The sequence below is a fragment of the Planotetraspora kaengkrachanensis genome (assembly GCF_016862895.1).
In the GTDB taxonomy this organism is placed as follows: Bacteria; Actinomycetota; Actinomycetes; order Streptosporangiales; family Streptosporangiaceae; genus Planotetraspora; species Planotetraspora kaengkrachanensis.
The window spans coordinates 1-57,272 of record NZ_BONV01000010.1; the positions used below are offsets into that span (position 1 = coordinate 1).

The window sequence follows — 57,272 nt, forward strand, 5'->3', positions numbered from 1 at the left end:
CCTGATCCCCGTGATGGTGCCCGGAGTCGTCGACTTGAACTTCACGCCGATCTCCACCGGCTTGGTGTCGTTATTGGAGTCGACCGCGGGCGTCGTGGTCGGCGGCCAGAGCGTGTTCACGACGGTGACGGTGGTCATGGTGGGGGTCGCTTGCAGGTTGCCGATGTCGTCGACCGCCCGGGTCTGGATCTTCACCGTCCCCGTAGTCGTCGGCGTCCAGCTGAACACCCAACTCGTGCGCCCTGTCGCCGGACGCCAGGTCGTCCCGCCGTCCACGGACACCTCGACGGCGGCCACGACTCCTCCGCCGGTGTCCGCCGCCGTGCCTTGTACCGTGACGGGGCTTTTCGCCGAAAAGGTCGCACCGTTCACGGGACTGCTGATGGCAGACGTCGGAGGAGCGGTGTCCGTCGACTGTGTCGCCGGAACCAAGTCCGGTTGGAGCGTCGCCGGCTGGGCCCCCATGTCCGCGAAGAGATTCACGGTCGCCTGCCGTATCCGGATGTCCGCGGGCGTACCGGGGCGATCATGAACGGCGTCCAGTCCCCACGACCACTGAGTGGTTCCCGCGCCGAAGACCAGCGCGCCACTCGGCGCCCGGTAGAGCACCAGATGGTGGGTCGCCACCCCCGCGCCATATGTCGACCCGAAGTCGAGCAGGTACTGCGGCGTCACATCGATTGTCGTGCTGGACAGTTGCACAGGGCCCGCCGGCTGGAATCCGTTGTAGGGCGCCTCGTCCCATTCGTAGCCAAGCATACCGGCGGCGAAATTCGCCGTCTGACCAGGCGAAAGGTTCGCGACGGACGTGTTGCGCCAAAACCGCATGGGGGCGTATTCAGCCGGGACCATCATTGGATCGTTGCGGGTGCCGTTCACCATGTGCAGCGTGCCGGTCAGCGCGTTCTCCGGCCTACCGCCATTGGACGGCGGGGAGAAACGCGGATCGCGCCACGTACCGGTCCACTGAGGACTCGGGTCGATCTTGGCGTTCGCAGCAGTCTCCTTGTAGCAGACAAGTGTCCGGAACGGTGTGGTCGATCCATCGATGCTGTCCTGCCATCTCGTCTTCCAGAACACCTCGTTACCGGAGAAGAACGACAGATCGACGCCCTGGGCGCGGGCGTTCTCCACGTTGTTCCGCATGTCGTTCGACCAGTACTCGTCGTGCCCGACGGACAGGAAAACCTTGTGGTCAAGCAGTTCCGCTCCCCGCCTGGCCGTGTCGACGTTGCTCGTATAGCTGACGTCGTAACTGTTGGCCTCCAGCCACCTGACCATGGGGTATTCGGAGTTGAAGAAATAGCTTTCAACCGACCCTTTGCAACAACTGCTGCCTCGTGTGGTCACCGGACGGTTGTAGCTGACCGCGAAGGCCCTTCCTGCCGGGCTCCCCAGATAAAGGCTGTTCCCACCATAGGTGTTGTATGCCTGCCACGTTGAGTCAGAGGTTTGCGCCAGTAGATCGGAATTACGAGCATCATCCCGCACAACGAAAATTATCTGGCTTACACCGGTTGTCCCATCCTCTCGCACCAGGTTCGCGAGGTAGACCCCGGAAACGGTGTCGTTCGGCACCGCCCAGGAGGCGGATATCGCCCAGTTACCGCAGTCGACCAGGCCTATGGTGGGGTCACTCAGGCAGTCCGGCTGCGTCTGAGGCAGGGTGGCGGAGGGCTGGACGGTGGTGATTTTCCGAGCTCCCAGTCCGCTGTAATAGCCGACGCGGTAGATGTCCACGCGGTAATCCGTCGCATCGGTCTTCACCTTGAACTGCGCCGTCTCCCCGACGTTGACACTCATGTTCGTCGCGAAGCCCTGAATGTTGGTGCTGCCTGCTCCAGGCACGTCCCATTCGCTGGGCGGGCTCCCAGGCAGGCTGTTCTCAATGCAGATGATGGAGGTGGGCGGGCAGGCCGCCGCTTGGCGACTCCTGCGCGGTTGCTTCGAACCGTGAGTCGGGAGGCTCTTCTCCCCAAGGTGGAAGAGCGGCGCCTTCCCCTCGCTCTGTTCCGGCGTCCCGGACGAGCTCGCAGACACCGTCGGCGCCCCAGACGACGTCGCAGACACCTTCGGCGTCCCAGACGACGCCGGCATCCCGGACGGCGTGACAGCCGGCACCGCAGAGAGAGTCGGCGTCCCCGACGGCGTGGGCGCCGCAGTCGGTGGATGCTCCTGGCCCCAGGCGCCGTGTATCGGGCTCAGCATGGCGACCAAGCCAAGACCGCCGGCGATCAGGCCTGCGCGGATCGTCCGCGGTCGCGACGGCTTTCTCACAGTCAACACCTACGATCCCCTCGATTACGGCGACAACGATGGCTGGTCACGAACCCGAACCGTCAGGTACGCGGTACGCGGCCCGGTCGCCTGAGCAAGGTCATATCCACGCAAGAAACCCCGCACAAACCCAGCGTGACGACGAGGAGGTGTGCGGCGGGAACGCATGCCGACAGCGCCGCCAATGGCGCCGAAAGGAAAACCCACTAGGGCCGGAAAATCCAGAGACTGGTGTCCGCGCGAAGGTGCTCCGTCCGGCGCAGAAAGCCTGCGGTTTTAGACCTGCTCGCAAGCATGACAAGGGTGGTGCTCACGACTCACTGGATCGGCCGCCCTCGACTCATTTCTTGCCAGTCCTTTTATGAGGAACGGTTGTCGCCATCTTTCTACACTTCTCGTGCGGGCCGCCCCGGACGATTATCTTGCTCCGCACCGGCGCGAGCCGGCCGGCTGAAGAGCTCATCTAGGTGCGATGAATCGTCCCGAATGCGGAGTCCATGCCGGATAGAGGATGGCTCTCCCAACTGCGGCCACTAGGCGGTTCCGCGCTACATGCCGATTAGTGTCGGAAGTCGATCGGCATGCGAAGCAAAGGCGGGTGAACATGCCTATGAAAGTCAATGGCATGCTCAAAATTGTCTCAAGTTTTCCGGTCATTAGAGCGCACCCCGGAAGAGCACTCGGCGACATGGAGGCCGACGACTCCGGCTCCACGCCTCTCAAATCACGGTTCCTCGCCGCTGCCCGCGCCCCTATCGCCCTGGCCGTAATTGCCGCAGTGCTGCTGCGTTCAACTGCCATGCTTGGATACCGACAGGCCTTTTGGTACGGGGACACCACCGCCTATGTCACTGACGCACTGCGGATCGTGCCCAACCCGTGGCGGCCAGCCGGCTATTCTGTGTTCCTTCGAATATTCCTGCCTTTTCACAGCAGCGGGCTCGTCGTGGCCGCCCAGCACCTTCTGGGGCTGGCCACCGGAATTCTGATTTATGCCCTGCTCCGCCGGTGGCAGGTGCGGCCGGTCCTGGCAGTGGCCGCCGCTCTTCCCGTTCTCCTCGATCCTCGCCAGTTGGTGATCGAGCATGCCCTGCTCAGCGAGACGCTCTTCACCTGCCTTGTGACGTGGGCTGTCGTCGTCACACTGTGGCGGCGCCGGCTCACACCGCCCATGGCCGTTGCAGCAGGGCTCCTGCTCGCCGCCGCCACGCTCACCCGATCAATAGGTCTGCCGCTCGTTCTGCTCTTCCTCGGCCTTCTCCTGGCGCGGCGAGTCGCGTTGCGCACACTGCTCGCGGCTGCGGCGACCTGCCTCGTGCCGCTCGGCGCCTATGGTCTGTGGTTTCAGGCACACAACGGCGTCTTCGCACTCGGTTCGAACGACGGAATGCTCCTCTGGTCGCGCACAATGTCGTTTGCCGACTGCTCGAAGATACGTCCACCAGCCGATCTCCTACCGCTTTGCCCACCTGAGCCGCACCGGGCCGCCGCCACGTGGCCATGGAACTTCTTGCTCGACACCAAGCGCCCGCAGGAATACCTGACCGACCAGAACGCCTGGTTGTACAGGAGGCCAGGTCCGCCGCTCAGCCCTGAAAACAACTCTCTCGCACGGAATTTCGCGCTGCGCGCCATCGTCGCCCAGCCCGTTGACTACGCCCTCATCATCCTGCGCGACCTGACCGACACCCTGGTCCGGCGGGACCCACCGGTGCACGCTGATGCCGCCTTCCTGTTCCCTGCCGTATCCGCCGAAGTTCCACCGGAGCAGGCGGATCTCGCGCGAACATACGGTTACAGCGGCGCGCCGAGGGCGGTCGCGCCCTTCGCCACGTTCCTCGAACGGTACGAGTATTGGATCTTCCTGCCAGGCCTGATGCTGCTCCTCGCCTTCGTGGCACCGGTGGCTTGGATGGTGCGCTACAAACGCCGGCTACCGACCCCGTCACTGATGCCGTGGTTGATGGCGGTGGCACTCTTGGTGCTCGCCATTGCCACGAACCAGAGCTCTTACCGCTTCGCCCTGCCGGCGGTTCCGCTGGCATGCATCGCCCTCGCCCTCAGCGTCACCCCGGCCGTGCGCCGCGGCTCCGCGCCAGCACGGGAAGCGATTCATACGGATCAGGTCAGGTCACATGCTTAACTTCCTCATCGGAACCGGACGCTGCGGCTCCACACTCGTCCACGACGTGATCGCCCGCCACCCGGATGTGAGTTTCGTATCCAACCTCGACGATCGGTGGCGGCGAACTCCCGCATCGGTTCGGCCACTCAATGGAATCATCTACCGGCGAATGCCGACCGGTTTCAGAAAACGGCTACGCCCTTCTGAGGGCTACGTGGCCCTGAGCCGTGAGGTCTCTCCGACCCTGGTCAATCCGTTCCGGGATCTGGTGGCCGCGGACGCGACCCCATGGCTGGCGGATCGCTTGCGTGTCTTCTTCGAGAGCCGGGGAGCCACGGAACCAGGTCAGCACTTCGTTCATAAATTCACCCTCTGGCCCAGAGCCTCGTTCCTGCACGAGGTGTTTCCCGAGGCTCGATTCGTGCACATCGTGCGCGACGGGCGCGCCGTGGCGAACTCTTTGCTCCAAATGACATGGTGGAGCGGGTACCTCGGGCCGTCGCGCTGGGAGTTGGGACCACTCTCCGACGGCTACGCCCAGGAATGGGAGCGTGAGGGAAGGTCGCTCGTACATCTAGCCGGAATCGGCTGGAAACTGCTGATGGACGCCTTCGAGGTCGCGCGCACGACCGTGCCCTCCGACCTTTGGTTCGAGGTGCGCTATGAGGATCTGCTCGCCGACCCGCGTAAGCATATGGACATGATCCTGGAGTTTCTTGGATTGCCCTGGACGAAGGGCTTCGAGCGAGGCCTCGCACGCCACGAGTTCTCCCCCGGGCGTGCCGATGCTTTTCGGAAAGATCTTTCCCGGGAGCAGCTCGCACTGCTGGAGTATTCCCTCGCGTCTCATCTGCACAGGTACGGATATGCCACGTGACATGACATTCGGGGGAAACTCGGCGTGACAGCCGAAGATTGGATTTATCCAAGAGTAACCCTTTCACCTCCGGCCGGCAATTATCTCACAAGAGCGGGTGTCTAGACGGTCTTGTCGCGCCGAAATCGCCAGACTTATGCGTATGGTCGAATCTTCGCCTCTGACGAACCTTGCGCCAGGCTCGGTCAACCCTTCGGAAGAGCTGCAACAGGTCGGGTTCGCCCCCAAAGGGAAACATTCCACTCGACGCCGATGGCTGACTGGATTGTGGTCGTGGCTGCCGGCGGCGGCTGTGACGGCTTTCACCCTGGTCATGCTGAGCTTCTCGGGTGTTTCAAGCTCCGACATGGCGGCGTTCAGCGTCTACACCATCCTCGGAATCCTGCTTCCCGGCATGCTGATCATCCGGGCAGTGTTCGGCCAGGCTCACACGCTGGCAGAAGAAATATCATTGGGCCTCGTTCTGGGCTTCGCCATAGAAGTGCTCACCTATATCGGAGCCCGGGCGATCGGAGCGCCACTGCTGGTCCTGGTGTGGCCGATCGCCACCTATGCCGCCTTCCTGACCGTTCCCCGGCTACGAAGTCGTTGGAAGCCGACAGCTCGCCCGAAAGCACCTACCTGGTGGTCCTGGGCCCTTGCTCTAACGATTGCATATCTGGTCGTCTGGAGCGTTTCGTACTTCAAGACAAATGCCATCACCTGGCCGGCGATGGCGGCGTCGAACATAGACGTGCCATATCACTTGTCGTTGATCGGTGAGTTGAAAAACCATATGCCGCCCACAGTGCCCATGGTGGCCGGCGAACCGCTGTTCTATCACTGGTTCCTCTATACGCATTTCGCGGCGACGAGCTGGGTGACCGGAGTGGAACCGCTGGTGCTGCTTGTCCGCTTGGGCCTGCTACCTATGTTCGCCGCCCTCGTCGTCCTGTTGTGCGCGATCGCGCGGCGCGTCATCCATTCATGGCCGGCGGCGCTGATCGCCGTCATGGGCGCAGTCCTGCTGGCAGCTCCGAACCTTTATCTCGGGACAAGGACCAGCGTATTCGAGATGACTCCTGTTCAGTCGTGGGAGAGCCCCACGGAGACATTTGGAGCTCTCCTGTTCGCCCCGGTCGTTCTCCTTCTCATCGATCTTCTTCAGCGCCGGCGGCATACTCTGGGCGTATGGCTCTTGCTGGGCGTCTTTCTCGTGGTGGCGATGGGAGCGAAGGCCACACACCTGCCCATACTGGCCGCTGGACTGGGTACCGTGGCCGCGGTCGAAGTAGTCAGGCAGCGCAAGCTCCGGTGGCCGACAATCGTCGCACTCGGAATGACCGCCTCGTGTTTTCTCTATGCCCAGATTGTGCTGTTCGGCCATTCGAGGCAAGGGCTGACCTTGGCGCCTTTCTCCGTTGCGCGGGGCGAGTGGGGGAAATTGACCGCTCTGTTCACCACGGTCGAACCCTCACTCGCGGCCGTGGTCGGCGTGGCACTCATGTATGTGGCGAACTGGTCCGTCATGTGGTTGGGGATCCTCGGCCTGCTGAGCCGGCCTCGGTCGCTCATGCAACCCGCAGTGCTTCTCATGCTGGGCATGGGCGCCGCGGGTATCGGGGCAATGCTCGTGCTCAGCCATCCACACAATGCCCAGGGCTACTTCCTTCAGGCGGCCGGTCCTTATCTGGCCATCCTTGCGGTCTACGGACTCACTCTGCTCGTGCGACGGGCACGGCTGCCGCTGCGGACGGTGATCCTTTCAGTAGGCATCGGGATGGTGGCCACTTACCTGATCCGTATGCTCTGCGGTGTCAGGGTTCCCCTGAAACCCGGCCAGTCGGATAGCGTCCTGGTCCTTCCGTATATCGCGCTCCTCGTCATCGCCGTGGTGCCCGTGATAGTGATGTATGTCACGGGGCGAGCCGGGCTTCGTGCCTGGACGGTCATAATCCTTTTCCTCACAAGTGCCGGCCTGCCGGCCGCCTGGTTCACTCGCGTCGTGTCGACCGTGGAAAAGGACACGCCCACCTCCCCTGTCAATTTCCATGGGTTGGCCCATCCTGTCGTTGCACAGGCCGTCCCACAAGGCATCTTGACGGCAGGGCGCTGGTTGCGGGCCCATTCTGAGCCGAATCAACTGGTCGCCACAAATTCGCATTGCCTCTGGGGATACGAGAGCCCATGCGACAGTCGCGAAGCCTGGGTGGCCGCGCTGACCGAACGCCGCGTTCTCGTCGAGGGGTGGATGTACACTCCGACGAACAATGACCGCTGGCGTCTCGGAGGCCAGCGAGTCGACGGCCTGCCATTTTGGGATGCCGAAAGGCTCAGCCTGAACGACGCGGCCTTTTACCGACCTTCATGGAGTACGATGCGTCAACTCCAGGAGCGTTACGGTGTCCACTGGCTCTTCGTGGATGAACGCCGAATAAATCCGGACTCGCATATCGGTGACGTCGCCAAGCTTCGGTTCCGCTCTGGGGACTATGCCATATATGAGATTGGGACACCGACATAGGGAAGGCAGCGAGCCGCGCGGATCGCCAGGAAGTTCCGGCCGCTACCGAGCGACCCGGAATACCGGCGATCCGCGCCGGAGATAGACGATGGCATTGGTCGCCGACCACGACCACGAAGCACACAACGCCAGGTCCTTAACAGCCAGGAATCCTTGGCCGTGGAGCGGGCAATGGCCAGTGCCGCTCAGATATGTGATGGGCTGCATCACGATCTAGGGCGTGATCCTGTGTCTCCGCTCAGCACGAGGGTCAAGCCCGAGGCCCCTCACCACGTCGACGCTCTTGCGTACCCATTACGACGAAGTCCGGCCGTCATAAGGATCCGCCCGAGGTGCCCGAATATCAGAAAGTCGTGTGCCGGGCACGGCGCTTCAGGTTCCTCATATGGCATATCAGCGGCAACCGGAAAGGAATCTTCATGGCGGCCGGAGTGAAGGCCCGCATCAATTGCGTCGCGTTTCTCATCGGGGAGCTGAATCTGGGCGGAGCCCAGCAACAACTGTCCCTGCTCGCGCGGGAATTGCGGCGCTCAGGCGTCGCGGTCCACGTACTCCTGCTGTCGAGAGGGGGACCGCATGAGTCGACTCTCCGGGACGCAGGGGTCCACGTTCATCATCTCGGCTTCACCCGAAAGCCATCCCCCCCTGTGGCCCTGGTCAGGAACCTGCGCGCCTTCGCACGCATGGTCAGCCTGCTCAGACGGCTGAAGCCGGAGGTCCTGCACGCGTTGCTCTACGAGAGTTACGTCATTGGGCCGCCCGCCGCCCGGCTGGCACGGGTTCCGGTCGTGGTGGCAGGACGGCGCAACCAGAGTTCTCTTCTCAAGCAGAGACCCCGATGGGTGCATGCCCTGGAACGGGTCGCGACTGGGATCACTGATCACGTCGTCGCGAATGCGGCCGCCCTCGCGGAGGATGCCCGTACGGTCGAGCGTGTCCCGGTACGGAAGCTGAGCGTGATCCGTAACGGCCTTTCCGATTCGGCGTTCCAAGCGGTCCTGCCGGAGAACATCGACACCACGCTCCCCGTCGTGCTGTGCTTGTCCCGCCTCGGCCCGGCGAAGGGCCATCGCTTCCTCCTCGAGGCCGCCTCCCTGCTTTCCCGTCAGGGACTGCCCGTCACACTTGTGCTCGTCGGAGACGGACCAGAACGGGACGACCTCGAGAGCCGGGCGCGTGCGCTCGCCGTCGACGTCCGCTTCCTGGGGGACCGGAGGGACGTCGCGGGATTCCTGGCGCGCGCCGACATGGTGGTCCTCCCTTCCGAGTCCGAAGGCCTGAACAACTCGGTCATGGAAGCGATGGCTGCGGGCAGGCCGGTCATCGCGACTTCGGTCGGTGGGACGCCCGAACTGCTCGAAGACCGCGGAATCCTCGTCCCCCCCGCCGACCCCGCCGCTCTCGCCGAGGGAATCACCCTCCTGGTCGAGAATCCGGAACTCGCCGCCGCCCTAGGAGTCGCAGCCCGTGCGTGGGCGCGCAAGAACCTCTGCCTGGACGTCATGGTCGACGACCACATCAAGCTGTACCAGCGTCTTTTGGAGAACCGATGTGCGGGATAGCCGGAATCGTGTCGACATCGCGCCCCGACCCGGAGCTCGTCCGCCGCATGTGCGGGGCGATCACGCACAGGGGACCCGACGGGGCAGGCTTCCACTCGGATGAACATGCGGCTCTGGGCATGCAACGCCTCGCCATCATCGACGTCGCCTCGGGTGACCAGCCCGTCTACAGCGAGGACGGCCGGATCGTGGCCGTGTTCAACGGCGAGATTTACAACTTCGCCGAACTTCGCCGAGAACTGGTCGCCAAGGGCCACATCCTGCGCAGCGAGGGCGACTCCGAGTGCCTCGTGCATCTCTACGAGGAATTCGGCGTAGACCTCGTCCATCGGCTCCGCGGCATGTTCGCGTTCGCCATCTGGGACCGTGATCGCAGGCGCCTGGTCCTGGCCAGGGACCGGGTCGGGAAGAAGCCGCTCTATTGGCGATCGGATCATTCCTCGATCCGATTCGCGTCGGAGCTCAAGGCACTCGCGACGGACCCGGACATGTCCCGCGAGGTTAACCCGGTGGCTCTCCACCACTACCTCACATACTTGTACGTTCCGGCTCCGTGGAGCATCTACCAAGGGACCTATAAGCTCTCTCCAGGCCATGTGCTCACCTGGGAAGACGGCCGCGTCACCGTGAGTCCTTACTGGCGGTTCGACTCCACTCCGCGCCATGTGGCGGACGAACAGTCCGAAGAGGAACGACTTCGGGAACTGCTGCTGGAGGCGACCCGGATTCGGATGGTCAGTGAGCGGCCCATCGGAGCGTTCCTGTCCGGCGGCATCGATTCCTCCGCGGTGGTCGCGGCCATGGCGATGCAGCACGGCGAGCCGGTCAGGACGTTCAGTATCGGCTTCACCGACAAGCGCTACGACGAACGACACTGGGCCCGCCTGGTCGCCCAGCGCTACGGGACCGAGCATCGTGAGCTGGTGATCACCCCGGATCTGCTGGACATCCTGCCGAAGATCACATGGCACTTCGACGAGCCCTTCGCCGATTCATCGGCGATACCCAGTTTCTACGTGGCCTGGTTGAGCCGCCAGCACGTCACGGTCGCCCTCAACGGCGACGGCGGCGACGAGTGTTTCGGTGGATACAACCGCTACACACTGGCCGCCGGCAGCGGCCGGATTCCGGTTCTTCCCCGCGCGCTGGCCGGAATCCCGCTGCGAGTCGGCGGCTTCTTCGCCGAAAAGGGCGCACCGGGCACCGTCACCCGGCGTCTCGGCCGGGTCCTGCAGTTCACAGCTGAGCCGCCGGCCCGGCGCTATGCCTTGATGATGTCCGCCTTCACCGGTGAAGGAAAGCACGCGCTCTACGGCGACGAGTTCCGGACGCAACTGGCCGGTGTGGACAGTTACAACCTCCTGGAGGAGGCCTACCGAGAGTCGCGGGCGGACACAGACCTTGGGCGGCTCATGGATGTGGACGTCAACTCCTACCTACCCGGGGATCTGCTGGTGAAGGTGGACATCTCCACCATGGCCAACTCTCTGGAGGCACGGTCCCCCTTCCTCGATCACCATCTGATGGAATGGGCGGCAGGCCTTCCGCTGCAGCTCAAGGTGCATGAAGGTCAGACGAAGCGGCTGCTCAAACGCGCGGTCGCGCCCTGGCTTCCGCAGGAACTCATGAACCGCCCCAAACAAGGATTCGGTGTTCCGCTGGCCATGTGGCTCCGACGGGAGTTGCGCGATCTGGCCTTCGACATGCTGACCGACCACACCGCGCGGGGCAGGGGCATGTTCCGCCCGTCGGCGGTGCGAGGCCTGCTCCAGCGCCATCAGAGAGGGGCCGACCACTCCGTACAGCTTTGGGCGCTGCTGCAGTTCGAGCTCTGGCACAGGGCACACGCCGTACCCGGTGCGCAGAGCCCGAGCGAGGTGCGATGCTCCGCGGCTCAAATGTGAACTCGTCGCTGAGCAAGGTCGCTCAGACGATGGCGAGCCGAGTGCTTCGGCTGCTGCTGGCGACCGTGACAGGGGTGTTGCTCGCGCGCACTCTCCAGCCTGAGGGCCGGGGAACCTACGCGATCATCGCCACCGCGGCGGCCACGGCCATCGTCATGGGGCACTTCTCCATCGAGCAGACGCAGATCTCCCTCTGGGCGGATCAGGCGCGACGACACTGTCTTGCTGTGAACGGCCTGTTTCTCGGCCTGATCCTGGGGATTGTCACCGCACTGGTCGGGATGATGCTGACGCTGCTCGGCGCCATGCCCACAACGTCTCCGCTGCTCTACTTGGCACTGCTTGCCGTGCCGTTCGGTGTCATGACGACCAACCTCAGAGGGATCGCATTGCTGCGGTCAGAAGTGGGCGTCGTCAACCGCGCGACGGTGGCGGCGGGCCTGATCCAGTGCCTCCCTCTTCTGGTCCTCATCGCCATCGGCAATGTCACGGTCGCAAGCGTCGTGGTGTGCTGGACGATCTCCATAACCGTCCCTTCTCTCATTCTCATCCGGGCGCTGAGGCTTCGCCCCCTCAGAGGCGGAGGTCGGCTGGCATGCCGCCAACTGGCCCTCGGGAGCCGCTACCACGTCGGGGTGGTGGCCTTCAATCTTCTGCTGACGGTGGACATTCTGCTGCTCCATGCCTTGGACTCCGCCGCGGCGGTGGGCATTTACACCGTGGCCGTCACAGTGCTCGAACTCGCGCGCATCCCAGCCGAGGCGATCACACAGGTCGCCCTTCCCCAGCAGGCGTCGAGCGACATGAACGACGCCGCGCAGGTCACCGCCCGCATCATCCGGCTGAGCCTGCTCCTGTCTGCGGCCTTCATCGGGGTGCTCGCCGCGCTGTCCCCCACCGTGATCCCTCTGCTCTATGGCCAGTCCTACGCGGGTTGCGTCGCCCCCTTGCTGGTGCTGGCACCAGGAATGATCGCGCTCTTCCTGACGCGGCCGGTCGAGCAATATCTCGTACGCCTCGGCCGGCCCATCAGCATGACTGCCATTCCTGTCGGAGCGGCGGCCGCGAACATTCTGCTCAACCTGGCACTCATTCCTCGATGGGGCGTGGTGGGTGCCGCTCTCTCGTCCACCATCACCTACGTTCTCATGGCGGCATTGGAGATCTCCTGGTTCGCACGGTCGGCGGGAATCCCGAAATCCGCGCTACTCCCGCGCCCGGCCACCATGCGGTCGGCGCTGGATCCGTATGTCAGGTCCGAGAGCATCTCCTGATCATTTTCGACACCTGCGGGTGCTGCAGGCGGGGCCGAGCACCCGTCGAACGACGAACTCGCCGCCCGGACTGTGCCGGCCGAGCTGGACATCCACCTGATCCGCGATAAACGCGAAACCCACAAGACCCCGGCGATCAAAAGAGTGCGGAAGCGATCCCCAACTGCGTGAACAACACCGACGAACAGTCGCAGAGGCCGTATTCCACAGTAAACTTGGCCAAGCCGTAATCGATCCGTACAGCATCTGGTTAGCTCTTGGTATTGTGCCAACGCTTGAGCAATCCGCTCCGCCGATTATTGCGAGTTGCGTACTAAGATCAACTCGTATGAAGAGAAGCTCGGCCGATCACTGAGCGGCCGAGCCGGCGGTAGCGAAATTCACTCCACAGAATTCGGCATCGTGCGATAGGGAAACGCTCACCAGTCGCCCTTCCCAAGACCCGCTGAGCTACTGAGCGGGATGCGCAACACACACGGGATGCTGGCGATGAAGGACCCCTGCGCGCCGGGGACCTCGGCACGCGTGTGCGGGCTCCTTCCGCGAACGACGTGTCGCCGCACGCCGACCAGCGCCGGACGGGGTACAAAATCAGACATAAATGACAATTTAGAGCAATACGCTCGTTACTTGGTCGACGTCATCAATAAAGCGACAACCGGCGTGCAAAAGCGACTGATCGTCGTTTGGCGCTCAGTCGCCCCGGAAAGCAAGACGACAGATGGATGGCCCGAAAAGGGTCTCCGCAAGCGCATATACCCGATTGCCGGGGAACCATCAAAGCAATTGGGCACACGTTTTCAGGGGGAAATTAAATGTCAAACTTCAAGAGCCTCGTCGGCGTTCTCACCATCAGCACCGCGCTGACCGGTGGAGCCATCGCCCTCGAGACCGCCGTGGCCGCTGGCGCCGCGAACGCCACCACCGTCATGAGCGGCTGCCGCGGATGCGGCGACGGGTGGGGCCGTGGACACCGCAACCGCAACCACAACCGGAACCGCAACCACGAGCGGCAGCACGAGCGTCAGCACGAGCACCAACTCCAGTCCCTGCTGCGCGACTTCGCCCTGCTCGTCACGCCGTTCCAGAAGACCGACAACCAGACCAATCCGATGCAGAAGCAGAACAACAAATCTAAGGCGAAGGCGGCATACCCGCCCGCTCCGTCGACGCATGCGCCTTACGTCACCCCCCAGATGTCAGATTGACGTCGTGATCGAGGCCTCCCCGGTGGCTGCCGGGGAGGCCTCGTCATTCGTTCGAACAGCAGGAACGGTTAGCCGCCTGAGATGGTGAACCGCCGGCGGAGGCGACCCGCTGAGTTTTCGGCTGGGGTTCCTTGGCCATCAGTGGCCTCGTTCTGCAACCCGTGGCGCTCATGACGAGGTCAGGCAGGCCGGCAAGGGCGCCGCAACGGCGGGGAACGTGGGCGAGGACGTGCTGGCCGAGGGCCCAGGCGCAGAACACGGAGCTTCTCGCAGCCGTATGGGTAATACCGGGGGCAGAACTGCACAATGTCTTGGGGTCGTATGGTGCTGTCACCGACGTTGTTCACTCCGTGCGGGCGATGCTGATTCAGGTGAGCATCGAACATCACGCCATGGGGATTCAGAACGGTTTCGGCCGTGCATCCGAAGAAACCGGGTTGCACCGTGCCCACCTTTCATTCCGCCATAGTCAGCATGGGGAGTCTTCCGAGGCCGCATCGTGATGCAATTGCACGCCTGCGAAGTCATCAAAAACCTCGGGACAGGCGGCGCAGAGGTCGTGCTCGTCAACTTCCACTTCCCTCTCCCCCTCAACGGTGCTCCGATCGCCGTCACGGCTCTGGGGGCAGGGTCCTGCTCCTGACCAGGCCTGGAGATCCCCACGTGCTCGCGTAGACCATCCTGCGGTGATGCATGCCCAGAAGTCACGCGCGGTTTCGCGAATGGGCACGGAACAACGCAGATCTTGTGGACATCAGCCAAACGGCGAAATCCTCGACCGACTGTATGACGAAGTCTGTGCTTGGAGCTGATTTCGACAGACCCGCCTCAGGGTCGACCTCAAGGCGTGTGGAGGAACTTTCCAGTGGAGTACCTTATCGTTGCCGTCGCCGCAGCGATGCTCGGCGTTATCGTGCAAACGACGTTCGCTCCTCAGACGGCTCGACGCATACTACCGGTATTGCTGGCCGCCTACGCTGTGAGAATAATTCTTCATCTCCTGGTGATGCAGGCCGATGTCATCGACTATGGCGGCGACGATGCCGCGTATATGGACCTGGCCACAAAGATATTGGCGCGCTGGGAGTGGGAGGGCTTTCATTTCGTCACAGCAGAACAACTACCGGGTCTATATTCCGTCGGCGCGGTCTGCAATCTCTTCGCGGCCATCATGTACGTATGCGACGGCCCAGCCGAACTAGCATGCACAGCGGTTGTGGCACTGATTTCGTGTGCGCTGTGCGTTGTCATCCACAAGATGGCGACGCTGGTCGGGGCCAACGAGTCCGCGGCATTTCGGCTGCTCGTCATAACGGCGTTCATGCCGTCGTTCGTGCTGCACTCGTCCGACACGTTCAAGGATGGCATAAATGCTTTCCTGGTCGTTTCCTGTCTCGGCCTCGGCCTGTCGAATCTGCGACGCTTCGACATACGAAAGGTGATGATGGCCGCACCGTTGCTCTGGACGCTGTGGCAAGTGCGGCCGTACATGGTCTTCATGTGCGCACCACCACTCCTCCTCAGTGCGCTCAGCCCCAAGCGCATCTTGTCATTGCGTAGCGCTGCCGTGCTCATCGGACTGCTCGTGACCGGCCTGATGGTTCTCGTCGGAACAGGAGACCAACTGCTCACGGCGCCGATACAGGAAGAATTGCTTCATGCTCAGTCCACCGAGGTGCGCATGTTCAGCGCCGGCAGCGGAGGCTCGGGGGTGACCTTCGAAGACGGCGGCGCCGCATGGGGAGCTCTCGGGCCGAAGCTGCTCTACACGCTCCTCTCGCCGTTCCCGTGGACTGATGGGAGCCTTGTACTGCAGCTCGGTAAGATTGAGACGGCGATCTGGTATTACCTACTCTGGAACGCGATGATCGGGGCCCGCGAGTTGTGGCGGCGGGATCGAAGGCTGCTGTTGGTGCTCGCACTGTTCATCGTTTCCGGCTTCATTGTCTACGCGACGACGGTCGCCAATATCGGTCTGATCTTCCGGCAACGGATGCCACTCATGATGATCACGAGCCTGCTGGCCGCGGTCGCCTGGACAAGATGTCAGGCTCGAAAAGAGAGACCTCGTCCCCGGAGCTTGCCCCCATTCCATGAAGCGGCGACCGACGTCGATTCCCACCGTGACTCGGATTCGGTGAGGAGCGAGGGATCGCCGGCACGCTTCGGGTAGTCGGCGAGGGTGTGAATGTCCCTGTCCGGCTGCGAGCGGGACGCCGAACGCCTTCTTTCGGGCGTACAACAGCTCGTGCGGCCGCCAGGCGGCGACCGATCGCTCAGCAGCCGGAACGAGCCGTCCCCGGGCGCGATCCCGGATGGCGAAGGCGCCCCTTCGGTCGGTGGATCATGTCGGTGCCGTGCTCCTCATGGAGATGTACGCGACATTCGGAATCACCGACTGAACGCGGTCGATGCCCGGCCGCACGATCTCGGGATCCGGCGTCGCCGTCGAAGCGATCCCCGCTATCCGCACATCAGGCCTTCACGTCCCTGGCCAGCTCCGCGTAAAGCTCTTCGAACCACTCTGCCGTGCCGGCCATGTCCACACTCTCCGCGCTGGCCAGGGCTCCGGCACGCAATTCACGGTGTGTCTGCGGCTCCATCCCCCGGAGCATCGCCTCTGCCAGGGCACCGGCTGAGCCCGGCTCGGTCAAAATCCCGTTCCGGCCGGAGGCGATCAGGTCCGGCACTCCCCCGACCCGGGTGGAGACGACAGGCACCCCGGCCGCCAGCGCCTCCATGACCACCACCGGCAGCCCTTCATGGTCGGAGCTGAGCACCAGCAGGTCGGCTGCTGCGACCAGCCGCGCGGCCCGCGGGAGCCTCCCCAGCACGCGTACGTGGTCGCCCAGGCCCCGAGCCTCCACGTCGCGGACTACCTCGTCCCGCAACGGCCCGTCACCGGCGAGCGCGAAAACGGCATCCGGCCGGCGCCGCACGACCTCTGCGGCCGCCTGAAGGAGCAGCCGGTGATTCTTCTGTGGGCGGAAGTTGGCTACGCAGGCGAACAGGAACGAGTCTTCCGGCAGGTTCAACTCACGCCGCAGGAGGCTCGCCCGGGCGGCCCACCACCGCTGTCCCTGCACGTCGACCCCGTGCATTCGGGTGAGCACGCGACGAGCGCCGATGACGGCACGCGACCGGGCCACGAGCGGCGACACGGCCACCGTGCAGTCGTCCAGCCATCGGGTCAAGCGGTCGAGGTACATCGTTTTCGGCCAGCGTTCGTTGTGAACGGTCGAAACGAGAGCGGGACGCTTCCTGGCGAGCCGGACGAACGGCCGGAGGACGATGAGGGGCGCCGGAGAGTGCACATTCAGCACATGAGGCGCGACTCGGCGGACCGCTGTGACGAGCCTGGCGTAGACCAGCGGCCGGGGACCCGCAGTGAGATCGATGACCGTTATTCCTGCCGAGCGCAGCCGCTGTATGAGTTCATCCGTCGATGCCCGCAGGCAGATCACCGTGTAGTTCACGATTCCTTCGCGAGCCTTCAGAAGCCGCTCGACGAGCAGCACCTCGACACCTCCGAGGTCAAGGGTCTTCGTGACCTCGCACACCCGAAGATCACTCATCGTGCTCCAACGTGTCGTGCCTGCAGTTGAAATAGGAATAGCCATTCACGTGCCCCCACTTGCCGATCCTTTGTCTGCGCCATCAGGAATCCCCGCACGGGGCGGCCGGGAAGCGCTTTGAACAGCCAGCTCCCGAGTTCACCGGTAAACGTAAGGGAAATCGTTGAACCGGCCGGCCTCAAGCGAAACACGGTCCCTTGACTTTCTTTTTCCCCGTCGAACTCCAGCTGCCCAGCCCCAGGGGAACCGCCCGGTTGACAGTGCGTGACCAGGCCGTTCGCCCGCTGATGGAGCAGCGGCTACTCGATCATGTTCGGGTACCGAATTCGGAAACTCTTCGCCGTCACGGTGAGCGCGTCCCGGAGGAGACACGCGTCCGAGTTAGTTTCTCCGGCGTGAACCGCATCTGTCAGCGAGGGGCCCGTGATGACGCCAGACGGCCGTATTCGTGTCATGGAAATCATCGCGCGCATGAACGTCGGCGGCCCTGCGGCTCTAGTCATGGGACTGGACGGGCGGCTCAACGCCGATGAATTCGACCGTCGCCTCTATACGGGATATGTCGATGGCGCCGAAGGCGACCATCTTCAACTCCTGGACGCGACGCTGCAAGTTCATCGGATCCCGGGCCTCGGCCGAGCGGTCAAGCCGGCCGATGACTATCGCGCGCTCCTTCGGCTGATCAGCGCCATGCGCAGCTTCCGGCCGCACATCGTGCACACGCACACCGCCAAGGCCGGCGCGCTCGGTCGTATGGCCGCCCGCCTCGCCGGCACCGGCTCGGCCCGGGTGCACGTTTTCCATGGGCATCTCCTTGAGGGCGGCTACTTCTCGCCGTCCAAGCGCCGCCTCTACATCTGGACGGAACGGCGCCTCGCCTCCATGTCCGATCGTCTGGTGACGGTCGGAGCCAAGGTCCGCGACGACCTTCTCGCCGCTGGGATCGGCCGGCCGGAGCAGTACGTCGTAATCCCGCCCGGCCTGCAGCTGGGCCGGACTCCCGACCGCGAGGCGGCCCGTACCGCTCTGGACCTACCCCTGGACGCGCCCGTCGTCGCATTCGTCGGCCGGCTCACCCAGGTGAAGCGGCCCGACCGGTTCCTCGCCACCGCGCGCGCCGTGCTCCAGCGCCTGCCCGCCTGCCGGTTCGTCGTCTGCGGAGGCGGCGAGCTCAAGGAGGAGCTGGAGCGGGGCATCGCGGACATGTGGGGCTCCTTCCGCCTGCTGGGGTGGCGACGAGACGTCGAGACCGTCTACGCGGCGGCCGACGTGGTCCTGATGACCTCCGACAACGAGGGCACGCCGCTGACCCTCATCGAGGCGGGGATGGCCGGCACTCCCGTTGTCTCCACGCGTGTGGGAAGCATCCCGGAGATCGTCCGCGACGGCGTCACCGGCCTGCTGGCCGCTCCCGATGCGGGTGAACTGGCCGAGCACACCCTCCGCCTGTTGTCCGACCCGGCGCTCGCGCGCCGGATGGGCGAGTCCGCCCGCGACTGGACGTCGAGTTCCTTCGGAGTGGATCGACTGGTGGCGGACACCGAAGCGCTTTACCGGTCGCTGCGCGCCGCGCCGCGACACCAACTAACACCGGGAAGCACGACATGAGAATCCTTGTAACGGGCGGCGCCGGGTTCATCGGCGCCAACCTCTGCCGGACGCTCACGACCCGACCGGAAGTCGAGAGCATCACCGTGCTGGACGACCTCAGCAGCGGGAACATCGACAACCTCGCAGACGTGGGGGTCGACTTCGTGACGGGCAGCATTCTGGACCGGGAGCTGCTGGCGGAGCTCATGGCCGGAGTCACACATGTGATCCACCTCGCGGCACGGCCTTCGGTGCCCCGGTCCCTGATCGACCCCATCGCCTCGCATACCGCCAACGCGACGGGAACGCTCCACCTCCTCGAGGCGTGCCGGACCACCACGCCGCCGCACGTCATCCTCGCGTCCTCGTCCTCGGTGTACGGCGACTGCCCGGAGCCGTACAAGCACGAGGACCTCCCGACGCGGCCGCTCAGCCCGTACGGCGTCAGCAAGCTCGCCACGGAGGCCTACGCCGTGGCATACGCAGAAAGCTTTGGCCTGCCGGTCCTGCCGTTCCGCTTCTTCAACGTCTACGGGCCCATGCAGGCCGCCGACCACGCATACGCTGCGGTCATTCCGGCGTTCGTGTCCGCCGCTCTGCGCGGCCGGCCACTCCCGATCTACGGCGACGGGAATCAGGCACGGGACTTCACCTATGTCGGATCGGTGGCGCACGTCCTGGCCGACGCCGCCGTCCGCCGCGTCACGAGCAGGAAGCCGGTCAACCTCGCATTCGGCACGCGCGTGTCGCTGCTGTGTCTCAAGGACGCCCTGGAAACCATCCTCGACCGGCCGATCGAGACGGACTTTCTCCCCCCGCGCGCGGGCGACATCAGGGAGTCACAGGCTTCTTCCCGCCTGCTGCTCGGACTGTTCCCTGGGGTGCGGCCCGTGCCGCTGGAGGAGGGACTCCGCCTGACAGTGACGTGGCTCGAGAAGGCGATGAACACGAATCTCCGCAACGAGAGTGGCCCGGGCGAAGGCGCCTGACTGACTCACACCTCGTTCGTACGCACCTATCCAACGATCCTGTCAACCGCCATATGGATGGAGAGAAGTCGTTGACTATGTCAAGCGGAAACACCTACCTGATAACGGGCGGAAGTGGCTTCATCGGGTCCCATCTGACGGACGCGTTGCTCGCCCGCGGCGACTCCGTAGTGGTTTTGGACAACATGTCAACGGGCCGCCCCGCCAATCTCGCGCACCAGGCGGACAATCCCCGACTGCGCGTGGTCCAGGGCTCGGTCCTCGACGAACTCGTGGTCGACGAACTGGTCCACACCTGCGACGTGGTCGTCCATCTCGCCGCCGCCGTCGGGGTCAAGCTGATCCTGGACCAGCCGCTGCGGTCGCTCACGACGAACATCCGCGGCACGGAGATCGTCATCGAGGCTGCTCACCGATATCGCCGGAAGATCCTTGTCGCCAGCACGAGTGAGATCTACGGGAAGAACTCCAGCGGGCCGCTCCCGGAGACGTCCGATCGCATCCTGGGCAGCCCCTCCGTGGCCAAATGGGCGTACAGCACCGCCAAGGCCGTCGACGAGATCCTGGCCAACGCCTATCACAGGGAACGCGGCCTTTCGACGATCATCGTCAGGTTCTTCAACACGGTGGGACCGCGGCAGAGCCCGGCCTACGGCATGGTCATCCCAGGGCTCATCAAGCAGGCGATCAGCGGTCTCCCACTCACCGTCTTCGGTGACGGCACCCAGACCCGCTGCTTCATCCACGTGCGGGACGTCGTGGAGGCCTTGGTCCTGCTGCTCGACAATGACAGGGCGGTCGGTCAGACCTTCAATATCGGTGCCGGCGACGAGCTCAGCATTCTGCGGCTCGCCAAACTGGTCACGGAACTCAGCGGCAGCACATCCGGGATCGACCTTGTTCCGTATGCCGAGGCCTACGGGCCGGGCTTCGAGGACATGACGCGCAGGGTTCCCGACACCACCAAGCTTCGCGAGCTCACCGGCTGGGCACCGACACGATCGCTCATGGACATACTGGTGGAGACCATCGCCGAGGCCCGGGCTGATCTGGCGGCACCGCAGCGGTGAACGCCACCGCCCTCCTCACCGCCGGAGCGGCCGGCCTTCTGCTGGCCGCCGGCGGCACCCATGTCCTGGGGCGTCTCGCACTCCGCTGGGGTATCACCGATCGCCCGAACGGCTATAAGGCCCACGGCCGGCCCGTCCCCTATCTGGGTGGAATCGCGATCATGCTGGGAACCACCGTTCCCCCCGTCGCGTTGCTCGGTCTGGCCGATCGCCGGACCAGCGTGATCATTGTCGCCGCGGTGGTGATAGGGCTGCTCGGCCTGATCGATGATCTCTCCCCGCTCACCCCGCTCACCCGACTGGCAGTCGAGTCGGTGGTGGCGTGCGGAGTCGTGCTGAGCGGGGTCCAGGCGACGGTCACCGGTGGATGGCTGGACGGTCCGATCACCGCGCTGTGGATCGTCGTGGTCGCCAACTCCTTCAATCTCCTCGACAACATGGACGGCAACCTCGGAGCCATCACAACGGCCAGCGCCGCCTGTCTCGCCGGGACGGCCTTCGTATACGGACAGCCCGTGGTCGGACTGCTCCTGTGCACATTGGCCTTCGCCGGGCTGGGCTTCCTTCTGCACAACTGGGCACCGGCGAAGGTGTTCATGGGCGACGCAGGATCGCTCTTCATCGGATTCGTCCTCGCCAGCTCAGCGGCCCTGCTGGTCACCGGACGGAGCACGGAAACGGTGATCGCGGGGTTGCTTCTGCCTGTCTTCGTCGCGATCGTCGACACAGGGATCGTTGTCGTGTCCCGGAAGAGGGCGGGCCGACCGATAATGCGGGGCGGAACCGACCATCTTTCCCACCGCCTCCGCAAACTCGGCCTCAGCACGAGGCTGACGGCCCTCGTACTCGCCGCTGCCGCGGCTGCGGCCGGCATGGTCGACCTGGCAATGACGCTGGGCTGGATCTCGCCGCTCCTCGCGACGATCAGCGGAATAGGGGCCGCGTGCGTTCTCATCGGCCTGCCGCAACGGGTACGGGTCTACCCGTCAAAGCATCCCAAGAAGGCTCCTGCGCTCATTCGAGAAAGGCGGCAATGATCAGATGGATCTGCTCTACTACATGCGACTCGTACGCAGGGGCTGGCTGTTCCTCCTGCTCTCGCTGTCCATCGCGGTCGGTGCCGCCCTTGTCGTGACCTCGAACACGCCGCCTGAGTACGATGCGACGACTACCATGCTGTTCTCCAGTTACGACAAGGAAGGCAGCCTCTCCCCCGCCTACCAGGCTGGGGCGCTGTCCCAGGGAGTGCAGTCCTACGCCAGTCTGCTGACAAGTCGTCGACTGGTCAGCCGCATCACCACGGGCGAGGATGTCGAGCGACTCCAGGCGAACATCACGGCGGAACCCGTCCCCGGCACCGTGCTTCTACGCGCCAAGGTCAGTGACCACGACCCCGCGCGCGCGGCACTACTCGCCAACAGCCTGGGATCCGAATTCAGCCGGATGATCGACCAGATTGAGCGGTCGACTCCGGACAGCCGTCCGGCGGTCAAGGTCACCATTGTGGATCGGGCCGAGGTCCCGGAGGAACCGGTCAGTCCCCGGCCAGTGGTCAACTTCGCGATCGCCGTGCTTATCGCGTTGCTCGTCGCATTCAGCTCACTCGTGGTCCGGGATCGGCTGGACACGACCGTCAAAACCTCAGAGGCGCTGCAGCAGGCATCGAAGAGTTCGGTTCTCGGGGTCATCGGCTACGAGCGGGACGCGCGGCGGCACCCTTTGATCGTCCGTAGCAACCGCCGATCCTCGAGGTCCGAGGCGTACCGCTCGCTGCGGACCAACCTCCAGTTCATCGGGGTGGACAAGCAGCCGAAGTCGCTCGTCGTGACCAGCTGCCTGCCGAGCGACGGCAAATCCTCCACCTCGGCCAACCTGGCGATCACGCTGGCCCAGGCGGGATGGCGCGTGATCCTGGTCGACGGCGACCTCCGCCGCCCTCGCATCCCTGATTACCTGGGCATCGAGGGCTCCATGGGCCTCACGGACGTTCTGATCGAGAAGGCGCGCCTGGCCGACGTCATCCAGACCTGGGGCCAGCCCTGCCTCTCTGTGCTTCCGAGCGGCCAGATCCCGCCGAACCCCAGCGAGTTGCTCGGCTCGCAGGGAATGCGCTCGCTGCTGGCCCAGCTCACGAGTGACTACGACATGGTGATCCTCGATGCTCCACCGCTGCTGCCCGTAACCGACGCCGTGGCGCTCGCGGCGATCTGCGACGGCACTCTCCTCGTCGCACGGTACGGCAAGACCCGGCGGGAGCAGGTGGCGCGCGCCACAGAGCTGCTGTCGTCGATCAACGCTCGCCTCCTCGGGACCGTCCTGAACTTCGCGCCGGCCAAGCACGGCCACTACTACGGCTACGGCTACGAGGCCGAGGTCAAGACACCGGTGAGTGCGTGAGGAGCTTGAGCGGGACAGCGAGCGACTCCGAGATTCGGCGGGCCGCCGCCCGGTGGGCCCTACGAGAGCCTCCGTAGGGGTCGGCGATGTCGGGCTGTTCCACCCGGACCAGCCCGCGCAGTGCCCTCGCCTCCGCGGCCAAGGCGTGGGCTCGCCGTACGGGATCCTCATGGCGGACGAGGCTCTCCGCGGCCACGGCCCGGGCCAGCGTGCCGAACTCGGCGATGGTGAACGTACGCGTGGCCGCGAGGGGATGCATGGCCACCGCTTCGGCACGGTGCTCGGACGAGGCCGTGAGCACGAGATCAGCGGCGACGACCATCGCCGGGGTGAGCGGGCGTGAGGCGAAGCCTTCTGGGTCCCCGCCGAGCCGGACCAGCACGCGCCGCGCCCGCTCAGCCATCGGGCGTCCCGCCTGGGCACGGGTCCCCGCGCTGGTCACCAGCAGCGGGGAACCTGGCCCGAGGGCCGACAGGGTCAGCCGCTCCGCCAGCGCCGACCGGCAGATGTTGCCTGTGCATACGAACAGAATGTGGAAGCCTGCGCGGGATGTCGGCACCGCTCGCCCGCCGGTCAAGGGGCGCAGCCCTGGCTGTCTTGGGTGATCTGGGTGAGCTGGGGGCGAACCAGCGGCTGTACCGGAACCACCGGCGCCGCGGCGGAGGAGGGTTCCAGCAGGTCGAATTCCAGTGTCCTCGACTGCCTGGGGGCGAACTCCAGGACGGTCGAGTAGACGGGGTGGGATCGTTCGACCTCACTGATGATCCCAGTGGGATGACCGTCGAGGCGCACCGCACTCACCTTCGTGCCGACCCCGGCGTAGAGGGACACCCACAGGAGGTTGGAACCGACGGTGTGGGGACGCTCCGGGGAGTCGAGCCGATCGGTGACGTAGGTGGGAAGTCGCCCTCGCGGCACGTCGTTGGCGAGCCGGATCCGCACTCTTGTGGACCTCAGCCCGTCGTGGCACACGCCAAGGGTGTACGTCAGGGAACGCTCCAGGTAGTAGTCGAGTTTGCTGCCGGCCGAATTGTTGATCACCAGCCCTGCGAACGGTCCCGGCTGCTCCGGCAGGACGCCGCCGACCGGAGTCGTCGCGAGGCGTTGCTCCTCGGTATCTCTGCGGCTCCAGATCTGGATCCTCCGCTCGTCCACCAGCCGGGACAAGACCGGCAACAGCCGGGTGGGCTCGGGCCGCGATCTGATCAGCGCCTCGCTGATCGCGCCGGCGATCTGGATGAGAAACCGCTTGCGTTCTCCCGAGTCCTGGTATCGGACGTAGGCCGCGCGCTCGGTGAGGTCGACGACGTTCGCGGCTGTCACCGTCTCCCCGCTGGGGAGCCTGACCGCCCCGATCAGTTCCAGCAGGTAAGAGAGACCGATCGGGTCGGTCGCGATGGCTCCGTCCAGTCGCTGGCCGGTCTGCCGTTCCCAGAGCCCGGTCCAGGTGGTCGCCGCGTACGGGAAATGCGGGGAGAGGTTGGAAATGGAGAGCATGGAGGTCGCGCTGGGACCGTAGCGAGCCCGGAATTCCGGTCCGTTGTCGGCGGCAGGCTGGGGAGCCTCAGGGAGATCGATGTTAGGGGACAGCCGCTCGATGCCGAGCTTGCCGCGGCCGGCTTTCAGGATGCCGAACGCACCGACCAGGCCTCCGGTTCCGCGCGCCTCGGCATTGGTCTGGAAGCCCAGGAAGTAACGGCGCGTACCATCCTGACCCAGCATCGGAGGCAGAAGTTCGGCGGCCCTCGCCGCCGCATCCAGCCAGCCGCGCAGCCGATCGACTTCAGCAAGTGTCGTAGCGCGCGCTCGGTCCAGAACGTCCACACCGCTCTGCGCCGGCGTCTCCGCCACGTGCGAACTCATCGTGGCGAGCCGGGCTGCGGCATCGCCCAGGACCGGCGCCGCCGCGTCGAGACCCGCCAGCAGCGGCCGCAGATTGCCCGTCGAAAGCGCATTCGCCGTCATGAACGGCGCGCCGGCCCGGTGAACTCCGGCCAGTACATCGGTGAGTTCCGCAACGGCCTCGGCCAACCCTCGCACGGTCGTGGCGCCGTCTCCCACCACGGGAGCGTGGGTGAGCAGCGACCAGTCGAGACCGCCGGTGAGCCGCCGCGCTTCGGCCGCATGCCGCTGGGCGTCCGCGAGCGCCCCGGCCATCGACGTGGGGTCCTCCGCACGTAGCCGTAGGAGCGCGGTCCTGGTCGCCTCCAGGTGATCCCGCACGCTCAGACCGCGATATGCCGACCAGCCCCCGGCCAGCGTGAGGCCGAAGGCCAGCGCCGGCAGGCCGATGACGAGCAGTCGGCGTTTTCTACTTCGCACAAGAAGACCGGCGACGTCCGCCCGCGACCATCATCGTCAAAAGAATAGGCATCGCGTTTTTTCGTGCCATTTCGGACTCCCCCGATAACGATCCTTCCGGTCACACACATTTCGCCGGAATACCAGCGAATGTTTGCCACCTCGACCTGTTATACGGCGTCCGATCAAGACGAACGCCGTCACCGCACGACGCTTACTGAATGATCAGTGACCGTTCTCTCTTTATTGACAGTCGGCTTGTTTCACGGCTCTTCGCAGTTGAGGGTGTAGCGCCGAGAAGGTAGAGCTGTTGGACGGTTGGATGTGAGTCGTCAGGAGGTGCGAGAGTCGTAGTTCTCGCGGTTTTCGAGGACCTCGGCCATGTGCGTCTGCGCCCAGTTTCTGAGCCCGCGCGTCATGTGGTGGAGCGAGAGACCGAGGTCGGTCAGCTCGTAGGAGACGGTGACAGGGACGGTTGGCGTCACGGTACGGGTGAGCAGACCATCGTGCTCCAGCGACCGTAGCGTCTGGGTCAGCATCTTCTGGCTGACCCCGGCCAGAAGGCGAGAGATCTCGGAGTAACGCATCGGCCTCGGAGCGTCTGCGTGTGCTGCACCGGGCTGGCCAGCGCTGTTGTCGCCGCCCAGCGCACACAGGATCAGGACGACCCACTTGTTCGAGATTCGGTCGAGCAGCTGCCGGCTGGGGCACCCTGCCAGGAACGCGTTGTACTCCACCTTGGCCTGAGCCCTCTTCTGGGCCGCCTTCATCGTCGTCACTGATTGCACCTCTCACCGATGGGTGGGTTACGCACTCCAAAGTGCCTACTTCCCGACAGGAAGTTTCTCTCCAATGATGATGCAGGGAGGCAGCAGGCGCCACCCCCCAAGTGCACGACGAAAGGCAACAAGATGAGCACACCCTCCCTCTCTCTTCCCGGCGGCACCTGGACTCTGGGTGACCTGGCCGTCACCCGGTTCGGCTACGGCGCCATGCAACTGGCCGGCCCGTGGGTCATGGGGCCGCCCGCCGATCGCGAAGGTGCCCTGGCCGTTCTGCGTGAAGCGGTCGACCTCGGTATCACCCACATCGACACCAGCGACGCCTACGGGCCGCGGGTCACCAACGAGTTGATCCGCGAGGCACTGCACCCCTATCCCGAGTCGCTGCACATCGTGACCAAGGTGGGCGCGACCCGCGACGAACAGGGTGGCTGGCCTACGGCCCGGCGACCCGAAGACCTGCGCCGCCAGGTCCACGACAACCTCACGTCCCTCCGGCTCGACGTACTCGACCTGGTCAACCTCCGACTCGGCAACGCCGAAGGTCCCCAGCCCGGCTCGCTCGCCGAGGCATTCGAGACGCTCGTCGAACTCCAGCAGCAGGGTCTGATCCGCCACCTCGGGGTCAGCAACGCCACCGAGGGGCAGGTCACCGAGGCACAGAGCATCGCGCCGATCGTGTGCGTGCAGAACATGTACAACCTCGCCCACCGCCACGACGACAAGCTCATCGACCGGCTCGCCACCGACGACGTCGCGTACGTGCCCTTCTTCCCCCTCGGGGGCTTTACCCCGCTTCAGTCCTCGGCGCTCTCGGCGGTCGCCGCCCGATTGGAGGCGACACCGATGGCCGTCGCACTGGCCTGGCTGCTGCAGCGATCACCGAACATCCTGCTCATCCCCGGCACATCATCGACGGCACACCTGCGCGAGAACATCGCCGGCGCGGGACTCTGTCTCTCTCATGAGGACTTGACCGAGCTGGACGACATCGGCCGCTGAATGCCCCAGAGCTGAACGGTCCACAAGCCGCGACCGAAGCCACCGTTCAAGTTTCGGCCCCGGTCACCTTCGCGCGACCGGGGCCGAAGCAGGACGATTCGCCCTCACCTGGATGACTTCAGATCATCAACCGTCAGGGACCGGCGGGGGCAGCTCGCCCTGCGTCGGTGGCCGGGTAGGCGCCGAGGTCTCCCAAGGAAGGGGGCTTCCTAGCCCAAGTCCATCCGGAAGACCTCGACGTTGCACGACGCTACCCCTGAGGCGGGCTTCGCCCGCGCTGACATGAATACGTTCTGCCGCCTTGACGAGCTCGGGCTCGAAGTCACCGGTCAGCGACTCACCCCGGATCGTGCGGTTCTCGCGTGCCGGGTCGTCGAGTCCGATCAGTGGTGCCGCCGCTGCGGTTGCGAAGGCACACCACGTGACACCGTGACCCGGCGACTGGCGCACGAGCCACTCGGCTGGCGGCCCACGATCCTTCACGTCACGATCCGACGCTACCGCTGCATCGGCTGTGGGCACGTGTGGCGGCAAGACACCACCAAGGCGGCTGAGCCGCGGGCGAAGCTCTCACGCCGCGGGCTACGGTGGTCGCTTGAAGCCATCGTCTGCCAGCACCTCACTGTCGCCCGTGTCGCCGAAGGGCTCGGGGTCGCCTGGAACACCGCCAACGATGCCGTTCTGGCCGAGGGCAAGCGCGTCCTCATCGACGACACCGGCCGCTTCGACGACGTCACCGCGATCGGCGTCGACGAGCACGTGTGGCGCCATACCAGGCGTGACGACAAGTACGTCACTGTGGTCATTGACCTGACCGGCACCCGCGACGGCACCGGCCCTGCCCGGCTGCTCGACATGGTCGAAGGCCGCTCCAAGCAGGCTTTCAAGGCCTGGCTTGCCGAACGCGAAGAGTCCTGGCGCAACCGCATCGAGGTCGTCGCGATGGACGGTTTCACCGGGTTCAAGACCGCCGCCAGCGAGGAACTGCCCGACGCGGTCGCGGTCATGGACCCATTCCACGTCGTGCGTCTGGCCGGCGACGCACTCGACCGATGCCGCCGACGTGTCCAACTGACCATCCACGGGCACCGCGGACGCAAGAGCGACCTGCTCTATACCGCACGGCGAACCCTCCATACCGGCGCTGACCTGCTCACCGACAAGCAGAAGGACCGACTGGCCGCGCTGTTTGCGAGGGACGCTCACGTTGAGGTCGAAGCCACATGGGGGGTCTACCAGCGGATGATCGCCGCCTACCGGGAACCCGATCGCAGGAAGGGCCGAGAGCTGATGGTGAAGTTGATCGAGTCGGTCAGCCAGGGCGTCCCGAGCGCGTTGAGCGAGATCATCACGCTCGGCCGGACACTGAAGAAGCGAGCAACCGACGTGCTGGCCTACTTCGAACGCCCGGGCACTTCCAACGGACCGACCGAGGCTATCAACGGACGGCTCGAACACCTCCGCGGCTCCGCCCTCGGATTCCGCAACCTCACCAACTACATTGCCAGATCCCTGTTGGAAACCGGCGGATTCAGGCTACGACTACACCCTGGATTGTGAAGAGCCTGTTTCACCGGTTACGCGTGTGATCGTGGTGCGTGGGGAAACAACGCTCCCGGGAGGATCAAGCTCGGCGGCGCCCTCGCGTTTGCTCCGCATCCCCCGATTGGGCCCTGATTACAAGTACGCCATAGTCGAAGGCGCCGATTCCGAGGAATTGCGCAAGGGTCCGGGCCATTATCCCGGTACGGCAATGCCCGGCCAGATAGGAAATTTCGCGATTTCCGGGCACCGGACCACCTATTCGGCGCCGTTCACCCGAATCAATGAGCTACGGCACGGTGACGACATCGTGGTGGACGCAACAGACGCCCGCTATACCTACCAGGTCATCCGGCAGGAGATCATTGGTCCCACCCGGACGGATGTCGTCAACCCGGTGCCTGAACATCCCGCACAGCGGCCCTCGCAGGCGCTGATCACCATGACCACCTGCGACCCGAAGTACTCCGCACAAGAGCGCCCGGTCGTCTACGGCGTGCCGGCGAGGCGTGCGGGGCGCCATACGTGATCACGACAGGGAGAAGCTGACATGTACGGGTTCATATGACGACGGCTGCCGGGCGGAATCGCGGTCCGGCTGTTCATCTCACTTCTGCTGATCAGGATCACCGCGGCGCTGCTCTGGTATGTCGTGTTCCCCTGGCTGGAACCGCGGCTCCCAATCGATCAGGGCGGATGAGCCATGGCGAGATCACCCGCACGGCTCCACTGCTCGTCGGTGGTGCTCCACTGACCTTCCCGAGACGGCACGGCCGTTTTGCAAGTGCGGCGGCGTCAAGCCGACCGCCGCACTTACAAAACGGCCGATGCTCGAGTCAGCTGCCGACGTTGGCCTCGTGGCCGATGGACAGGCCCGAGTCGACGTCGAAGAAGTGCAGGTTGTGCGTGTCGACGACGAGCTCGATGTCCTGGCCGGGACGGACGTGGCTGCGGGCGTTGACGCGGGCGGTCCACAGGGACTTGTCGCCCGACAGCGGCAGCGCCGCCGCCTCCTCCTCGTCGCCGTCGTGCTGCGCGGCCACGGTGTCCTTGTGCTCGACCGGCGGGGCGTCGATCGTGAACAGGACGTTGATCTCGGAGCCGAGCTCCTCGGTGACGTTCGCGCGGACGGGGACGCTCACCCAGCCGCCGGTGTTGCCGTTGGCGGACACCGAGTCCTCGAAGTCCGAGGGGCGGATGCCGAGGATGATCTTCTTGCCGATGTAGCCGTCGAGGCCGGGCTTCTCGGCGAACGTCGAGTCGGGCACGGGCAGCTTGTGGCCCGCGAATTCCACGGCCGCGCCGCTCTCGTCCTTGGTCAGCTCGGCGTAGGTGAAGTTCATGGACGGGGAGCCCATGAAGCCGGCGACGAACAGGTTGACCGGGCTGTCGAACAGGTTCTGCGGGGTGTCCACCTGCTGGAGCAGGCCGTCGCGCAGGACGCAGACGCGGTCGCCGAGGGTCATGGCCTCGACCTGGTCGTGGGTCACGTAGACGGTGGTGACGCCGAGACGCTCGTGCAGCTGGTTGAGCGAGGCGCGCATGGAGACGCGGAGCTTGGCGTCGAGGTTCGACAGCGGCTCGTCCATGAGGAAGGCCTGCGGCTCGCGGACGATGGCGCGGCCCATGGCGACACGCTGGCGCTGCCCACCGGACAGGGCGGCGGGCTTGCGCTTGAGGTACTGCTCCAGACCGAGCATCCGGGCGGCGTCCTGGACGCGCTTCTGGATCTCCGCCTTGGGCATCTTGCGGAGCTTGAGACCGAAGGCGAGGTTCTCCTCGACGGTCATGTGGGGGTACAGGGCGTAGTTCTGGAACACCATCGCGATGTCCCGGTCCTTCGGAGGCAGGTGGTTGACCACCCGGTCGCCGATGGAGATCTCGCCACCGCTGATGTCCTCAAGGCCGGCGATCATCCGCAGGGCGGTGGACTTGCCACATCCCGACGGGCCGACCAGCACCATGAACTCGCCGTCCTTGATCTCAAGGTTCAGGCCGTTGACGGCCTTGACGCCTCCCGCGTAGATCTTGTCGACGTTGCTCAGAACGATTGCAGCCATGCCAGTCCTTCGCGGTTCCCAAACAAGGTACTTGGATACGTTTTCAGGAATCTCACCCGAACTACCGTCTAATGTCAAGGTTTTGCTCGCATAAGGGATGGAAGCATGATGGAATCGTTTCCATGAACATGGCGCAACGCCGTACGACGATCAAGGACGTCGCGGAGGCGGCGGGAGTCGGAGTCGCCACGGTTTCCCGCGTCCTGTCGGGAGGGTCGGCCAGCGCCGAGACGCGCGAACGCGTGCTGGCGGCGGCGGCCCGGCTCGACTACCGGCCGAGCGCCCTGGGACGCAACCTCCGTCAGCAGCGGTCCGGGGGGATCGGGCTTCTCGTCCCGGACATCACCGACAGCTTCTACGCCCGGCTGACCGACGGCGTGCTGTCGTGCGCCAGGTCGTACGGCGAGCCGGTGACGATCGGGGTGACCGGGGACGACCCGGAGCAGGAGGCCGAGCTCATCGGCACGCTCATCGAGCAGAGCATGGACCGGGTCATCGCGGTCCCCTCCGGTGACGGCGAGACGTGGGCGCCCGCGCTGCGCGCCGGCCTGAACGTGGTCTTCGCGGACAGGCAGGTGCGCGACGACGTCCCCGGGGTGGTCGCCGACGACCGCGCCGGCGTGCGCACCGCGGTGGAGTACCTCGTCGGCCTCGGCCACAGGAAGATCGCCTTCCTGGCCCGGCACGGGCAGTCGCAGCGGGTGGCCGCCTTCACCGACACGCTGGCCTCGCTGGGCGTGCCGGTGGATCCCGAACTCGTCGTCCTCGCGCGCGCCAGCCGCGACTCGGCGTACGCGGCCGCCGCGGGACTGCTGCAGCACCGCGCCGACCTCACGGCGGTGCTGGCCGGGGGGAACATGCTCGGCGAGGCCACGGTCCTGGCCGCGCGCGAACTCCACGTGCGGATCCCGAGGGACGTGTCACTCATCATGTTCGACGACGTGCCCTGGGCCGAGCTGTGCTCCCCGCCGCTGACCGTCATCGCACAGCCCGCCCAGGACGTGGGCTACCGCGCCGCCGAACTGGTGCTGCGGCAGGGACGCCGCCCGCGGACGGTGACCCTGCCGACCGAGCTCATCGTGCGGGCCAGTTGCGGGCCTAGGAGATGACCTTCTCGATCGCCTCGACGACCTCGGGCGACTCCGGCTCGACGCGGGGCCGGAACCTCGCCACGACCTCGCCGTCGGCGGCGAGAAGGAACTTCTCGAAGTTCCACTGAACGTCGCCGGTGGCGCCCTCCGCGTCCGCGGTCGCGGTCAGCTCCGTGTACAGCGGATGTCTGTCGTCCCCGTTGACCTCGGTCTTCTCCAGTAGCGGGAAGTCCACGCCGTACGTGGTCGAGCAGAACTCCTGGATCTCCTCGGCCGAGCCCGGCTCCTGGCCCATGAACTGGTTGCACGGGACGCCGACGACGGTGAACCCGCGGTCGGCGTAGCTCTCCTGAAGCCGGACGAGCCCGGCGTACTGCGGCGTCAGGCCACACCTCGAGGCGACGTTGACCACGAGGGCCGCGCGGCCGCCGAGGATCTCACCGAGGGTTGTGGGGGCGCCCTCGAGGGTGTTGACGGGTGTTTCGAGAAGGCTCATGAGCGGACTATACCGAGTGATGTTCGGTACCGGACGTGCCGGTGGCGCTCCCGTACATCCAGGTCAAGGGCGGCCGCGTAACGTCATCGCCGTCCCGCGAGACGCCCGCCGCCCGGAACCGAATCGGCAAAGAACCGTCCGCCGCGTGTCCCAGGTGGCGGCCGTGAGCCGGGTCGTCGTACTTCAATCCGCCTAAAGGACCCGTCGCGGTGCCTGCCGGAAGTTGTCTTGGATCCGATGCAGGCCGAGCGGACGGCCGCGCTCACGCCATGGGCGCGGTACGGCCGGCGAGCGTGTGCACCCGCATGCGACCGCCTTCCGCACGCGACCCGACGACAAGGACCGATTTGGACAGTTTCAGTGTTCTGCGCAACACAACGGTGGCCGTGATCGCGTTCAGCGTGATCGGCGGCGCGAGCGCCACACCGGCGATGGCCGAGCAGTCCACGGCCGACCAGGGCGCGCAGACCCGTCAGGGCATTCATGTCGCGACGTGGAAGATGCGCGTCTCGGTGAAGGCCCACAAGATCCAGCGGGCGCCCGCCCCGACGAAGACCAGGAGCAAGGCCTACGCCTTCCGCCTCGTCAGCCGAAGGGCATGGCCGAGCACGCAGTTCCAGTGCCTGGACAGCCTGTGGACCCGGGAGAGCAACTGGAATCACCGGGCCTACAACTCGGGCTCCGGAGCCTACGGGATCCCGCAGGCTCTGCCCGGAAGCAAGATGGGATACGTCGCCGAGGACTGGCGGTTCAACCCGCAGACCCAGATCCGTTGGGGCCTGCGATACATCAAGGGCCGGTACGGCTCACCATGCGGCGCCTGGGGTCACTTCCAGTCGCACAACTGGTACTGAGCAGGTCCAGGGAACGCCCAGGGGAAGGGACCGTTCCCTCGAGGCGCCCGGGGGTCACCCCCGGGCGCCTCTCCTTCCAGAGGGCTCTCCGGCCCGGACGGCCATGGCCTGCACGAGCAGCTCCAGCCCGAACTCGAACTCCTCCTCGTGGTCGCACGAGGTCAGAAGCGGCGCGAGCGAGCTCACCTCGGGGAACAGCACCGGATCGATCTCGGCGACCGTCGCGTCGCCCCGCACGGGCGCGAAGGTCGGCGTGACACCGACCTCCCTCAGCAGCGAACCGACGATGTAGGCGACGAACATCCGCAACATCCGGACCGCCTCGGGCCCCTCGAACCCCGCGTCGCGCAACGTCGACAGAGCACGTTCCACCGGCAGCAGCCCGGCGGAGGAGTGGAGCTGCCGGCTGAACACCACCATCGTCGAGCGCGGGTAGTGGTGGGCGATCTGCCGGAACGCCCTCGCCTGGACGCGCACCCGGTCGGTCCAGTGGGCCGACGGGTCGTCGGTGAACTCGATCTTCGAAAGGATCGTCTCCGAGATGGCGTCGAGCAGCGCCGCCTTGTTGGGGACGTGGTTGTAGAGCGACATGACCCCCACCCCCAGCCCGGCCGCGATCCCGCGCATGGAGACGGCGTCGGCGCCCTCGCGCTCGATGAGGTCGATGGCTGCGTCGACGATCCTGCCGCGGCTGAGCATGAGGCGATTGTCTCCCACCCCGTTGACGGACGTACAGCGTACGTGCCAGTCTCGAATCACTACGTACGGTGTACGTCGAGGAGGCCTCCCGTGTCGACCCACGAGCTCTACACCATTCCCCCCGAGCTCTCCACATGGGACGTGGAGATGACCGGGGCCGCGCGGTTCACCTGGGAGTACGACGACGGCAGGGACCGCATGCTCGCCCTCTACCAGAAGGGCAAGGACAAGCAGTGGGACTCCGTCAAGCGCATCGACTGGGACCTCGAGGTCGATCCGTACGACGTGCTCGGCGTCCCCGACCAGTCGATCTCCATCTACGGCACGCCGCTCTGGGAGCGCATGGACGACCGGCAGCGCAAGGACGTCAGGCTGCACAGCGCCTCCTGGCAGTTCTCCCAGTTCCTGCACGGCGAGCAGGGCGCCATGATCTGCTCGGCCCGGATCGTCGAGTCGGTGCCCGACCTGGACTCGAAGTTCTACGCGGCGACGCAGACGATGGACGAGGCGCGGCACGCGGAGACCTACGCCCGGTTCCTCCAGGACAAGGTCGGGCTCGTCTACCCCATCAACCAGCACCTCAAGGCGCTGCTGGACAGCACGCTCAGCGACTCCCGGTGGGACATGCCCTATCTCGGCATGCAGGTGCTGATCGAGGGGCTGGCCCTGGCCGCGTTCGGCGTGATGCGCGACATCACCACCAAGCCGCTGCCCAAGCAGATCCTGGCGTACGTCATGCAGGACGAGGCGCGGCACGTCGCCTTCGGCCGGATGGCCCTGCGGGACTACTACCGGAACCTGTCCGAGGCCGAGCGGCAGGAGCGTGAGGACTTCGTCATCGAGGGCTGCTACCTCATGCGCGATCGTCTCCGCGGTCAGGAGACGTGGGAGACGCTCGGCCTCGGCAAGGACGAGGTGGCCGAGGCCATGGAGGCCACCGACCGGTCCGAGTACCTCAGGCTGTTCCGTTCGCTGCTGTTCAGCCGCATCGTGCCCTGCGTCAAGGACATCGGCCTGTGGAGCCCTCGCCTGCAGAAGGCGTACGCCGACATGGGCGTGCTCGACATGGCGGGACAGAGCCTCGACGCCCTCATGAAGCAGGACGAGGACATCGCGGAGAAGCTGGACGCGGAGCGTTTCGCGCAGGAGGAGACCGAGCGGCACACCGAGGTCGCCGACACCATCGAGGCGGCCCGCCAGGACGGCTGAGCCGCACGCCGAGCGGGTCAGCGGGACAGGACCAGCGCCAGCGCCCCGGCCACCACGCAGAGGACGCCGGCCCACGCGAGGCGGGCGTCCACCTTGTCGTCCAGCGGGGCGCCGTCGCGCAGTGCCCGCTCGACACGCCTGTACCGCGCGCCGGTGCGCAGAAGCAGGATCGCTCCGCAGAGCGCGGCGACCGCGAAGGGCGTGATCATCAACGGTCCCTCGCCGCCGCGCAGTCCCGCTCCGGCGGCGACGAGGCCTGCGACGGCCAGGACGGTCGCCGTCCTGACCCAGGCCAGCCGCGTCCGCTCGTTGTGCAGGCCCGAGGTCATCGCCCGACGAGGATCAGCAGCAGGGCGACGACCGCCACCGTGGCGACGCCGTAGCCGAAGACGGGGGCGAGCGCGGGCGGCGGCAGCGGGTCGCCGCGGCGCAGCGCCCGCTGGATGTGCCGCCACCGCGGATAGGCGGTGGCGGCGGAGACGGCGGACAACGACACGAGCACCAGGGCGAGCAGTGTGCGGACCCACGGCACGAACACGCCCTCGGGCACGACCGCGATGGCGATGCCTCCGGCGCTGAGCGCCAAAGACGTGCTCAGCCAGGTGAGGTACGTGCGTTCGTTGGCCAACGTGAACCTGGGGTCCGGCTCCTGCCCATCCATGGAGACAGGCTAATTTTGCCCCTTTTCCCGTGGATATGCCGGGTTACAGGCAGGCCTCCGTGATCTGCTTGAGGTAGGTGGCGCTGTCGGTGGCCGCCTTCTGCGCGGCGTCGACGGCCGCGTTGGCGTCGTCCACGTTGAGCTTCTCGAGGCTGTCGGCCATCCCCTGCAGGGCCTGGTTGAGCGTGGTGTCCCCCGCGTCGGCGGCGAGATCGTTCAGCTTGGCGGCGCCGTCGGTGATCTCCTTCTGCATCGCCTCGGGATCATTGGCCACAGCGGTGATGTTGCTGATCGTCTCACTGATCAGCTTGGGGGCTTCGATACAGGACTGCGCCTTGTCGGCGGCGGAACATCCGGAGACCAACATGACGGAGGCCGCCGCAACGGCGGCCGCGAGCGGGAGGGATCGCATACACAGACCCTACCCAACAGGGGATTTCCGGCGGACTAGCATGAACATCATGGGGATCTGTGAACACATGCTGACCGTGCCCGACCCTGAGCCGCAGACGACGCTGGGATGCGTGGAGTGCCTGGAGATGGGCTCGCGCTGGGTCCACCTGCGCAAGTGTCTGTCGTGCGGCCACGTGGGATGTTGCGACTCCTCCCCCAACCGCCACGCGACCGCGCACTTCCAGCAGGACGGGCACCCGGTCGTGCGTTCCTTCGAACCGGGTGAGGACTGGCGCTGGTGCTACGTGGACAACGCCCTGGGCTGAGTCTCCCGGCGGTCAGCTCCGTTCGAGCGTGGCCTCCTCGAAGTCGAGCTCCTGCATCACCCGGTGCAGCACCTCGTCGTCGATCCGCCGCTCGTCCCTCAACCGCACGAACACCTCACGCTCAGCGGTGAGCATCTCCCTGCGCAGGCGCCGGTAGACCGTCGACGGGGTCTCGGCGCCGTCGAGGCCGGTGCCGCCGCCGAGCCTCTCCCACGCGCGCAGCGCCGTACGCTCGGCGCGGGAGCGCAGCTGCTGGACGACCTCCTCGTGGACGTCGAGGACGCCGTCGGCGATCAGCTCGTCGAGCCGCGCGAGGGCGGCCGCCGCCGCGGCCTGCTGGGCGGCCGCCTCCGACAGATCGTCCGAGTAGCGCTCCGCGTCGTTGGAGACGCCGAGCTTCTTGATCAGCCACGGGAACGACAGGCCCTGCACGATCAGGGTGCCGATGACGACGGCGAACGTCAGGAACAGCAGCAGGTCACGCTGGGGGAAGTCCTCCGGCAGACCGAACGCGGCGGCGAGCGAGACCACCCCGCGCATGCCCGCCCAACTCGTGAGCGCGACGTTGCGCCAGGCCGGCACGCCGTGCCGCTCCCGCACCCGCCTGAGCAGCGTCGGCAGGTAAACGGTGATCGGCACCCACAGCGCCCGGAGCACGACGGCGAGCAGGAACACCACGCCCGCGTAGATCCCGACCCGGGCGAAGTCCTTCTCCGCCAGGCCCATGACGATCGGCCGCACCTGCAGGCCGATCAGGGCGAACACGATGGACTCGAGCACGAGGTCGGCGACCTTCCACACGGCGCCCGACAGGATGCGGGTGCCGTAGCTCGTGCGGCTCATCTCGTGGCCCAGATAGATCCCGGCGATCACCACGGAGATCACTCCGGACGCGTGCACGGCCTCCGCGGCGACATAGGCCCCATAAGGGACGAGCAGTGAGATTCCATTGGCGATCAGCGAGTCGCTGAGCCGACGCAGCAGGATTCCCACGGCGTACGCGATGACGAGCCCGATGACGATGCCGGTACCGGCCGAGTAGAGGAACTCCCCGCCCGCGCTGAGCAGGTCGGCCGTGGTGCCCGCGACGGCCGCGGCGACCGCCACCCGGTACGCCGTCAGCGCCGTTGCGTCGTTGAACAGGCCCTCGCCGACGAGGATCGTGATCGACTTTCGCGGCAGGCCGAGCTTCCTGCCGACCGCGATGGCGGAGACGGCGTCGGTCGGCGCCACGATCGCCCCGAGCGCGAAGGCCGCGGCAAGTGGCAGCCCCGGGATCAGGGCGTGCGCGACGAGCCCGATCACAACCGTGGTGAACAGGACGAGCCCGACGGCGAGCAGGCCCACCACCTGCTTCACGTCACGCAGGCGCAGGTAGGAGCTGTCCAGTGCCGCCGAGTAGAGCATCGGCGGCAGGAAGACGGAAAGGACGATCTGGGGGTCCAGCTCGTAGGCGGGCATGCCCGGGACGAAGGAGGCGACCAGCCCGGCGACGACGAGCAGGAGCGGCGCGGACCAACCCTGGCGTCTCGCGAAACCTGCGATCGCCAGGGCGCCGGCGGGCAGTAACAGGAACTGCAGTGCGGTGGAGATGTCCATCAACGGATGAGCGTACTTATCCCGGCGACTCCGGATAACCCACCCATCGCATCAGTCACCAGACGCGCTGGTCGTCCCGCGGGTCGTCCGGCCGCTGATCCGGCCGCAGGCGCTCACCCGTGGCGTACATGGGCTCCTGCGGATGTTCCTGCCGGTACTCCTGCTGGTAGTCCTGTTGATAGTCCTGCGGGTACGGCCGGCCCTGACCCTGGCCCTGGCCGAGACCGAGCGGATCGCTCGGATCGACCCTCCCCTGCTGCTGGTACACCTGGTCCTGGGGTCCGGTGTCGTACTGGTAGCCGCCCTGACCGGGATGCGCGGCGGCGGGGGGCTGACCCGGGTGAACGGGCCGTCCGCGGCCCGGCTGACCGGGGTGTCCCGCTGCGGGCGGGGCCGGGCGGGCTCCGGCGGGCGGGCCGGAACGTCCGGGCTGACCGGGATGCACAGGCTGGCCGGGATGTCCGGGGTGCCCGGGCTGGCCGGGGTGCCCCCCGGCGGGTTGGCCGGGATGACCGGGCTGCCCCTGACGGCCGGCGGGCGGCGCGCCGTACTGGCGGGCGGGTTCCTCGTAGGCGCCGGGGGCGAACGGCCGCTCGCGGGGCACCTCGCGCGGGGGCTGACTGGGCGGCGGAGCGCCGCGGGCCACGAGGACGTCGTTCGCGCCCATGGGAGGCTGCGGGCCGCTCGGCCCGCCGTACTGGTCGGGCGCGGGCGCTGCGTACTGGTCAGGCGTGGGCGCCCCGTACTGGTCGGGCGCGGACGCTGTGTACTGGTCAGGCGCGGGCCCGCCGTACTGGTCGGGCGCGGGCCGCGAATACTGACCGGTGCCGGGGTAGTCCGGGTACTCGGCCTGAGGAGCGGGATAGTCGGAAGGGCGCCCGGCGTATTCGGGCTGTCCGGGCTGTCCGGGCTGTCGGGGGTGTCCGGGGTGGACCGCGTCCTGGCGGGGCATCGGGCCGGTGCCGGGGTCCGCGCCGTCGTCGGCGTACTGGCCGCCGGCCTCGGCGTATATCTCGTCGAGACCGTCGATGAGGCGACCCACGTCATCCAGGGGCATCCGGAAACTTCCGGTGCACATCTCGCCGCGCCAAAGGCTCAGGACCAGTGTTCCCTCGTGCCAGGTCACCCGGAGGACCCGGTCCTGGCCCCGGGCATCGAAGAACACCTCACCGAATGATGGCAACGGGACAACTTCCGACATGACAGACATAGTGCCTTTACCGCCCTTATCCGTCCACTCAACCTCGGGAAACCCTACCCAACGTCTTCTCTGTCCTTTTTGTCCCCTACTCGGTAGATCGACGTTGACCTCGAGAGTGTGACGTCCAGTGTGCCACGAGAGACGATTTCCGGCTCCTGGAACGCCAGGATGCACCCGTCCGCTCACGCCTCGGATGTCGGCGGCAGCAGGTAGCGTTCTCCCGTGCCCAAGGACAACCGCGACCTCCCGCCCGTCGAAGAACTGCTCACCACCGCGGTGAAGGAGCTGGGCGGCTCCGAGCGCCCCGGGCAGGTCACGATGGCCCGGGCGGTGCGGGACGCGGTCGAGGCCAAGGAGCACCTCGCGGTCCAGGCGGGCACGGGCACCGGCAAGTCGCTCGCCTACCTGATCCCCGCGATCAGGCACGCCGCGGACAGCGACGGCGCCGTGGTCGTCTCCACCGCCACGATCGCCCTCCAGCGCCAGCTCGTCGACCGCGACCTGCCGAGGCTCGCCGACGCGCTCGAGGGCCTGCTCCCGCACCGGCCGGAGTTCGCGATCCTGAAGGGCCGCCGCAACTACCTGTGCCGCCACAAGATGGCCGCGGGCATGCCCGACGACGAGGACGACCAGCTCTTCGATCCGCGCGAGGTGAGCGCGACAGGACGGATGGTCCAGCGGATCCAGGAGTGGGCCTCGGAGACCGAGACGGGCGACCGCGACGAGCTCGTCCCCGGCGTCAACGACCAGGCGTGGCGGCAGTTCTCCGTGCACGCCAAGGAGTGCCTCGGCGCGCAGCGCTGCCCGAGCGGCATGGAGTGCTTCGCCGAGCTCGCCAGGGAGCGGGCCGGCCAGGCCGACGTGGTGGTCACCAACCACGCGCTGCTGGCCATCGACGCCATGGAGGACTTCCCCGTCCTGCCGGAACACGACGTCGTCGTCGTCGACGAGGCGCACGAACTCGTCGACAGGGTCACGTCGGTGGTCACCGACGAGCTGTCGGAGGGCACGGTGGGCGTCGCCGTCCGCCGCGTGGGACGGCTGATCGAGCAGGGGCTGGCCGACCGGCTCCAGGAGGCGGGAGAGGACCTCGCCGCCCTGCTCGCCGCAGCTCCGCCCGGCAGGGTCGACGACCTGCCGCAGTCGCTGGCGCTCACCCTCGCCCTGGTGCGCGACGCCGCCTTCGCCTGCATCACGGCCCTTGGCCCGCGCAACAAGGACAAGGACGACCCGGAGAACGCCGGCCTGCGCAAGGCGACGTTCACCGCGCTCGACGAGGTCCACGACACCGCCCAGCGGATGCTGGACGCGTTCGGCGCCGACTCCGAGGCAGACCGGGCGGAGGTCGTCTGGCTCGACGAGGGACGCGGCCGGATCCCTCCGACGCTGCGCGTGGCGCCGCTGTCGGTGGGCGGGATGTTGCGCGACAAGCTGTTCGGCGACCGCACGGTCGTCCTCACCAGCGCCACCCTCGCGCTCGGCGGCTCCTTCGACGGCATGGCCCGTCAGTGGGGCCTCACCGGCGACTGGACGGGCATCGACGTCGGGTCGCCGTTCGACCATCCGCGCAGTGGCATCCTCTACGTGGCCAAGCACCTGCCGCAGCCCGGCCGCGACGGCCTGCCCGAGGCGTACCTCACGGAGATCACCGAGCTGATCGAGGCGGCGGGCGGCCGGACGCTCGGCCTGTTCTCCTCGATGAGGGCGGCCAAGGCCGCCACCGAGGCGCTGCGCGAGCGGCTCGACGTCCCGTTGCTCTGCCAGGGCGACGACTCGACGTCCCAGCTGGTCAAGCAGTTCTCCGCCGACCCCGCGACGTGCCTGTTCGGCACCCTGTCGCTGTGGCAGGGGGTGGACGTGCCCGGCGAGTCGCTCACCCTGGTCGTCATCGACCGCATCCCGTTCCCCCGGCCGGACGACCCGCTGGCCTCGGCCCGGCAGCGGCACGTCGCCGCCACCGGCGGAAACGGCTTCATGTCGGTCGCGGCCACGCATGCGGCGCTGTTGCTGGCGCAGGGCGCCGGCAGGCTGCTGCGCTCGATGGACGACAGGGGCGTCGTCGCGGTGCTCGACCCCCGGCTGGTCACGGCTCGCTACGGCGGATTCCTGCTGAACTCGCTGCCGCCGTTCTGGCGCACGACCGACCCCGGCAAGGTCCGCGAGGCGCTGCGGCGCCTCACGGCGGACGCCTGACCGGGGCCGGCCGCTAGGGTCGCTACTGCTTGGTAACCGTGAACACGGCCGACTGCGCCACCGAGACCAGTCCGTCGTCGGGCAGGAGCCTGACCACGTACTTGCCCGGGGCCAGCGGCCACGAGGAGTCGGCCCCGATCGCCTTCGGCCCGATCTTCGCCTGACCCTCGATCCGCGAGTCGGTGTAGGTGTACACGAGATATTCGGAGGTGTCGGCGCATTCGCCGCCCGGGCAGGCATAGACCGAGACCCAGTCCAGGCCCATGCCGGGCGCGTTCGACCAGTCGACCGTGATCGGCTCACCCTGCTTGTAACGGCTCTTGCCGACCGACACCGTGGTCGGCTCGCCCGCGGGGTAGAGCCAGACCTGCGCCTCCGAGACCGTCCTGCCTCCGGAGACGAGGGCCACGTCGTAGGCCCCACGGCGCAGGCCCCTGGTCGGCAGCGAGACCGAGCCGTCGGTCCTCCCGGGCTTCGTCGCGCGCGAGGCGGCGACGCGGCCCTTCGCGTCCCGCAGTTCCACCCGCTCGCCCTGCCGTCCGGGGGCGTGGTAGGTGACGGGGAGGTCCTTGCCGATGGTGACGCGGCGGGTGGCCGGTGACACCAGGACCTGAGGCACCGCCGGCACGACGTCCATCGTGGACACGACGCCCCGGTGGTCGGTCGGCCAGGGCGAAACGCCCACTCCCACGTCGGGCCCGCCCTTCTCACCGACGACCGAGCTGTCGATCGTGCGGGTCGGACCGGCGGTCAGCACCCAGTCGATCCGGTCGAACACCTCGTGCGGGTCGGCCTCGGGGCTGCCCGGCGTCCAGGTGAAGCCGGGGACGGCGACGGGGTCGGGGTGCGCCTCACGATAGGTGTCCCGCAGTCCCGCGTCCGCCAGCGCGCTGCTGGCCGGCCACTTCACCGGGTAGGGGACGTCCGCGCGCTCGGCCGCGACCGCGGGCGTCCAGTCCAGGTGGGAGGGGCTGTTGAAGTCTCCGGTCAGCATGACCGGGATGCCCTTGCGGGCCAGCGTGGGGAGCACCTTGACCAGGTCCTGCACGGCGGGCAGCCGGGTCTCGCGCTCGAGATCGAGCACCTGCTTCGCGGTGCCGCCGTCCCGCACCAGGTACGGGCCGTAGGGGTCGGACGGCAGGTGGGTGTTGGCGACGGCCACGACCCGGCCCGGAGCCACCTCGACGTACACGTACAGGCCGTCGCCGCCAGGCGGGTCGATGATCGGGAAGCGGGACATGACGTGGGCCCGGTCGCTCCCGTACCAGCCGAGCGCCGACGCGATCCTCTCCACGTCGCGCTCCGGCTCCTGCACGCCGACGATGTCGGCACGCGCCTGCGTGATGGCGCGTTCGATCTGCACCAGGGTCTGCGGGCACCCGTTGGCCTCCGCGCAGAAATCGCCGGTCTTCAGATCGAGGTCGTCGCCCCCGTAGAAGATGTTGAGCGTCATCACACGCAGTCGTTGGTGCCCGGCGGCACCGTGGTCGGCGGTCGTCGTGGACGCGGATGCCGCCCCCAGCGTGAGCGTCGCGGACGCGAACAGCGCCACGGCGAACGCCACCATCCGCCGTCGGTTCACCATCATCGGTCCTCTCCTCACCCGTGCCTCGAGAGGCCGGCCGGCCGGCACGAGTGGGCCCCAACGTAGGAGCGAGCAGGAAACCGTCGCCTCCCATTGCCCCTGTACGCTGGGCGAATCTGTCCTGAACCGCGATCGAACAACGTCACGGGGACGTCGTCACAGGGGCGTGACAGGGTCCCCCAGCTGGATGGTGCCGGGGTTGCTCGGCACCAGGCGGACGCCGAACCACGTCCTGCCGTCCCATCGGCGGTGCCTGGCCAGCGTCCGCAGCGGCTCCTTGCCCCTGGCATGCGTGTCCGGGTCGATCGTCGTGACCGCGCACCGGTCGCACAGCTCTGAGACGCGGAAGCCGACCTCGCCGATGCGGACCTCCGACCAGCCGTCCTCCGCGTACGGCTCGGCCCCGTCGACGACCACGTTGGGCCGGAATCTGGCGACCGACAGCGGAGCGGGCACCTCCTCCAGCCGTTCCATCGCCTCTTCGGCGATCCAGTCGTCGAGCCGGCGCAGCGAAGCGGCCGAGGTGAGCAGCAGCGGAGCGTCCCAGGCGAAGCTGACGACGTCTCCGGGCAGCCCGCCGTGCCGATCGGAGACCGGGCGGCGGCGGGGGTCGTCCAGCCACACGAGCCTGGCCGGGCATCCCAGCAGCCGGGTGAACCACGCGTGCGCGGCGTCGTCGGCGGCGACGGCCCGGTCGAGGCCGGAGAACCCGACGGGCACGGCGGGACCGGTCGCCGGGGGCACCGTCAGGTCGGGGAGACCCGCCGCGGAGATCGCGAGACCGCCGTCGCCGAGCTCGCGGGTGCGCACCGAGACCATGCGGGGGAACTCACCCAGCCACAGGTTCTCGCCGTCCTCGCCGACCACCGCCCAGCGGCGGTCGCCCTCGAGTCCCCACGGATGCACAAGAGCGCTCTCACGCGCGAGGCCGGCCGCGGACTTCAGCGGATATACACGAATGTCCGTGAGCTCCACCGGACCAGCCTACGTCGCGTGAGAGCGTTTTCAGCGAGCGCCGTTCAGCCGAGAGGGGTCAGGCCCGGGCGCTTGGCGTCGAGGCCGTCGCCGGAGGACGTGCGCCGCACGCGCCGGCCGAGCCACGGGGCCAGGTGCTCACGCACCCATTGGACGTCCTCGCGGCGCTTGATCCTCGCGTCCACGTGTTCCCGGGCCGGCCAGGTCTTCCGCCAGTCGTCCGACGGGACGCCGAGCACATCGAGCACCTTCCCGGCGACGATGCGGTGGCCTTCCGCGTTCAGGTGCAGCCGGTCGTCGCTCCACGCCCGCCAGTCGCGCAGCGACTGCAGGGACCAGATGTCCACCAGGCGGCAGCCGTACAGGTCGGCGATCCCGCGCACGTGCATGAAGAAGATGGCGAACTTCCCGCGCGCCACGCGCATGATCGGCGTGTCCCGGGGGTCCATGCCGGTGAACAGCACGACCTCCGCACCGGTCCCGCGCAGGGTCCGCACGGCCGTCGCGAACTTCTTGGCCATGCGGTCGGGGTCGGCTCCGGGCCGGAGAAGGTCGTTGCCGCCCGCGCAGAAGCTGATCAGATCCGGCCGCATCTCGACCGCCTGCGGCACCTGCGATTCGACGATCTGGTCGATGAGCTTGCCGCGGATCGCCAGGTTGGCATACGTGAACTCGGGTTCCCGCTCGGCCAGCCGCTCGGCGACCCGGTCGGCCCATCCGCGGTATCGGGTCACCCCGTCAGGGCCGACGGGTGGACCGGCGAGCAGCGGGTCGTTCAGGCCTTCCGTGAAACTATCTCCTATTGCGACATATGACCCGTAGCTCATCGAACCCGCCTTGCTCTGCTGTATCAGTCGTTACTCACCAGTATCGGCGATCGCGCGCAGTGCGAGTTCATATGACCGCATGCCGAACCCGGCGATCGTCCCCGTCGCGACGGCCGCCACGACCGACGTGTGGCGGAACTCCTCCCGGGCGCTGGGGTTGGACAGGTGCACCTCGACCAGGGGTGCCGTCCGCTGGGCGATCGCGTCGCGCAGCGCGTAGGAGTAGTGCGTGAACGCCGCCGGGTTGAGGACGACGGGCGTGCGGGAGTCGGCGGCCTCGTGGATCCAGCCGACCAGTTCCGCCTCGTCGTCGGTCTGCCTGACCTCAACCGACAGGCCGAGCTCCCGGCCCGTCTCCCGGCACAGGGCCGACAGGTCGTCGAAGGTCTGCGCGCCGTAGACGTCGGGCTCCCGGCTGCCGAGACGCCCGAGGTTGGGACCGTTCAGCACGAGCACTGGCCTCATCGGCCGACCTCCCGGTAGGCCGCTTCCAGCAGTTCCTCCGACGGGTTCTCCAGGCGGGACACCTTGGCGATCCCGTCGAGCACGACGAAGCGCAACGTCGCCCCGCGGCTCTTCTTGTCGACCCGCATGTGGTCGCGGAGCTCGGGCCACGCCTCCTTGCGGTAGGCCGTGGGCAGCCCGACCGAGGTGAGGATGGACCGCGTGCGCTCCACGATGTCCCTGCCGATCCGGCCGTCGAGGCGGGACAGTTCGGCCGCGTAGACGAGGCCGATCGCCACGGCCTCTCCATGCCTGATGTGGAAGTGCTCGACCCGCTCGATCGCGTGGGCGAGGGTGTGGCCGTAGTTGAGGATCTCCCGCACACCGCTCTCACGCAGGTCGGCGCCGACGACGTCGGCCTTGACCTGGATCTTCCGCTCGATCAGCTGGCGGGTGTGGCCGCCCTCCGGAGTGCAGGCGCCGGCCGGGTCGTCCTCGATGAGCATGAGGATCGTCGGGTCGGCGATGAAGCCACCCTTGATCACCTCGGCGAGCCCGGCGACGTAGTCCTCGCGGGGCACGCTCACCAGCGTCGCCAGATCGCACAGGACACCCGCGGGAGGGTGGAAGGAGCCGACGAGGTTCTTGCCCTCGGGCGTGTTGATGCCGGTCTTGCCGCCGACGGCCGCGTCGACCATGCCCAGCAACGTGGTCGGGACCTGCACCACCTGCACTCCACGCAGCCAGGTCGCGGCCGCGAAACCGGCCAGGTCGGTGGTCGCTCCCCCGCCGACGCCGACGACCGCGTCGGAGCGCGTCACGCCGTAACGCCCGAATGCCGACCAGAGCTCGGCCGCGACCTCGACGGTCTTGGCCGCCTCGCCGTCGGGGACCGGCAGGGAGAGCACCTCGAGCCCGGCCGCCTCCAGCACCCCGCAGACCGGCCGCGCGATCTCGGGAAGGCTCGCCGGGTGGACCACCGCCACCGTCTGGACGCCCGCGGCGAGCAGTCCGGGCAGCTCGCCCAGGACGCCGGTGCCGACGACGACGTCGTAGGGTTTGTCCCCCCGCACGGTGATGCGCGTGGCGGTCACAGCGTGGCCGCGATCTCGGTGACGATGTCCGCGGGCTCCCGGTCGTCGGTCTCCACCGTGGTGACGGCCAGCCGCTCGTAGACCGGGCGGCGCTCCTCCATCAGCTTCCTGAGCTGGCTGCGCGGGTTGAGCACCAGCAGAGGCCTGGCGGAGCCGAGACCGACCCGCTTGACCGCCTGGTCGAGCCCGACCCGCAGGTAGACGACGCGGTGGCCGGCCAGCAGTTCCTGGGTCGGGCCGTGCAGGACCGCGCCGCCGCCGACCGACAACACGCCGTCGTGGCCCTCCAGCGCGGCTCGTACGGCCACCGCCTCCATCTCGCGGAACGCGGCCTCGCCGTCCTCGACGAAGACATCGCTGATCGGCTTGCCCGCGACGGCCTCGACGTCGGTGTCGGTGTCGCGGAAGGACAGCCCGAGGCGGTCGGCGAGGAGCCGGCCGACGGTCGACTTGCCGGAACCCGGCGGTCCGATGAGAACCGCTACAGGCTGTTGAGACGCCGAACTCATGATCACAGACCTTATTACTTGATCACCAGAGAGGAGAGGTAACCCGCCACGTTGCGGGCGACCTCCTCGACCGAGTCGCCGCCGAACTTCTCGACGGCGGCGTCGGCGAGCACGAGCGCGACCATCGCCTCGGCGACGATCGCGGCGGCGGGCACGGCGCACACGTCGGAGCGCTCGTGGTGGGCCGTGGCCGCCTCACCCGTCAGCACGTCGACGGTCGCGAGCGCCCGGGGGACGGTGGAGATCGGCTTCATGGCGGCGCTGACCCGCAGCGGCTCGCCGTTGGTCATGCCGCCCTCGACGCCGCCGGCCCGGTTCGTGATCCGCCGGACCCCTCCGGCGGTGTTCTCGATCTCGTCGTGGGCCCGCGAGCCCGGCCGGCGCGCGGTCTCGAAGCCGTCGCCGACCGCGACGCCCTTGATCGCCTGGATGCCCATCAGCGCGCCTGCGAGCCGGGAGTCGAGCCTCCGGTCCCAGTGGGTGTAGCTGCCGAGACCCGGCGGCAGTCCGTAGGCGAGGACCTCGACGACGCCGCCCAGCGTGTCGCCGTCCTTGTGCGCCTTGTCGATCTCGGCCACCATCGCCGCGCTCGCCTCGGGGTCGACGCAGCGCACGGGGTCGGCGTCGACCGCCGCCATGTCGCCGGGACCGGGGACGACGTCCCGGGGGGCCGTCGCCTCACCGATCGACACGACGTGGCTGACGATGTCGACGCCGAGGGCCTGCTTGAGGAAGCTCCTGGCGACCTGGCCGAGCGCCACGCGGGCGGCGGTCTCGCGGGCGCTGGCCCGGTCGAGCACCGGGCGCGCGTCGTCGAAGCCGTACTTCTGCATGCCCGCGAGGTCGGCGTGGCCGGGCCGGGGACGCGACCGGGGCGCGTTGCGCGCCTGCCCCTCGAGGATCGCGGGGTCGACCGGGTCGGCGGCCATCACGGTCTCCCACTTGGGCCATTCGGTGTTGCCCACCCGGATGGCCACCGGCGAGCCGAGCGTGCGGCCGTGCCGTACGCCGCCGGAGATCGTCACCACGTCCTGCTCGAACTTCATCCGCGCGCCGCGGCCGTATCCGAGGCGGCGGCGGCGCAGCGCCTCGTCGATCTCCGCCGTGGTCACCGCCACCCCCGCGGGGAGGCCCTCCAAGATCGCGAGAAGCTCGGGGCCGTGTGACTCCCCTGCCGTCAACCAGCGCAACATGCTGACAAGTCTTCCATGTGTCACCCGCGGGTCAGCACCGCCACGAGTGCCGCGACGAGCATGAACGGCCCGAAGGCGAACTCGGTGGTGCGATTCGCCCGGTGGGTGACCAGGAGGCCCACCACGTAGATCGCGCCCAGAAAGTGGCCGCCCACCCCCGCGGTGATCGCGACCTGCGAGCCGAGCGCGCCCGTCAGCATCCCGATGACACCGGCGAGCTTGACGTCCCCGAGGTACAGGCCCGTGGGACGGATGAACCACAGGACGGCGAACGCCCCGCCGAGGATGAGTCCCCAGATCACGGCCGGGCCCAGCCGCCCCGAGGGGATGAGCAGGACGAGGACGATCGGATAGGACGGCAGCGTGATCACGTCGGGCAGCCGGAGGGTCCGCCAGTCGATCACGGCGAGCGCCACGCCGGCGACCACCGCGTAGAGAAAGGGGACGAGCAGCCATTCGCCGTGGAGCCGCCAGGTGACCAGTGCGGCCGCGAGCGCGGTCGCCCCTTCGATCAGGTACGGCCGGCGCGGCAGGGGCACGATCCTGATCGCGTGGGCGAAGGCCTCGCGCCTCTCCTTCCGGTAGTCCTCCGGCTCTTCCTCGACGAAGCCGGCGGCGAGCGCCCGCACGTAGGCGCCGGCGATCAGTCCGAGGAGGGCGGCGACGGCGACGGGCACGGCCACCTCAACGACCATGGACCGCCCCTATCCGCGCCGCCTCCGGGACCACCATCGTCGTGGACTCTCCCCCAGCCGCGCCACCATCGCGCCGGGAAGCGACTCCACGAGCCGGTCGACGGCCGACGGGTCGCGCCTGGCCTCCTCGATCGTGGCCAGGGCCTGCAGCATGCCGCCCTCGATCACGAAGGGGACCGGCCCCGCGACGTCGACGACGACGGCCGACGCGTTCTCGTGGCGGGCGGCCTGGCACACCTGGGGTGCGGTCGCCTGGACCGGCCGGGCGTCCGCCCGCCACCTGGCCATCGGCTCGGCTCCCGTGAAGGCGAGGACGGCCTGCCTGCCGTCCTTGCCGACGAGCTTGGGGAGCGCCATCTCGCTCTCCTTCTCCTGCCGCAGCCCGTGCTCGCCCACCTCGGACTCGGTGAGCAGGGCCACGACCGGCACGAGGAGCCTGGCCTCGCCCATTACGGCGAGCACGTCGGCGGCGGTCGCCGTACCGGCCTGGTAGCCGGCCAGGGCCGCGGAGACCGGCGCGTCCGCGCCGCCGTCGTCGTCGGGTCGCAGGGGCTGCGGAATGGCGGGCACGGCTCAGGAGCCTACCCGGCGTCAGGAAAGGTCGGCGATCGCGATCACCGGCCCGCCGCCCGAGGGGCCCTGGTGGACCGCCGCGACGGAGACGAACACCGCGGGGTCGCCGGTCACGCTCGCCGCGACGCCGCCGACGGTGGCCTTGATCTGCCGGTGCCAGTGCACGTCGGAGTCGTCGAGCATGATGTTGCGCCGCCCGCGGACCCGCCCGGAGGGGTCGGCCTCGCACTTCATGAAGACGTTGACCAGCCGGCCGCCCAGGTCGGAGGGGTGGGGCCGCTCGGGGAGGTCGATGCCGGAGTCGCGGATGGCCGCCCAGATGCCGTCGGCGTCGAGGGCGTCCCGCATGACCGAGTGGCCCGCCCGGTAGCGGCCGCCGACGCCCCGGACATTGCCGACCACCACGATCTGGGCCACGTCGAGCTCGACGCCGCTGGAGCACGAGGCGACCGACGAGTAGAGGGACAGGTCCTTGTGGATCTGCTCGGCCGAGGGCATCTCGATCTCCCCCAGCGCCACGGCGATGCCGAGGGCGGTCGTGGAGTTGGAGATGTCCATCGACTTGAGCGTGTCCTCGGTGACGACCGTGTGCCCGCGCTCCTTCGCGTCGGTGATCGTCGACAGGGTGAGGAGCGGGGTCTTGGTCTGCACGTAGTGGACGTCGGCCGGGTCGTCGATTCCGGCGATCTTCATGGCCTCCCGCACTCCGGCGGCCACCTTCTCCACCATCGCCGGCCTGCCGATGTCCTCGGGCAGGATGACCTCGCTCATCGCCACGCCGACGCTGACGCGCGGCTCGTCGGTCGGCACGGCCTTCGCCGGGTCGAGGCTCGCGAAGACGGTGGCGTGCGGGCTCAGCACACCGTCGGTGCCGCCCGACCAGACGAGGGGCACCTGCCTGACCTCGTCCTCGGACCTTGTGCCCTTGGCGACGAGCACCTCGCGGAAGGCCCGGTCGGCGAGGATGCGGGTGTAGTCGTTGACGCCTCCGTTGCCCTCGGTCTTCCCGATGACCGCCAGGACGCGGTCGGCCTCGATGATCCCGTCGTCGATCAGCCTGGCGAGCCCGGACGCGTCGGTGACGCCCTCGATGGCGACCTTCCGTACCTCGATCGGATCCGGCATCTATCTCTCCGCCCCTCTGAATACCCTTGTCCCGATATTTCCTGATAGCGCCTCGCCGATGTGCTCCAACGAGGTGATCACCGCCTGCCCGCCCTCCTCGGCGAAACGCAGCGCGGCCTCCACCTTGGGCCCCATGCTGCCGTCGGCGAAGTGCCCGCCGGCCTGCAGTGCCCTGAGCCCGTCCGTGGTGATCTCCTCGATCGGCCGGGCCGCGGCCGTCCCGAACCCGACGACCGCGTTCGGCACGTCGGTCGCGATGACCAGATCCGTGGCGTGTACGGCCCTCGCCAGCTCCGCGGCCGCGAGGTCCTTGTCGATGACGGCCTCGACGCCGGCGAGTTCGCCGTCGGCGCCGCGGACGACGGGCACTCCCCCGCCTCCGGCGGCGACCACGGTGTACCCCGCCTCCATGAGGGTGACCGCCACGGCCGCGTCCAGGATCTCGACCGGCCGCGGCGAGGCCACGACCCTGCGCCAGCCGCGCTCGAACCGGCGCCAGGCCTGGCCGTGGCCCTCGAGGCGGCGGGCCTCGGCCTCCTCGAAGTACCGCCCGATGGGCTTCACCGGGTCGAGGAACGCGGGGTCCGCGCGGTCGACCAGCGTCCGGGTCACCACGGTGGCCAGCCGGACCGGCTCGGGCGCCAGCGCGTGTTCCAGCGCGTTCATGATGAGGGTGCCGATCGTGCCCTGCGTCTGCGCGACGCACCAGTCCAGGGGGACGGGCGGCACGACGTGCGCGGTGAGCTGGTTCTTCAGCAGGATGTTGCCGACCTGGGGGCCGTTGCCATGGGTGAGCATCACCTCGTGACCGGCCCTGATGAGGCTCGCGACGTGCGTCATCGCCCGCCCGATCGCCCGGTGCTGGTCATCCGGCGCGGCGCTCCCGTCGGGAGCCGTCATCGCGTTGCCGCCCAGCGCGATCAGTATGCGTCCGCCCACATCGCGAAACTATCCAGCCCGGGACGGCCCTTCATTGGCGAATGTCGCCCATCGGACGACCATCCTTCGGCAAGCCTTCGCAGGGTTGACCCGGATCTGCCGCAGTGGCGCGAAATGACGGCAGAATCGGGTTCGTGCCCCCCGAGAAGCTTGAACCCAACGAAGTCGGCGCGGCGTTCGCCGCCCGCCGCGAGCTCGGCCCTCAGTACGAACTGGAGCTGGCCGAATCGCTCGTCGACAGGGTCAACACCGTGATCGACTCACGGCTGGCCGAGAAGAAGGGCAAGCGCCCGCCGCTCGACTGGGCGCAGATGACGCTCGGCCTGGGTTCGCTGGCGTTGTCCATCCCCCTGGTGGCGATCGTGTCCTCCAATGTTCCGGGCACGTTCGGTCTCATGCTGGTCTTCGGCGTCATCGGTGTGGTGAACCTGGCCTACGTGCTCACGCGGGCCCTGCACAACAACCGCGACTGACCACGGCCTACATGTAGTCCCATTTGCGGCAGATGTCGTGAAGGGCCTCCGGCACGTCCTCGGGGGACGGCAGTGCCCGCCCCCGCTGGACGGTGCCGGTCTTGATCTTGTCCCGCCAGTCGCCGATGCCCTTGACGAACTCCCCGTCCTGGCGTTCGCCGTACTGCAACATGACCGGCTCCCAGGGCACGCCGAGGAACTCGCAGATCCGCCGCAGGTGGACCTCCGGCTCCTCCGTGAGCTTCTCGTACCGCACGGTCAGGCCGGGCAGCCGGTTCCTGGCGTTCTCCAGGTACGTCATGTAGTTCAGGGTGTGCCGGACGGCATCCTCAGGGGAGCGCCGCTCGGGGTCGGCCTCCGCCCAGGACTGGGCGATCGACATCGGGTGCCTGATCAGGAAGATGAACCGCGCCTCCGGCCAGCACGTCGAGATGCGCCGCCAGGCGAACACGTTGCTCGGCGTCTTCTCCACGAGGATGCGCTTGCCGCTCCTGGTGAGCTCCCTGTGCATGAGCCGGTCCCACAGGATGTGCTCGATGTCGCTCTGCGTGTGCCCGAGGGCGTCCATCGCCTGGCGCAACGGCTCGGTGGGGAGGTTGACCGACAGGCGGCGCACATGCAGTTCGTGCGGCGCGTGGATCTGGGAGTGGCAGTTCAGCATGACCCGCAGCAACGTCGACCCGGACCGCACCGAGGACAACACGAACACCGGGTCGCGCAGAAGGCGGTCGGCGTCGCGATCGGCCGGGGGCCGAACCGCGTCGTTCGACATCCGCATGAACATCTCAGGAATGGAGTCCGGCCGCTTGATCGTGTATCCGGTCAGTCCGACGAGCTTCGAGTTGACCTTGCGCTTCCAATTCATGACCTTGAAACCTTAACGCCCGGTTAAAAAGGGTGCCAAGTCCATGCAAGCACTTCACGGGCGTTTCACAGGCGTGTTTCAACCAAGTCGCGACAGGCGCGCGACGGCCTCGTCGATGACCTCGTCCCTCTTGCAGAAGGCGAAACGCACGAACTGGCGCCCGCGCTCGGGCCGGTCGTAGAAGACCTGGGTGGGGATGGCGACCACGCCCGCCAACTCGGGCAGCCGCATGGCGAACTCAAGGCCGTCGTCGAACCCCAGCGGGCGGATGTCAGTCTGGACGAAGTAGGTGCCGGCGGGTCGCAGCACGTCGAACCCGGCCGTCCGCAACCCCGCCGCCAGCCGGTCGCGCTTGGCCTGCAGGGCGGCCCGCTGCGCCGCCACCCACTCCATCTCCTCGCGCAGCGCGTACGCCACGGCCAGCTGCCAGGGCGCGCTGGAGGTGAAGGTCAGGAACTGCTTGACCGTCTGGACCGCCCGCGTGAGCGAGGGCGGCGCGCAGATCCATCCGGTCTTCCAGCCGGTCACGCTGAAGCTCTTGCCCGCCGAGGAGATCATGATCGTCCGCTCCCGCATGCCGGGGAGCGTCGCGAGCGGGATGTGCTCCACGCCGTCGAAGGTCAGATGCTCGTAGACCTCGTCGGTGACGGCGATCAGGTCGTGGTCCCTGCAGACCGCGGCGATCTCCTCGAGCTCCGCCCGGGTGAAGACGGTCCCCGTGGGGTTGTGCGGCGAGTTGACCAGGACGGCCCTGGTGCGGGGACCGGCCGCGGCGGCCAGCTCCGCGGGGTCGAAGGTGAAGCGGCCCGCGTCGACCCGCAGGGTCACGGGCTTGCGCACCGCGCCCGCGAGCGCCACGGCCGCGCCGTAGGAGTCGTAGAAGGGCTCGAAGACGATCACTTCGTCTCCGGGCTCGCAGACGGCGAGCACGGCGGCCGCGATCGCCTCCGTCGCGCCGACCGTGACCAGCACCTCGGCGCCGGGGTCGTAGGCCAGGCCGTACCAGTCCTTGCGGTGGTCGGAGACGGCCTGGCGCAGCTCCGGGACGCCGGGACCCGGCGGGTACTGGTTCAGCCCGCCCCTGACGGCGTCGACGGCGCGCTCGAGCATGCGGGCGGGCCCGTCGGTGTCGGGGAAGCCCTGGCCGAGGTTGATCGCACCCGTGTCCACGGCCAGTTTCGTCATCGTCGCGAAGACGGTCGTGCCGAACTCGCGCATCCGTCCCACCAGCGGCTCTTCCACAGCGGCCACCTTATGCCCGGCGGGCGCGACCCCCCACCCCCGGGCGGAGCCTATTCACAACTCGTCACGATATATGCCCATTAAGCAAGAAGCACGGCATTTGTCGCGATTGAGCGGGATTCACGGATAACAGCTCTAGATCAACCTGTTTCACCGGGTTACTTTCAAAAGACGGCCCGTTTGGTACGTGCCACTCAGCAAAGGAAGAGAGGGAATGACGTTTTCCGCGACCTTTGTGGTACGTGTCACCTTTGTGTTCCTCGGGCTCGCGGCGCTGGCGGCCGGATACATCGGGCTGGCCGCGTACGCCCCGGACATCGGCGGCCTGCCCCCCACCCGTCTGGACCTCCTCTACTGGGACCTCCAGCTGTTCGTCTTCGACTCCGCCCCTCTCGAGGGCAACGGCCCTCTTCCCGGCGCGCTGGAATTCGCCCGGTTCGCCGCACCGGGGGTCACCGTTTACACGCTGGTCGAAGGCGCCCGCCTGCTCCTTTCCTCGGAAATGCGGCGGATACGGGCCCGTGAATCCCGCGACCACGTCGTCGTCTGCGGATCCGGGGCGGTGGCGATCGCCCTGGTCGAGAAACTCCGCCGCACGAGCGAGAGAATCGTGATGATCGGCTCCTCCTCCACCCCGCCCATGGGCGACGGGAGGGTCCTCTACGTCAACGGGGACGCGCGGAGCCCCTCCACCCTGCGGGCGGCCGGCGTGCACCGGGCGTCGGTGCTGTACGCCTGCGAGGCCGACAGCTCCGTGAACACCGCCATCGCGCTGGCCGCGCACGGCATGCCCAGGATCGGTGAGCGGCATCCGCTCTCCGCGTACGCGCACATATCCGATCCCGACCTGTGCGCCGCGCTCCGGGCGAGGCGGCTCGGCCTTCCCGGCACGCCGCGGCTGCGCCTGGACTTCTTCAACCTCGACGAACTGGCCGCCCGCGTCCTGCTCGAGCAGCACCCCATCGTGAACGACCGCCCCATCGTGGTGATCGGTCTCGACGCGTTCGGCCGCAGCCTGCTCACCGAGATCGCCAGACGGCGCCGGCTCCAGGGCTCCGACGCGCCCCGCCTGCCGGTCACGCTGATCGACACCCACGCGAGCCAGGCCGCGCCCGCCCTGTGCCACAGGTTCGAGTTCATCGGCGAGGTGTGCGCGCTCACGTGCCACGACGTCGCGCCCAGTGACCTGCCGCTGACCGATCTGCTGCCGGGCGAGACGCCGCAGCGGGTGTTCATCTGCTACGCCGACCAGGACCTGGCGCTCAAGACGGCGCTCACCTCGCTGCGGTTGTGGTGCTGCGGACCCGGCTCCCTCGTCGTGCGGGTCGAGCAGACGGCCACGTTCGGCAGCGCCTTCGACGACGTCCGGCTGCTGGAGGGCCTGTCCGGGGCCCTGCGCATCTTCGCGATCAACGAGGCGGCGGGCGATCCCCGGCTCATCACCGAGGACCTGGTGGAGACGCTGGCGCGGGCGATCCACGAGAACTACCTGATCGTCAACACCGCCAGGAACACCTCCGCCGCGAACGCCTCCATGGTCGGCTGGGACGCGCTGCCGCCGCGTCTGAAGGCCGCCAACCGGGGCCAGGCCGAGGACATCGGCCGCAAACTCGCCGCCATCGGCTGCGCGCTCGCCCCCCGGGTCGAGCCCGACCTGGAGTTCGCCTTCAAGGACCACGAGATCGAGCGGCTCTCCCAGATGGAGCACGAACGCTGGCTGAAGAACCTGATCAGGAACGGCTGGACGTGGGGCCCGATCAGGGATGCCGAGCGCAGGAGGCACCCCGACCTCGACAGCTGGGACAGATTGTCGGCCGAGGCCAGGGAGAAGGACCGCGACACCGTGCGGAGCCTGCCCGGGATCCTCGCCGACGCGGGCTTCCAGATCGTCAGAATCTCGTGATCGGCCACAGGTCCGTGGTGGACTGGCGGGTATGGACCACTCCGCGCCGACCGGCCGCGTTCGCTCGCTCGACGCGCTACGCGGATTCGCGATCTGCGGGATCATGCTCGTCAACACCTGGCAGCACACGCTCGCCGACCGGAAGGCGACGTCGATCGACTGGGTGATGGGCAACCTGTTCCAGAGCCGCTTCTATCCGGTCTTCGCGTTCCTCTTCGGCATGGGCTTCGCCCTCTTCCTGCGGTCGGCCCGGTCGCGGACGTCTCATCCCCGGCTGGTGCTGCTGCGCCGGCTCGTCGTCCTCGCCCTGCTCGGCGCCGTCCACACGTGGGTGGAGCCGGGTGAGGTGCTGCTGCCGTACGCGATCCTCGGCGTCACCGTCCTGCTCCCGGCGAGCTTCCTGCCCCGGCCGCTCGTGCTGCTCGCCGGCCTGGGCACGATGGTCCCCGCGATGGTCACGGGCAAGCCGTACGTGCTGATCGCCGCGCTGTTCCTGCTCGGTCTCGCCACCGTCGAGTACGGCGGAGCCGGCCGCCTGGCGTCGCCGGTCGTGTTCGGGACGAGCGCCGTGCTCGCCGTGCTGCTGACCTGGTGGTGGACCCATTCGCCGCCGGGCGGCGGGGTCTACCAGGCGGCGGCCCTGTGCGGCGCGGCCGCGTACGGTACCGGCTTCCTGCTGGCCGTGCGGCGGACCGCGGTCTTCGAGGCGCTCGGCAGGATGGCGCTCACCAACTACGTGAGCAGCACGGCCGCCATCGTGGCGGCGGCCCCTCTGCTGCGCGCGGACGGCACGGGCTCGGCCGTCGTCGGCGTCACCGTCGTCACGCTCGCGGCGCAGGCCGCGTTCAGCCGGTGGTGGCTGACGCGCTACCGGTACGGCCCCCTCGAATGGGTCTGGCGATCGCTCACCTGGTGGGAACCGGTCGCCAACCGGCAGACTGGGACTCGTGACTCGAATCGCCCTGTGCCAGATCCCCGTCGACCACGATCCGAAGACGAACCTCGAGACCGTTCGTGAGGCGCTGGCCCGGGCGGAAGGCGCCGACCTGGCCGTCTTCCCCGAGGCGACG

The 57,272-nt window shown here is 67.5% G+C and carries 51 protein-coding genes (1 of these 51 running past the window's edge); 25 read left to right on the forward strand and 26 right to left on the reverse strand.

Going from position 1 to position 57,272, the window contains the following annotated elements:
- On the reverse strand, positions 1–1,848 hold a 1,848-nt coding region (locus Pka01_RS13600), incomplete at its 3' end, for a N,N-dimethylformamidase beta subunit family domain-containing protein (protein ID WP_239114951.1).
- A 1,117-nt stretch (positions 1,849–2,965) separates the two neighbouring features.
- On the opposite strand from Pka01_RS13600, the gene Pka01_RS13605 reads away from it, so the two are divergent.
- The 8 genes from Pka01_RS13605 to Pka01_RS13640 all read left to right on the forward strand — a co-directional run bounded on the left by Pka01_RS13605 (position 2,966) and on the right by Pka01_RS13640 (position 15,903).
- Positions 2,966–4,420, forward strand: coding sequence for a hypothetical protein (locus tag Pka01_RS13605; protein WP_203883086.1), 1,455 nt, complete (start codon positions 2,966–2,968; stop codon positions 4,418–4,420).
- Positions 4,413–5,279 carry a sulfotransferase family protein gene (locus Pka01_RS13610; RefSeq protein WP_203883087.1) on the forward strand — a complete coding sequence of 289 codons (867 nt, stop codon included), beginning with the start codon at positions 4,413–4,415 and terminating at the stop codon, positions 5,277–5,279. Before Pka01_RS13605 ends, Pka01_RS13610 begins: the two co-directional genes overlap by 8 nt.
- 142 nt (positions 5,280–5,421) lie before the next feature.
- Positions 5,422–7,782 (forward strand): hypothetical protein, encoded by a 2,361-nt coding sequence (locus tag Pka01_RS13615; RefSeq protein WP_203883088.1) that lies wholly within the window; start codon positions 5,422–5,424, stop codon positions 7,780–7,782.
- A gap of 419 nt (positions 7,783–8,201) precedes the next feature.
- Positions 8,202–9,344, forward strand: a complete 1,143-nt coding sequence (locus Pka01_RS13620) for a glycosyltransferase (protein ID WP_203883089.1) — start codon at positions 8,202–8,204, stop codon at positions 9,342–9,344.
- A gap of 8 nt (positions 9,345–9,352) precedes the next feature.
- A complete protein-coding gene (gene asnB, locus Pka01_RS13625; protein ID WP_203883090.1) occupies positions 9,353–11,248 on the forward strand; it encodes an asparagine synthase (glutamine-hydrolyzing) in 1,896 nt (631 codons plus the stop codon).
- A complete protein-coding gene (locus Pka01_RS13630; protein ID WP_275414462.1) occupies positions 11,227–12,522 on the forward strand; it encodes an oligosaccharide flippase family protein in 1,296 nt (431 codons plus the stop codon). Before asnB ends, Pka01_RS13630 begins: the two co-directional genes overlap by 22 nt.
- Before the next feature lie 815 nt (positions 12,523–13,337).
- On the forward strand, positions 13,338–13,730 hold the full coding sequence (locus tag Pka01_RS13635) for a hypothetical protein (protein WP_203883092.1): 393 nt from the start codon (positions 13,338–13,340) through the stop codon (positions 13,728–13,730).
- A gap of 865 nt (positions 13,731–14,595) precedes the next feature.
- A complete protein-coding gene (locus tag Pka01_RS13640; RefSeq protein ID WP_203883093.1) occupies positions 14,596–15,903 on the forward strand; it encodes a hypothetical protein in 1,308 nt (435 codons plus the stop codon).
- Between the two features lie 301 nt (positions 15,904–16,204).
- On the opposite strand, the gene Pka01_RS13645 is transcribed toward Pka01_RS13640, so the two are convergent.
- Positions 16,205–17,305: a glycosyltransferase gene (locus Pka01_RS13645; RefSeq protein WP_203883094.1), complete on the reverse strand. Its 1,101-nt coding sequence runs from the start codon at positions 17,303–17,305 to the stop codon at positions 16,205–16,207.
- A gap of 501 nt (positions 17,306–17,806) precedes the next feature.
- Here Pka01_RS13645 and Pka01_RS13650 point away from each other — a divergent pair.
- The 5 genes from Pka01_RS13650 to Pka01_RS13670 all read left to right on the forward strand — a co-directional run bounded on the left by Pka01_RS13650 (position 17,807) and on the right by Pka01_RS13670 (position 23,351).
- Positions 17,807–18,913: a glycosyltransferase gene (locus Pka01_RS13650; RefSeq protein ID WP_239114985.1), complete on the forward strand. Its 1,107-nt coding sequence runs from the start codon at positions 17,807–17,809 to the stop codon at positions 18,911–18,913.
- Positions 18,910–19,884, forward strand: coding sequence for an NAD-dependent epimerase/dehydratase family protein (locus tag Pka01_RS13655; RefSeq protein WP_203883096.1), 975 nt, complete (start codon positions 18,910–18,912; stop codon positions 19,882–19,884). The genes Pka01_RS13650 and Pka01_RS13655 overlap by 4 nt, the downstream gene beginning before the upstream one ends.
- 77 nt (positions 19,885–19,961) lie before the next feature.
- Positions 19,962–20,954 (forward strand): NAD-dependent epimerase/dehydratase family protein, encoded by a 993-nt coding sequence (locus Pka01_RS13660; protein WP_239114952.1) that lies wholly within the window; start codon positions 19,962–19,964, stop codon positions 20,952–20,954.
- On the forward strand, positions 20,951–21,991 hold the full coding sequence (locus Pka01_RS13665; RefSeq protein ID WP_203883098.1) for an MraY family glycosyltransferase: 1,041 nt from the start codon (positions 20,951–20,953) through the stop codon (positions 21,989–21,991). Before Pka01_RS13660 ends, Pka01_RS13665 begins: the two co-directional genes overlap by 4 nt.
- Positions 21,992–21,995: 4 nt before the next feature.
- Complete coding sequence (locus tag Pka01_RS13670) at positions 21,996–23,351, forward strand: tyrosine-protein kinase domain-containing protein (protein WP_203883099.1); 1,356 nt, start codon at positions 21,996–21,998, stop codon at positions 23,349–23,351.
- On the opposite strand, the gene Pka01_RS13675 is transcribed toward Pka01_RS13670, so the two are convergent.
- The 3 genes from Pka01_RS13675 to Pka01_RS13685 all read right to left on the reverse strand — a co-directional run bounded on the left by Pka01_RS13675 (position 23,329) and on the right by Pka01_RS13685 (position 26,422).
- Complete coding sequence (locus Pka01_RS13675) at positions 23,329–23,910, reverse strand: arsenate reductase/protein-tyrosine-phosphatase family protein (protein ID WP_203883100.1); 582 nt, start codon at positions 23,908–23,910, stop codon at positions 23,329–23,331. The genes Pka01_RS13670 and Pka01_RS13675 overlap by 23 nt on opposite strands.
- Positions 23,911–23,924: 14 nt before the next feature.
- On the reverse strand, positions 23,925–25,673 hold the full coding sequence (locus Pka01_RS13680) for a DUF4012 domain-containing protein (protein ID WP_203883101.1): 1,749 nt from the start codon (positions 25,671–25,673) through the stop codon (positions 23,925–23,927).
- Between the two features lie 311 nt (positions 25,674–25,984).
- Positions 25,985–26,422: a winged helix-turn-helix transcriptional regulator gene (locus Pka01_RS13685; RefSeq protein ID WP_308442243.1), complete on the reverse strand. Its 438-nt coding sequence runs from the start codon at positions 26,420–26,422 to the stop codon at positions 25,985–25,987.
- 141 nt (positions 26,423–26,563) lie between these two features.
- On the opposite strand from Pka01_RS13685, the gene Pka01_RS13690 reads away from it, so the two are divergent.
- From Pka01_RS13690 to Pka01_RS13700, 3 genes are all read left to right on the forward strand, one after another.
- Positions 26,564–27,436 carry an aldo/keto reductase family oxidoreductase gene (locus Pka01_RS13690; RefSeq protein WP_203883103.1) on the forward strand — a complete coding sequence of 291 codons (873 nt, stop codon included), beginning with the start codon at positions 26,564–26,566 and terminating at the stop codon, positions 27,434–27,436.
- 282 nt (positions 27,437–27,718) lie between these two features.
- The gene (locus tag Pka01_RS13695; RefSeq protein ID WP_203883286.1) at positions 27,719–28,996 is read left to right on the forward strand and encodes an ISL3 family transposase; all 1,278 of its coding nucleotides are present in this window, start codon (positions 27,719–27,721) and stop codon (positions 28,994–28,996) included.
- 34 nt (positions 28,997–29,030) lie between these two features.
- Positions 29,031–29,507 carry a class E sortase gene (locus Pka01_RS13700; RefSeq protein ID WP_373318141.1) on the forward strand — a complete coding sequence of 159 codons (477 nt, stop codon included), beginning with the start codon at positions 29,031–29,033 and terminating at the stop codon, positions 29,505–29,507.
- 307 nt (positions 29,508–29,814) lie between these two features.
- Here Pka01_RS13700 and Pka01_RS13705 read toward each other — a convergent pair whose 3' ends face one another.
- Positions 29,815–31,038, reverse strand: coding sequence for an ABC transporter ATP-binding protein (locus tag Pka01_RS13705; RefSeq protein WP_203883104.1), 1,224 nt, complete (start codon positions 31,036–31,038; stop codon positions 29,815–29,817).
- A gap of 122 nt (positions 31,039–31,160) precedes the next feature.
- Between Pka01_RS13705 and Pka01_RS13710 the strand changes: the two genes are divergently transcribed.
- Positions 31,161–32,147 (forward strand): LacI family DNA-binding transcriptional regulator, encoded by a 987-nt coding sequence (locus Pka01_RS13710; RefSeq protein ID WP_203883105.1) that lies wholly within the window; start codon positions 31,161–31,163, stop codon positions 32,145–32,147.
- Here Pka01_RS13710 and Pka01_RS13715 read toward each other — a convergent pair.
- Positions 32,137–32,625, reverse strand: coding sequence for a glutathione peroxidase (locus Pka01_RS13715; protein ID WP_203883106.1), 489 nt, complete (start codon positions 32,623–32,625; stop codon positions 32,137–32,139). The two genes, Pka01_RS13710 and Pka01_RS13715, sit on opposite strands and share 11 nt — an antisense overlap.
- Before the next feature lie 347 nt (positions 32,626–32,972).
- On the opposite strand from Pka01_RS13715, the gene Pka01_RS13720 reads away from it, so the two are divergent.
- Complete coding sequence (locus Pka01_RS13720) at positions 32,973–33,479, forward strand: aggregation-promoting factor C-terminal-like domain-containing protein (RefSeq protein ID WP_203883107.1); 507 nt, start codon at positions 32,973–32,975, stop codon at positions 33,477–33,479.
- A 54-nt stretch (positions 33,480–33,533) separates the two neighbouring features.
- Here Pka01_RS13720 and Pka01_RS13725 read toward each other — a convergent pair whose 3' ends face one another.
- Entirely contained in the window at positions 33,534–34,178 is a 645-nt protein-coding gene (locus tag Pka01_RS13725; protein ID WP_203883108.1) for a TetR/AcrR family transcriptional regulator C-terminal domain-containing protein, read from the reverse strand.
- Between the two features lie 90 nt (positions 34,179–34,268).
- Here Pka01_RS13725 and Pka01_RS13730 point away from each other — a divergent pair, with 90 nt between their 5' ends.
- Positions 34,269–35,387 carry a ferritin-like domain-containing protein gene (locus Pka01_RS13730; RefSeq protein WP_203883109.1) on the forward strand — a complete coding sequence of 373 codons (1,119 nt, stop codon included), beginning with the start codon at positions 34,269–34,271 and terminating at the stop codon, positions 35,385–35,387.
- Positions 35,388–35,404: 17 nt separating this feature from the next.
- Here Pka01_RS13730 and Pka01_RS13735 read toward each other — a convergent pair whose 3' ends face one another.
- The 3 genes from Pka01_RS13735 to Pka01_RS13745 are packed head-to-tail and all read right to left on the reverse strand — an operon-like array spanning position 35,405 to position 36,460.
- Complete coding sequence (locus Pka01_RS13735; RefSeq protein WP_203883110.1) at positions 35,405–35,716, reverse strand: DUF202 domain-containing protein; 312 nt, start codon at positions 35,714–35,716, stop codon at positions 35,405–35,407.
- Positions 35,713–36,048, reverse strand: a complete 336-nt coding sequence (locus tag Pka01_RS13740) for a YidH family protein (RefSeq protein WP_203883111.1) — start codon at positions 36,046–36,048, stop codon at positions 35,713–35,715. The genes Pka01_RS13735 and Pka01_RS13740 overlap by 4 nt, the downstream gene beginning before the upstream one ends.
- 43 nt (positions 36,049–36,091) lie before the next feature.
- Positions 36,092–36,460 (reverse strand): DUF8711 family protein, encoded by a 369-nt coding sequence (locus tag Pka01_RS13745; RefSeq protein ID WP_203883112.1) that lies wholly within the window; start codon positions 36,458–36,460, stop codon positions 36,092–36,094.
- Between the two features lie 49 nt (positions 36,461–36,509).
- Between Pka01_RS13745 and Pka01_RS13750 the strand changes: the two genes are divergently transcribed.
- On the forward strand, positions 36,510–36,767 hold the full coding sequence (locus Pka01_RS13750; protein ID WP_203883113.1) for a ubiquitin carboxyl-terminal hydrolase 14: 258 nt from the start codon (positions 36,510–36,512) through the stop codon (positions 36,765–36,767).
- 12 nt (positions 36,768–36,779) lie between these two features.
- On the opposite strand, the gene Pka01_RS13755 is transcribed toward Pka01_RS13750, so the two are convergent.
- Together Pka01_RS13755 and Pka01_RS13760 are read right to left on the reverse strand one after the other, a co-directional pair.
- Positions 36,780–38,366, reverse strand: a complete 1,587-nt coding sequence (locus tag Pka01_RS13755; protein ID WP_203883114.1) for a Na+/H+ antiporter — start codon at positions 38,364–38,366, stop codon at positions 36,780–36,782.
- A gap of 55 nt (positions 38,367–38,421) precedes the next feature.
- Positions 38,422–39,567 carry a hypothetical protein gene (locus tag Pka01_RS13760; protein WP_203883115.1) on the reverse strand — a complete coding sequence of 382 codons (1,146 nt, stop codon included), beginning with the start codon at positions 39,565–39,567 and terminating at the stop codon, positions 38,422–38,424.
- Between the two features lie 222 nt (positions 39,568–39,789).
- Between Pka01_RS13760 and Pka01_RS13765 the strand changes: the two genes are divergently transcribed.
- A complete protein-coding gene (locus tag Pka01_RS13765; protein WP_203883116.1) occupies positions 39,790–41,760 on the forward strand; it encodes an ATP-dependent DNA helicase in 1,971 nt (656 codons plus the stop codon).
- Between the two features lie 22 nt (positions 41,761–41,782).
- Here Pka01_RS13765 and Pka01_RS13770 read toward each other — a convergent pair whose 3' ends face one another.
- The 11 genes from Pka01_RS13770 to Pka01_RS13820 form a co-directional block, all read right to left on the reverse strand.
- Positions 41,783–43,348 (reverse strand): endonuclease/exonuclease/phosphatase family protein, encoded by a 1,566-nt coding sequence (locus Pka01_RS13770; protein WP_203883117.1) that lies wholly within the window; start codon positions 43,346–43,348, stop codon positions 41,783–41,785.
- A gap of 153 nt (positions 43,349–43,501) precedes the next feature.
- Positions 43,502–44,320: an MOSC domain-containing protein gene (locus tag Pka01_RS13775; RefSeq protein ID WP_203883118.1), complete on the reverse strand. Its 819-nt coding sequence runs from the start codon at positions 44,318–44,320 to the stop codon at positions 43,502–43,504.
- A 44-nt stretch (positions 44,321–44,364) separates the two neighbouring features.
- Entirely contained in the window at positions 44,365–45,147 is a 783-nt protein-coding gene (locus Pka01_RS13780; protein ID WP_203883119.1) for an SGNH/GDSL hydrolase family protein, read from the reverse strand.
- A gap of 30 nt (positions 45,148–45,177) precedes the next feature.
- Positions 45,178–45,612, reverse strand: coding sequence for a type II 3-dehydroquinate dehydratase (aroQ, locus tag Pka01_RS13785; protein ID WP_203883120.1), 435 nt, complete (start codon positions 45,610–45,612; stop codon positions 45,178–45,180).
- On the reverse strand, positions 45,609–46,685 hold the full coding sequence (gene aroB / locus Pka01_RS13790) for a 3-dehydroquinate synthase (RefSeq protein ID WP_203883121.1): 1,077 nt from the start codon (positions 46,683–46,685) through the stop codon (positions 45,609–45,611). The genes aroQ and aroB overlap by 4 nt, the downstream gene beginning before the upstream one ends.
- Complete coding sequence (locus Pka01_RS13795; protein ID WP_203883122.1) at positions 46,682–47,194, reverse strand: shikimate kinase; 513 nt, start codon at positions 47,192–47,194, stop codon at positions 46,682–46,684. Before Pka01_RS13795 ends, aroB begins: the two co-directional genes overlap by 4 nt.
- A 14-nt stretch (positions 47,195–47,208) precedes the next feature.
- Positions 47,209–48,387: a chorismate synthase gene (gene aroC, locus Pka01_RS13800; protein WP_203883123.1), complete on the reverse strand. Its 1,179-nt coding sequence runs from the start codon at positions 48,385–48,387 to the stop codon at positions 47,209–47,211.
- A gap of 20 nt (positions 48,388–48,407) precedes the next feature.
- Positions 48,408–49,082, reverse strand: coding sequence for a prepilin peptidase (locus Pka01_RS13805; protein ID WP_203883124.1), 675 nt, complete (start codon positions 49,080–49,082; stop codon positions 48,408–48,410).
- Positions 49,083–49,091: 9 nt separating this feature from the next.
- Positions 49,092–49,652, reverse strand: a complete 561-nt coding sequence (locus tag Pka01_RS13810; RefSeq protein WP_203883125.1) for an SseB family protein — start codon at positions 49,650–49,652, stop codon at positions 49,092–49,094.
- Between the two features lie 21 nt (positions 49,653–49,673).
- Complete coding sequence (gene bar, locus Pka01_RS13815) at positions 49,674–50,780, reverse strand: barbiturase (RefSeq protein ID WP_203883126.1); 1,107 nt, start codon at positions 50,778–50,780, stop codon at positions 49,674–49,676.
- Positions 50,781–51,719, reverse strand: coding sequence for a carbamate kinase (locus Pka01_RS13820; RefSeq protein WP_239114954.1), 939 nt, complete (start codon positions 51,717–51,719; stop codon positions 50,781–50,783). It abuts the gene before it with no gap.
- Positions 51,720–51,853: 134 nt separating this feature from the next.
- Here Pka01_RS13820 and Pka01_RS13825 point away from each other — a divergent pair, with 134 nt between their 5' ends.
- Positions 51,854–52,192: a hypothetical protein gene (locus tag Pka01_RS13825; RefSeq protein WP_203883127.1), complete on the forward strand. Its 339-nt coding sequence runs from the start codon at positions 51,854–51,856 to the stop codon at positions 52,190–52,192.
- Between the two features lie 7 nt (positions 52,193–52,199).
- Here Pka01_RS13825 and Pka01_RS13830 read toward each other — a convergent pair whose 3' ends face one another.
- Both Pka01_RS13830 and Pka01_RS13835 read right to left on the reverse strand, forming a co-directional pair.
- Complete coding sequence (locus Pka01_RS13830) at positions 52,200–53,057, reverse strand: sulfotransferase family protein (RefSeq protein ID WP_203883128.1); 858 nt, start codon at positions 53,055–53,057, stop codon at positions 52,200–52,202.
- Between the two features lie 78 nt (positions 53,058–53,135).
- On the reverse strand, positions 53,136–54,299 hold the full coding sequence (locus Pka01_RS13835) for a pyridoxal phosphate-dependent aminotransferase (RefSeq protein ID WP_203883129.1): 1,164 nt from the start codon (positions 54,297–54,299) through the stop codon (positions 53,136–53,138).
- Between the two features lie 214 nt (positions 54,300–54,513).
- Between Pka01_RS13835 and Pka01_RS13840 the strand changes: the two genes are divergently transcribed.
- The 3 genes in view from Pka01_RS13840 to Pka01_RS13850 are tightly spaced (at most 31 nt apart) and all read left to right on the forward strand, a layout consistent with a single transcriptional unit that may run on beyond the window.
- On the forward strand, positions 54,514–56,202 hold the full coding sequence (locus Pka01_RS13840; RefSeq protein WP_203883130.1) for a RyR domain-containing protein: 1,689 nt from the start codon (positions 54,514–54,516) through the stop codon (positions 56,200–56,202).
- Positions 56,203–56,233: 31 nt separating this feature from the next.
- On the forward strand, positions 56,234–57,220 hold the full coding sequence (locus Pka01_RS13845; protein WP_203883131.1) for a DUF418 domain-containing protein: 987 nt from the start codon (positions 56,234–56,236) through the stop codon (positions 57,218–57,220).
- Positions 57,150–57,272, forward strand: partial view of a carbon-nitrogen hydrolase family protein gene (locus Pka01_RS13850; RefSeq protein WP_203883132.1) — the 5' end (the start) only. 669 nt of this gene lie beyond the right edge of the window; the window shows 123 of its 792 coding nt (coding positions 1–123); its start codon is at positions 57,150–57,152; its stop codon lies off the right edge, out of view. The genes Pka01_RS13845 and Pka01_RS13850 overlap by 71 nt, the downstream gene beginning before the upstream one ends.

Excerpts from the sequence above, each read along its gene's own strand:
- Pka01_RS13650 (WP_239114985.1), top strand. The coding sequence starts at position 17,807 with ATGGGACTGGACGGGCGGCTCAACGCCGATGAATTCGACCGTCGCCTC.
- aroQ (WP_203883120.1), bottom strand. The coding sequence starts at position 45,612 with ATGAGGCCAGTGCTCGTGCTGAACGGTCCCAACCTCGGGCGTCTCGGC.
- Pka01_RS13795 (WP_203883122.1), bottom strand. The coding sequence starts at position 47,194 with ATGAGTTCGGCGTCTCAACAGCCTGTAGCGGTTCTCATCGGACCGCCG.
- Pka01_RS13845 (WP_203883131.1), top strand. The coding sequence starts at position 56,234 with ATGGACCACTCCGCGCCGACCGGCCGCGTTCGCTCGCTCGACGCGCTA.
- Pka01_RS13635 (WP_203883092.1), top strand. The coding sequence starts at position 13,338 with ATGTCAAACTTCAAGAGCCTCGTCGGCGTTCTCACCATCAGCACCGCG.
- Pka01_RS13645 (WP_203883094.1), bottom strand. The coding sequence starts at position 17,305 with ATGAGTGATCTTCGGGTGTGCGAGGTCACGAAGACCCTTGACCTCGGA.
- Pka01_RS13830 (WP_203883128.1), bottom strand. The coding sequence starts at position 53,057 with ATGAATTGGAAGCGCAAGGTCAACTCGAAGCTCGTCGGACTGACCGGA.
- Pka01_RS13745 (WP_203883112.1), bottom strand. The coding sequence starts at position 36,460 with ATGCGATCCCTCCCGCTCGCGGCCGCCGTTGCGGCGGCCTCCGTCATG.
- Pka01_RS13760 (WP_203883115.1), bottom strand. The coding sequence starts at position 39,567 with ATGTCGGAAGTTGTCCCGTTGCCATCATTCGGTGAGGTGTTCTTCGAT.
- Pka01_RS13710 (WP_203883105.1), top strand. The coding sequence starts at position 31,161 with ATGAACATGGCGCAACGCCGTACGACGATCAAGGACGTCGCGGAGGCG.
- Pka01_RS13715 (WP_203883106.1), bottom strand. The coding sequence starts at position 32,625 with ATGAGCCTTCTCGAAACACCCGTCAACACCCTCGAGGGCGCCCCCACA.
- Pka01_RS13610 (WP_203883087.1), top strand. The coding sequence starts at position 4,413 with ATGCTTAACTTCCTCATCGGAACCGGACGCTGCGGCTCCACACTCGTC.
- Pka01_RS13655 (WP_203883096.1), top strand. The coding sequence starts at position 18,910 with ATGAGAATCCTTGTAACGGGCGGCGCCGGGTTCATCGGCGCCAACCTC.
- Pka01_RS13840 (WP_203883130.1), top strand. The coding sequence starts at position 54,514 with ATGACGTTTTCCGCGACCTTTGTGGTACGTGTCACCTTTGTGTTCCTC.
- Pka01_RS13690 (WP_203883103.1), top strand. The coding sequence starts at position 26,564 with ATGAGCACACCCTCCCTCTCTCTTCCCGGCGGCACCTGGACTCTGGGT.
- Pka01_RS13805 (WP_203883124.1), bottom strand. The coding sequence starts at position 49,082 with ATGGTCGTTGAGGTGGCCGTGCCCGTCGCCGTCGCCGCCCTCCTCGGA.
- Pka01_RS13670 (WP_203883099.1), top strand. The coding sequence starts at position 21,996 with ATGGATCTGCTCTACTACATGCGACTCGTACGCAGGGGCTGGCTGTTC.
- Pka01_RS13725 (WP_203883108.1), bottom strand. The coding sequence starts at position 34,178 with ATGCTCAGCCGCGGCAGGATCGTCGACGCAGCCATCGACCTCATCGAG.
- Pka01_RS13630 (WP_275414462.1), top strand. The coding sequence starts at position 11,227 with ATGCTCCGCGGCTCAAATGTGAACTCGTCGCTGAGCAAGGTCGCTCAG.
- Pka01_RS13740 (WP_203883111.1), bottom strand. The coding sequence starts at position 36,048 with ATGGATGGGCAGGAGCCGGACCCCAGGTTCACGTTGGCCAACGAACGC.
- aroC (WP_203883123.1), bottom strand. The coding sequence starts at position 48,387 with ATGTTGCGCTGGTTGACGGCAGGGGAGTCACACGGCCCCGAGCTTCTC.
- Pka01_RS13660 (WP_239114952.1), top strand. The coding sequence starts at position 19,962 with ATGTCAAGCGGAAACACCTACCTGATAACGGGCGGAAGTGGCTTCATC.
- Pka01_RS13615 (WP_203883088.1), top strand. The coding sequence starts at position 5,422 with ATGGTCGAATCTTCGCCTCTGACGAACCTTGCGCCAGGCTCGGTCAAC.
- Pka01_RS13750 (WP_203883113.1), top strand. The coding sequence starts at position 36,510 with ATGGGGATCTGTGAACACATGCTGACCGTGCCCGACCCTGAGCCGCAG.
- Pka01_RS13605 (WP_203883086.1), top strand. The coding sequence starts at position 2,966 with ATGGAGGCCGACGACTCCGGCTCCACGCCTCTCAAATCACGGTTCCTC.
- Pka01_RS13780 (WP_203883119.1), bottom strand. The coding sequence starts at position 45,147 with ATGAGCTACGGGTCATATGTCGCAATAGGAGATAGTTTCACGGAAGGC.
- Pka01_RS13695 (WP_203883286.1), top strand. The coding sequence starts at position 27,719 with ATGAATACGTTCTGCCGCCTTGACGAGCTCGGGCTCGAAGTCACCGGT.
- Pka01_RS13770 (WP_203883117.1), bottom strand. The coding sequence starts at position 43,348 with ATGATGGTGAACCGACGGCGGATGGTGGCGTTCGCCGTGGCGCTGTTC.
- Pka01_RS13685 (WP_308442243.1), bottom strand. The coding sequence starts at position 26,422 with ATGAAGGCGGCCCAGAAGAGGGCTCAGGCCAAGGTGGAGTACAACGCG.
- bar (WP_203883126.1), bottom strand. The coding sequence starts at position 50,780 with ATGCCGGATCCGATCGAGGTACGGAAGGTCGCCATCGAGGGCGTCACC.
- Pka01_RS13705 (WP_203883104.1), bottom strand. The coding sequence starts at position 31,038 with ATGGCTGCAATCGTTCTGAGCAACGTCGACAAGATCTACGCGGGAGGC.
- Pka01_RS13620 (WP_203883089.1), top strand. The coding sequence starts at position 8,202 with ATGGCGGCCGGAGTGAAGGCCCGCATCAATTGCGTCGCGTTTCTCATC.
- Pka01_RS13735 (WP_203883110.1), bottom strand. The coding sequence starts at position 35,716 with ATGACCTCGGGCCTGCACAACGAGCGGACGCGGCTGGCCTGGGTCAGG.
- Pka01_RS13755 (WP_203883114.1), bottom strand. The coding sequence starts at position 38,366 with ATGGACATCTCCACCGCACTGCAGTTCCTGTTACTGCCCGCCGGCGCC.